At 60.0% G+C, this 57671-nt stretch carries 39 protein-coding genes and 1 other RNA gene (1 of these 40 running past the window's edge); 16 read left to right on the top strand and 24 right to left on the bottom strand.

Annotated features, from left to right (window positions below; all coding sequences use genetic code 11):
- A protein-coding gene (gene egtD / locus H1B37_RS25410) for an L-histidine N(alpha)-methyltransferase (protein ID WP_182870083.1) crosses the window boundary here: on the top strand, positions 1 to 216 show its 3' end. 768 nt of this gene lie to the left of the window's left edge; only the last 216 of its 984 coding nucleotides appear in the window; its start codon lies beyond the left edge, outside the window; its stop codon occupies positions 214 to 216.
- A gap of 9 nt (positions 217 to 225) precedes the next feature.
- Here the strand turns inward: egtD and H1B37_RS25405 are convergent, their stop codons facing one another.
- Together H1B37_RS25405 and map are read right to left on the bottom strand one after the other, a co-directional pair.
- On the bottom strand, positions 226 to 1080 hold the full coding sequence (locus H1B37_RS25405; RefSeq protein WP_182870082.1) for a ThuA domain-containing protein: 855 nt from the start codon (positions 1078 to 1080) through the stop codon (positions 226 to 228).
- 32 nt (positions 1081 to 1112) lie between these two features.
- Positions 1113 to 1910 (bottom strand): type I methionyl aminopeptidase, encoded by a 798-nt coding sequence (gene map / locus H1B37_RS25400; protein WP_147871998.1) that lies wholly within the window; start codon positions 1908 to 1910, stop codon positions 1113 to 1115.
- Positions 1911 to 2520: 610 nt separating this feature from the next.
- Between map and H1B37_RS25395 the strand changes: the two genes are divergently transcribed.
- From H1B37_RS25395 to H1B37_RS25380, 4 genes are all read left to right on the top strand, one after another.
- On the top strand, positions 2521 to 5592 hold the full coding sequence (locus tag H1B37_RS25395; RefSeq protein WP_182870081.1) for a secretin N-terminal domain-containing protein: 3072 nt from the start codon (positions 2521 to 2523) through the stop codon (positions 5590 to 5592).
- 136 nt (positions 5593 to 5728) lie between these two features.
- Complete coding sequence (locus tag H1B37_RS25390) at positions 5729 to 7423, top strand: GspE/PulE family protein (protein ID WP_182870093.1); 1695 nt, start codon at positions 5729 to 5731, stop codon at positions 7421 to 7423.
- 4 nt (positions 7424 to 7427) lie between these two features.
- Positions 7428 to 8639, top strand: coding sequence for a type II secretion system F family protein (locus tag H1B37_RS25385; protein WP_182870080.1), 1212 nt, complete (start codon positions 7428 to 7430; stop codon positions 8637 to 8639).
- A gap of 178 nt (positions 8640 to 8817) precedes the next feature.
- A complete protein-coding gene (locus tag H1B37_RS25380; protein WP_182870079.1) occupies positions 8818 to 9108 on the top strand; it encodes a hypothetical protein in 291 nt (96 codons plus the stop codon).
- A 289-nt stretch (positions 9109 to 9397) separates the two neighbouring features.
- Here H1B37_RS25380 and H1B37_RS25375 read toward each other — a convergent pair whose 3' ends face one another.
- A complete protein-coding gene (locus H1B37_RS25375; protein WP_182870078.1) occupies positions 9398 to 11623 on the bottom strand; it encodes a peroxidase family protein in 2226 nt (741 codons plus the stop codon).
- 182 nt (positions 11624 to 11805) lie between these two features.
- Complete coding sequence (locus H1B37_RS25370) at positions 11806 to 12387, bottom strand: sigma-70 family RNA polymerase sigma factor (protein ID WP_182870077.1); 582 nt, start codon at positions 12385 to 12387, stop codon at positions 11806 to 11808.
- A 182-nt stretch (positions 12388 to 12569) separates the two neighbouring features.
- Between H1B37_RS25370 and ruvB the strand changes: the two genes are divergently transcribed.
- The gene (gene ruvB, locus H1B37_RS25365) at positions 12570 to 13628 is read left to right on the top strand and encodes a Holliday junction branch migration DNA helicase RuvB (RefSeq protein ID WP_182870076.1); all 1059 of its coding nucleotides are present in this window, start codon (positions 12570 to 12572) and stop codon (positions 13626 to 13628) included.
- Between the two features lie 126 nt (positions 13629 to 13754).
- Here the strand turns inward: ruvB and H1B37_RS25360 are convergent, their stop codons facing one another.
- From H1B37_RS25360 to H1B37_RS25335, 6 genes are all read right to left on the bottom strand, one after another.
- Positions 13755 to 14564 (bottom strand): glycosyltransferase family 2 protein, encoded by an 810-nt coding sequence (locus H1B37_RS25360; protein WP_182870075.1) that lies wholly within the window; start codon positions 14562 to 14564, stop codon positions 13755 to 13757.
- Positions 14561 to 16171: an ArnT family glycosyltransferase gene (locus H1B37_RS25355; protein ID WP_182870074.1), complete on the bottom strand. Its 1611-nt coding sequence runs from the start codon at positions 16169 to 16171 to the stop codon at positions 14561 to 14563. Before H1B37_RS25355 ends, H1B37_RS25360 begins: the two co-directional genes overlap by 4 nt.
- Complete coding sequence (locus tag H1B37_RS25350; RefSeq protein WP_182870073.1) at positions 16168 to 17235, bottom strand: NAD-dependent epimerase/dehydratase family protein; 1068 nt, start codon at positions 17233 to 17235, stop codon at positions 16168 to 16170. The genes H1B37_RS25355 and H1B37_RS25350 overlap by 4 nt, the downstream gene beginning before the upstream one ends.
- A 3-nt stretch (positions 17236 to 17238) precedes the next feature.
- On the bottom strand, positions 17239 to 17997 hold the full coding sequence (locus H1B37_RS25345) for a zinc ribbon domain-containing protein (protein ID WP_353620916.1): 759 nt from the start codon (positions 17995 to 17997) through the stop codon (positions 17239 to 17241).
- Between the two features lie 228 nt (positions 17998 to 18225).
- A complete protein-coding gene (locus H1B37_RS25340; RefSeq protein ID WP_286178158.1) occupies positions 18226 to 18765 on the bottom strand; it encodes a thioredoxin family protein in 540 nt (179 codons plus the stop codon).
- A gap of 266 nt (positions 18766 to 19031) precedes the next feature.
- Complete coding sequence (locus H1B37_RS25335) at positions 19032 to 21278, bottom strand: hypothetical protein (RefSeq protein WP_182870071.1); 2247 nt, start codon at positions 21276 to 21278, stop codon at positions 19032 to 19034.
- A 370-nt stretch (positions 21279 to 21648) separates the two neighbouring features.
- Between H1B37_RS25335 and dgt the strand changes: the two genes are divergently transcribed.
- Together dgt and H1B37_RS25325 are read left to right on the top strand one after the other, a co-directional pair.
- The gene (dgt, locus tag H1B37_RS25330; protein ID WP_182870070.1) at positions 21649 to 22791 is read left to right on the top strand and encodes a dGTP triphosphohydrolase; all 1143 of its coding nucleotides are present in this window, start codon (positions 21649 to 21651) and stop codon (positions 22789 to 22791) included.
- Between the two features lie 354 nt (positions 22792 to 23145).
- Positions 23146 to 25881, top strand: coding sequence for an SHD1 domain-containing protein (locus tag H1B37_RS25325; RefSeq protein WP_220498366.1), 2736 nt, complete (start codon positions 23146 to 23148; stop codon positions 25879 to 25881).
- Positions 25882 to 26057: 176 nt separating this feature from the next.
- Here the strand turns inward: H1B37_RS25325 and H1B37_RS25320 are convergent, their stop codons facing one another.
- On the bottom strand, positions 26058 to 27110 hold the full coding sequence (locus H1B37_RS25320) for a sensor histidine kinase (protein ID WP_182870068.1): 1053 nt from the start codon (positions 27108 to 27110) through the stop codon (positions 26058 to 26060).
- A 280-nt stretch (positions 27111 to 27390) separates the two neighbouring features.
- Between H1B37_RS25320 and H1B37_RS25315 the strand changes: the two genes are divergently transcribed.
- The 5 genes from H1B37_RS25315 to H1B37_RS25295 all read left to right on the top strand — a co-directional run bounded on the left by H1B37_RS25315 (position 27391) and on the right by H1B37_RS25295 (position 32932).
- Entirely contained in the window at positions 27391 to 27768 is a 378-nt protein-coding gene (locus H1B37_RS25315) for a BON domain-containing protein (protein WP_182870067.1), read from the top strand.
- A gap of 238 nt (positions 27769 to 28006) precedes the next feature.
- Entirely contained in the window at positions 28007 to 29464 is a 1458-nt protein-coding gene (locus H1B37_RS25310; protein ID WP_182870066.1) for an ATP-binding protein, read from the top strand.
- A 26-nt stretch (positions 29465 to 29490) separates the two neighbouring features.
- Positions 29491 to 30633: a two-component system sensor histidine kinase NtrB gene (locus H1B37_RS25305; protein WP_182870065.1), complete on the top strand. Its 1143-nt coding sequence runs from the start codon at positions 29491 to 29493 to the stop codon at positions 30631 to 30633.
- Positions 30630 to 31364, top strand: a complete 735-nt coding sequence (locus H1B37_RS25300) for a response regulator (RefSeq protein WP_182870064.1) — start codon at positions 30630 to 30632, stop codon at positions 31362 to 31364. Before H1B37_RS25305 ends, H1B37_RS25300 begins: the two co-directional genes overlap by 4 nt.
- Before the next feature lie 935 nt (positions 31365 to 32299).
- Positions 32300 to 32932, top strand: a complete 633-nt coding sequence (locus tag H1B37_RS25295; protein WP_182870063.1) for a PEP-CTERM sorting domain-containing protein — start codon at positions 32300 to 32302, stop codon at positions 32930 to 32932.
- An 85-nt stretch (positions 32933 to 33017) separates the two neighbouring features.
- On the opposite strand, the gene H1B37_RS33440 is transcribed toward H1B37_RS25295, so the two are convergent.
- The 3 genes from H1B37_RS33440 to H1B37_RS25280 all read right to left on the bottom strand — a co-directional run bounded on the left by H1B37_RS33440 (position 33018) and on the right by H1B37_RS25280 (position 39519).
- A complete protein-coding gene (locus H1B37_RS33440) occupies positions 33018 to 35327 on the bottom strand; it encodes a Calx-beta domain-containing protein (RefSeq protein ID WP_220498365.1) in 2310 nt (769 codons plus the stop codon).
- 506 nt (positions 35328 to 35833) lie between these two features.
- Positions 35834 to 36904, bottom strand: a complete 1071-nt coding sequence (locus H1B37_RS25285) for an NHL repeat-containing protein (RefSeq protein WP_182870062.1) — start codon at positions 36902 to 36904, stop codon at positions 35834 to 35836.
- 158 nt (positions 36905 to 37062) lie between these two features.
- Positions 37063 to 39519: a hypothetical protein gene (locus tag H1B37_RS25280; RefSeq protein WP_182870061.1), complete on the bottom strand. Its 2457-nt coding sequence runs from the start codon at positions 39517 to 39519 to the stop codon at positions 37063 to 37065.
- Between the two features lie 379 nt (positions 39520 to 39898).
- Here H1B37_RS25280 and H1B37_RS25275 point away from each other — a divergent pair, with 379 nt between their 5' ends.
- Positions 39899 to 41662 carry a SulP family inorganic anion transporter gene (locus tag H1B37_RS25275; RefSeq protein WP_182870060.1) on the top strand — a complete coding sequence of 588 codons (1764 nt, stop codon included), beginning with the start codon at positions 39899 to 39901 and terminating at the stop codon, positions 41660 to 41662.
- 62 nt (positions 41663 to 41724) lie between these two features.
- Here H1B37_RS25275 and H1B37_RS25270 read toward each other — a convergent pair whose 3' ends face one another.
- The 5 genes from H1B37_RS25270 to H1B37_RS25245 all read right to left on the bottom strand — a co-directional run bounded on the left by H1B37_RS25270 (position 41725) and on the right by H1B37_RS25245 (position 48560).
- A complete protein-coding gene (locus H1B37_RS25270; protein ID WP_182870059.1) occupies positions 41725 to 43728 on the bottom strand; it encodes a vWA domain-containing protein in 2004 nt (667 codons plus the stop codon).
- On the bottom strand, positions 43725 to 44618 hold the full coding sequence (locus H1B37_RS25265) for a DUF58 domain-containing protein (RefSeq protein ID WP_182870058.1): 894 nt from the start codon (positions 44616 to 44618) through the stop codon (positions 43725 to 43727). The genes H1B37_RS25270 and H1B37_RS25265 overlap by 4 nt, the downstream gene beginning before the upstream one ends.
- Positions 44619 to 44723: 105 nt before the next feature.
- Positions 44724 to 45587, bottom strand: a complete 864-nt coding sequence (gene ygfZ, locus H1B37_RS34075; RefSeq protein ID WP_286178157.1) for a CAF17-like 4Fe-4S cluster assembly/insertion protein YgfZ — start codon at positions 45585 to 45587, stop codon at positions 44724 to 44726.
- Positions 45588 to 45744: 157 nt separating this feature from the next.
- Positions 45745 to 47568, bottom strand: a complete 1824-nt coding sequence (locus H1B37_RS25250; RefSeq protein ID WP_182870057.1) for a Gfo/Idh/MocA family protein — start codon at positions 47566 to 47568, stop codon at positions 45745 to 45747.
- 125 nt (positions 47569 to 47693) lie between these two features.
- A complete protein-coding gene (locus H1B37_RS25245; RefSeq protein ID WP_286178155.1) occupies positions 47694 to 48560 on the bottom strand; it encodes a PHP domain-containing protein in 867 nt (288 codons plus the stop codon).
- A gap of 382 nt (positions 48561 to 48942) precedes the next feature.
- Here H1B37_RS25245 and ffs point away from each other — a divergent pair.
- Positions 48943 to 49037, top strand: an RNA gene (gene ffs / locus H1B37_RS25240) — signal recognition particle sRNA small type.
- Positions 49038 to 49184: 147 nt separating this feature from the next.
- Here ffs and H1B37_RS25235 read toward each other — a convergent pair.
- The 3 genes from H1B37_RS25235 to H1B37_RS25225 all read right to left on the bottom strand — a co-directional run bounded on the left by H1B37_RS25235 (position 49185) and on the right by H1B37_RS25225 (position 51425).
- Positions 49185 to 49619 (bottom strand): hypothetical protein, encoded by a 435-nt coding sequence (locus H1B37_RS25235; protein ID WP_182870055.1) that lies wholly within the window; start codon positions 49617 to 49619, stop codon positions 49185 to 49187.
- 517 nt (positions 49620 to 50136) lie between these two features.
- Positions 50137 to 50562, bottom strand: coding sequence for an RrF2 family transcriptional regulator (locus tag H1B37_RS25230; RefSeq protein ID WP_353620915.1), 426 nt, complete (start codon positions 50560 to 50562; stop codon positions 50137 to 50139).
- Positions 50563 to 50582: 20 nt separating this feature from the next.
- On the bottom strand, positions 50583 to 51425 hold the full coding sequence (locus tag H1B37_RS25225) for a phosphoadenylyl-sulfate reductase (protein WP_182870054.1): 843 nt from the start codon (positions 51423 to 51425) through the stop codon (positions 50583 to 50585).
- A gap of 424 nt (positions 51426 to 51849) precedes the next feature.
- Here H1B37_RS25225 and H1B37_RS25220 point away from each other — a divergent pair, with 424 nt between their 5' ends.
- The gene (locus H1B37_RS25220; protein WP_182870053.1) at positions 51850 to 53052 is read left to right on the top strand and encodes a HEAT repeat domain-containing protein; all 1203 of its coding nucleotides are present in this window, start codon (positions 51850 to 51852) and stop codon (positions 53050 to 53052) included.
- Between the two features lie 114 nt (positions 53053 to 53166).
- Here the strand turns inward: H1B37_RS25220 and H1B37_RS25215 are convergent, their stop codons facing one another.
- Together H1B37_RS25215 and H1B37_RS25210 are read right to left on the bottom strand one after the other, a co-directional pair.
- Positions 53167 to 54459: an MFS transporter gene (locus H1B37_RS25215; RefSeq protein WP_182870052.1), complete on the bottom strand. Its 1293-nt coding sequence runs from the start codon at positions 54457 to 54459 to the stop codon at positions 53167 to 53169.
- A 238-nt stretch (positions 54460 to 54697) separates the two neighbouring features.
- Positions 54698 to 57034, bottom strand: a complete 2337-nt coding sequence (locus H1B37_RS25210; RefSeq protein WP_182870051.1) for a GMC family oxidoreductase N-terminal domain-containing protein — start codon at positions 57032 to 57034, stop codon at positions 54698 to 54700.
- Positions 57035 to 57671 lie beyond the last annotated feature (637 nt).

The raw sequence follows: 57671 nt of genomic DNA, 5'->3' as shown, positions 1-57671 counted from the left end.
ACCGACCAACTCATTCGGATCGATGACGAATCATTCCCGCTTCGGCGTGGCGAAATGATCCACACGGAATACTCGCACAAGTACACCGTCGACGGTTTCGCACAACTGGCCGCCCGCGCGGGGTTGGAACTGCACCGCAGCTGGATCGACGACGATCGATTGTTCGCCGTGTTGCACCTGGTGGTCGCCTCGTCCACTACCCGGAAACCAAGCTGAGATGGCCGACTATTCTTCGGCTTTCAGGTTGTCGGTTGCCCACAACACCCCGCGGCACAGCAGGTCCAGGTAGCGGTCGTCGCCGACGGTTTCATTGTTGTGGCCGAGCGTGGTGCTGAAGATCTTGGTCTTATTCGGCCCGTACAGGTTGGTCCAAACCACGACCGCCGTGGCGGATTTGGGTTTGGCATTGGGGTTCGTCTTCAAGTCGCGTTTTCGCGGGGCTTGCAGTTGGTCGCCGGTGGCCAACACCTCGGTGCTGCCGAACACGCGGACGTTGTTGTACAGTTCTTCGTTGATCGTGGTCCAATCGGCCAACCCCTTGGTGATCGGGTGATCCGCTGCCGTGTAGTTCACATCGATCGGTGATTGCGGGCCATGGCCGGTGGATTGGACACCGATCATTTCGTACCAGCCCGCGTTTTCGGCACCGATTTCGACGGGGCTGCGGAAATCGCCCCAGCGATAGCTGTGCATGGCACAGTGCAGGTTGACCGCGGGAACTCCGGCGCGGTGGGCTGCCAGGATCCGATTGACATACGGCCGCTCGGTGACCGAGGCCGAACATTCGTCGTGCACGATGACGTCGTAACCTTCGGCCCAGTCATCGGATTCATAGATCTCGAATCGAGTTCCGGTCGTCTTGCTGGGATTGAATTCGACCGTCACTTCGGCGTTGATCCGTTTCTCGATGCCTTGCTTCAGCAGCTTGGTTTGCGTGGCGTAGTCGTGGCAACAGCCTCCGGCGACCAGCAGCACCTTCAGCGGATTGTCTTGACCGTGGACGCGGCCGGACGGAACGGGGTTGAACAGGACCGCGTAGGTCAGCAGGGCGCAGGCGGCGAGACGTTGGAGCGATTTCATGATGTGGGTCTTCGGAGAGAGATGAACGAGCCTTAGAACTGGTGACCTTTGCGGGGGCCGTCGTTGCATTGGGTCAGAATTTCCGGGCCGTCCTCGGTCATCAGCACGGTGTGTTCGAATTGCGCCGAGGGACGTCCGTCTTTGGTTCGCACCGTCCAGCCGTCGGATTTGTCACAGCGTGCGTAGCGTGTTCCGGCATTGATCATGGGCTCGACGGTGAAGCACATTCCCGGGAACAGGCGATCGATCCGGCTCTGTCGATTCGGGAAGTGTGGGATCGACGGGTCCAGGTGAAACTGTTTTCCAAGGCCGTGTCCGACGTACTCGCGGACGACAGAAAACCCTCGTCGATGGGCTTCGGGGACGATGGTTTCACCGATTTTGGAAACGGTGCACCCGGGGGTCAACGCGTCGATCGCCATGTGCATGCAATCGAACGCACACTGGGTGACCGCCCGGCGTTCCTCGGATACCTCGCCGATCAAGAACGTTTCGCTTTGGTCCCCGTGCCAGCCGTCGACGATGGTGGTGACGTCGATATTGACGATGTCGCCTTCTTGCAGCTCTTGCTCGTCAGGGATGCCGTGGCAAATCACCTCATTGATGCTGGTACAACAGCTTTTGGGATAGTTTTGATACCCCAGCGTCGCCGCGGTATGGCCATTGTCCAGCGTCCACTGGGCAATCATTTCGTCGATTCGGCCCGTCGTGATTCCGGCCTTGATGTGCGGTCGGATGTAGTCCATCAAGCTGGCGTTGACGCGTCCGGCGTGACGCATCGCATCGCGTTGACGTTCGTTGAGGATCAGTTTTCGTTGCTTTTGCAGCATTCCTGTCATGTTCCCTTCGATTCGAGCAGTTGATGATTTGCTCGTGGTGGTTTCCTGCGTTGGTTCCGGCGGCAAGCCGAGTTGGTTTCCCTGTCGAGATGGATCCGATTCTGTATCCTGTCGAATCCGCGTTCGTCTCTCGCGGCGGCCTGCTGCGTATCGTACCAATAGAAATCTGCCGGTCGTAGAACCGAACGCAACGCTGGGCGAGTTTTTTTGAATCCCAGCTGGCTCAAGTGAAGCGGTGAGGGCGTCCAATTCCTACAGCCCCCCTCCCCGCCGAGGTCGTGCGGTTTTGGAAAGCAACCCTCCCGGCAGAAACGCCGAGCACAGCGAGGGGAAGATCTCAAACGGGCCCCAAACGACGTTCTGTGGCATGAAAACCGGAGGAATCGGATGAAATCGGCGATCGGGCGAGAAACCCTGGCCGGGGCACAAGGTTACAAGAGTAGACCGGCCGCATGATTTCCGGCGCCGAATTCTGGCACGATTGGTGCCGGGAGATTCGGTACTCGCCGATTAGAATGGGCCGGTCTGTGGGTAAAATGGCCGGTCCGCAGGCCAATTCCGCCGGAATCTCTTCCACTTCTTCGAAAAACTGCCGCAATCAATGCATTTTCACCTTTCATCGTGCACGGACAGCCAAGCCCCCCGCGATGCGACGTTCTGCCGCCGGGCTCGGCAATTTGCCCGCTTGGGCGGATCGGTCCTCCGTCTGCTGCTCCTTCTGATCCTGGCAACGGCGGTGGCGAATCCCGGCGTTTCGGCACAGGAACAGGTGGCATCGGGCGACGCCGAGCCGGCCGAGCGTGAACAGCCGGCCGCCACGGACACCGAGGCGGTTGATTCGGCAAACGAACAGGCGGCCGCCTCGCCTTCGGATCAAGCCTCCGACGCGGAACAGGCTTCGAGCTCGGACCAACCTTCCGGCTCCGGTTACAGCTCCGACGCACGCGGTTCGGACGTCACGCCCGAAGAGGCCGCACGGATCCTGTTGGAGGAGCTGGACCGCCCCCGCGAGAACCTGCTGCGATTTAACTTCACCGGCGCCAGCTGGAAAGACGTGCTGAACTGGATGGCGACCGAGGGCGATTTGTCGCTGCAGATCGATCGCTATCCCGAAGGCTCCATTTCCTTCATCGATCGCAGCCGGATGTACACGGTGGCCGAATCGCTGGACCTGCTGAATCGTTTGCTGTTGGATCGCGGATACGCGCTGGTACGGCGCGGGCGGATGTTGTTCCTGGTCGACTTGGAAGTGGAAAACGCCGAAAAACTGATCAGCGAGTTGGCGGATCTGGTCCCGTTGGATGAACTGGAGTCGCGTGGCAAGAGCGACATCGTCACGGCGATCTTCCCGCTGGGAAGCATGACGCCCGACGAAGCCAAAACGCAGCTGCCCCAGATGGTCGGCCCGTGGGGGCGGGTGATCGTGTTGGATAGCGCCCGACAAGCCAAAGTGACCGAACGGGCCGAGAAACTGGTCGCGATCCGTGAGGTCATCAAGCAGTCCGACCAAGAGGTTCACGAGATCAAGCTGCAGCACCGCAGCGCCGAGGAACTGTTGCAAACCGCTCGACCACTACTGGGCCTGGAACCCACCGAGAACTCCAGCGACGACATCCGCATCTCCGTCGGCCTTTATGGCGACCGCATCTACGCGACCGGATTGCGATCCAAGGTCAGTATTCTGGAAAACTTGATCGCCAAAGCCGACCAGCCGCTCGAGGGTGCCGCCGATGCGACCGAAGCCGAAGTCGCTCGCCCCGTGTTCCAAACCCACTTCGTGCGCGTGGCGGATCCCGCGACCGTGTTCGAAGTCCTGCAAACCTTGCTGCAAGATGAACCGGGTACGCGGGTGGCGATCGACCCGGCGACCAACGCCATCATCGCCTTTGCCACCCCCAACACGCACCAACAGATCACCGAAGTGATCGCCAAGATGGAAGGCAGCGGCGAAAACTTCGAAGTGTTTCAACTCAAACGCATCGATCCCGCTCAGGCGCTGCTGACGATCAACAAGTACTTCGGCGTGACCGAAGAAGACACCAGCGGACCGATCGTCGATGGCGATCCGGCCACCGGCAAACTGTGGGTCCGTGGCTCGCAAGATGAAATCGAACAGGTTCGTCGGTTGCTCGAACAGCTCGATGGGACCGGCAGCGAAGGCTTGCTAAGTGGCAAGGTCCGGCTGTTGCCTCTGAGCGGTCGACAAGCCGAAGACGCCTTGCGACAGCTGCAACTCTATTGGCGGATGACCGGGCGTGACAACGCGATCCGTGTCCTTTCCCCTTCGTCGGGAAGCGATTCCAACGGAATTCGCGAACGCAGGATCCATCGCCCGCCCGCCGGCTCGGACACACCGCCGGCTCCATCTGCCAGCAGTGGCAACAACAATCTGGACGCCTCGCGATTCGATTCACGACGGTTCTATTACCTGACACAAGCCCCCGTGAAGACGCAGGCGGCCGAGTCGGGTGGCGAAGCGCCGGCCGCCGAAACCCAACCGGTGGCCGTCTCGCAAAGCCCCGACATCATGATCGAGCTGACGCCCAACGGAATCCGCATCGCGTCGGACGACACCGAAGCGTTGGATGAGTTAGAAGAACTGCTGTCACAATTGATCGGTCCGATGGGCACGACCAGCAATCTGCCGACGATCTATTGGCTCAAGTACCTTCAAGCCGATGTGGCCGCGGAAATGGTCGCCAGCATTCTCGGCGGCGGCGACTCATCGAGCAGTTTGACCGACACCATCACCGGCGGACTCGGTGGCGGCATGCTGGGCGGGCTGATGGGCCTGGCCGGCGGCGGTGGCGGAGAGACGTCGACGTCCAAGTCGATTTTGACGTCCACCGGATCGGTCAGCATTGTTCCCGATCTGCGACTGAACGCGCTGTTCGTCCAGGCCAACGAGGTCGACATGCAAGTCATCGAAATGGTGCTTGAGAAAATCGACATCGAAGAAAGTCCCGAAGACATCGAACTGACCGCCTCGCCACGAATGATCCCGGTGCTGTATCAAGACGCGGCGGAAATCGCCAAGGTGGTCAAGGAGATCTACGCCGATCGAATCGCCGGTGCCGACCAGGGACGCAGTGGCGGTGGCGGCGGCGGACGAGGCGGTCAGCCCTCACCGGAAGACTTCATCGCAGCCCTGCGTGGCGGTCGCGGTGGTCGCGGCGGCGGCGGAGGCGAAGCGGCCAAGAGTGAACGGTCAAAGATCGCGGTGGCCGTCGACGCGCAGAGTAATTCCTTGGTGGTGACCGCGACGACGAAGGATTTCGAAGAGATTCAAATTCTGGTCGAGGCGCTCGATCAAGGCGGTCGTGTCAATGAAGACGAAACCGTCGTCTACACCTTGCCCGGCACCCTGAACGGAAACACCATCGTCCAAGCACTCGAAGCGATCCTGAGCGCAAAAGTGGAAACCAAGGACAGCAGTTCCAGTTCATCAAGCAGCTCGTCAGCGCGTTCCGGCGGTGACAGCAACAACAGCTCCGATGCGGCCGACGCGATGCGGCAGCGGATTGAAGCGTTCCGGGCGCGAATGGGTGGCGGCGGTGGTCGGCCCGGTGGATTCGGCGGATTCGGCGGCGGCCGGCCCGGCGGCGGTGGTGGATCGCCGTTTGGCGGCGGCGGCGGTCGCGGCGGCGGCGGACGCCCCGGCGGCGGACGCTGATCCGAACCGCGAGAACGTTTCACACGCGCCGCGGGGAGCGGTTCATGATGCACACTCCCCGGCTGGCGACGTTTCCTCGCGTCACACGCTACAATCGAAGCATCATTCTTTGGAAGAACACCGGAAAACCGATTCGATGATCATGCGAGCAGGTGAGATACTTCGACGACGTGGTCTGCTGAGCGACTCACAGCTGGCAGACACGCAATCCAGCAATGCGCCCGATATCGTCCAGGCCGCCGTCGAAAAAGGCTTCGTCGGCGAACGTGAAGCGCTCGAGGCACTGGCCGAAGAAGTCGGACTGGATTTCGTCGACTTGCGAGACGCCGAAATCGACCTGTCCGCCTTGGAAGGGTTTCCCCAACGATTGATCTATCGACAATCGCTGTTTCCGATCCGTTTCCAAAACGGGTCGGTTGTCGTCGCGACGCCCAACCCGCTGGATTTGTATCCGCTGGACGAAGCCAGTGCGGCGACGGGCAAGAACATCATCCCGATCGTCGCCCAACGCGGCGAGATCGCGCGATTGATGAAGCGGCACCTGGGGGTCGGCAGCGAGACCGTCGAAGACTTGATGGCGGCCGTCTCGGAAGACGAAGACGTCGAACTGCTGGAGGAATTAGAAACCGACGGCAGCGAACTGAGCGAGATGGCCCAAGAGGCGTCCGTCGTTCGCCTGGTCAACGAGATCTTGTTGGAAGCGATTGAAACGCGTGCCAGCGACATCCACATCGAATCCCAATCCGATGGCTTGTTGGTCCGCTATCGCATCGACGGGATCCTGCACCGCCAACCCACGCCGCCGGAGATCAATCGGTTCCAGGCCGCGATCATCAGCCGTTTGAAAATCATGGCGCGGCTGAACATCGCCGAGAAACGATTGCCCCAAGACGGACGCATCAAGTTGCGTGTCCACGGCCGCGAAGTCGACATTCGATTGAGTGTGATCCCGATGATCCACGGCGAAGGCTTGGTCATGCGGGTGTTGGACAAATCCGCCATGGTTTTCGATCTGGGCAAATTGGGGATGTCCGATGAGATCTACCAAACCTACAGCAAACTGATCGAGCTGCCGCACGGGATCATCCTGGTCACCGGTCCGACCGGGAGCGGTAAAACGACCACACTCTACAGCAGTTTGCTGCAGATCCGCAGTGACGAAACCAAGATCATCACGACCGAAGACCCGGTCGAATACCAACTGGACGGGATCAATCAAATCCAAGTCCACTCCAAAATCGGATTCACCTTTGCCGCGTCGTTGCGAAGCATCTTGCGGCATGACCCCGACATTGTGCTGGTGGGGGAAATTCGTGACTTGGAAACGGCCGAAAACGCCATCCAAGCATCGTTGACCGGTCACTTGGTCTTTAGCACCTTGCACACCAACGACGCCTCGGGCGCGTTCACCCGATTGGGCGACATGGGCGTGGAACCGTTCTTGGTCGCGGGTACCGTCGAAGGCGTGATGGCCCAGCGGTTGTTGCGTCGACTGTGCCCTCACTGCAAAGAAGCATTCAAGCCGTCGCCGGACGAAGTGCCGCAAGATTTTCCTTGGGACCGCGCGGGGGATTTCACCTGGTTCCGACCGGTCGGATGCCGCGAATGCCGCAACCTGGGCTATAGCGGACGGATGGGGATTTACGAATTGTTGGTCACCAATGACGAAATCCGCCAGCTGGCCCAAGACCGCGCCAGCAGCTGGGTGATCCGCAAGGCGGCGGTGGACGCCGGCATGCGGACGCTGCGGATGGACGCCTGGGACAAAGTGATCGCGGGGATGACCAGCATCGACGAAGTGCTCCGTGTTTCCAAGGGCGAGGCTCTCTAGAACCATGCCGACGTTTGCCTACACCGCTCGCGACATGGCGGGCAAGACTGTTAGCGGATCGATCGAAGCCGCCAATGAACGCGAAGTCGCGGCGTTGTTGAGCGAAAAGTCGCTGTTTCCGTCCAAGGTTGCCGCCGCAGACAACGCCTCCGGTCGCTCGCTGTTCGGCCAGCGGAAGCACGTCAAAGGGCAAACGATGGCCACGTTCTATGGCCAGCTGGCTTCGTTGCTCCGCAGCGGCGTCCCGATGATGCGCTCGCTGACCGTCCTGGGCGAACAAGCCACCGACCCGGTGTTGGGCGACATCGTCAAAGAGATCAAGTCGCGTGTCGAAGACGGCGAACCGATCGGCAACGCCATGGCCCGGTTCCCCAACGTGTTTTCCGACATGGCGATCAACATGGTGCGTGCCGGCACCGAGGGCGGCTTCTTGGAAGACGCCCTGGAACGCGTCAGCGTGTTCACCGAATTGCAGGAAGACCTCAAAGGGCGAACGATCAGCGCGCTGGCCTATCCGGTGTTCCTGTTCTCGGTCGGGTCCCTCGTGATCAGCGGCCTGCTGGTGTTCTTCGTGCCCAAATTTGACGCGATGTTTGATCGCTTGCGGCAAAAAGACGAGATGCCGTGGTACACCGAATCGCTGCTCAGCTTCAGCACCGTGCTGCAACAATATGGCTGGGTGATCCTCCTGCTGGGAATCGCCCTGGTGGTGGTGATCAAAATCCAACTGGCCAGCGAGGCCGGCAAACAGATGATGGACAAGATCAAACTGCGGATCCCCGTGCTCGGCAACATCCTGATGAATTTGGCCGTCGCCCGCTTCTGCCGCGTTCTGGGAACCCTGCTGGGCAACGGCGTGCCGATCCTGAAATCGCTGGAGATCAGTCGTTCGGCCGCCGCCAACCGGCTGCTCAGCCAATCCATCGCCGACGCGACCGAAAATATCCGTGGCGGTGAATCCCTGGCCACCCCGCTAAGGGCCTCTGGCTATTTTCCGCCATCGGTCGTGGAAATGATCAGCGTGGGGGAAGAGAGCAACTCGCTGGAGAAAGTTCTTCCGGAAATCGCCGACTCACTCGAGAAGCGAACTTTTCGCCGACTGGACCTCTTTGTACGATTACTCGAACCGATGATGTTGCTGGTCATGGCGTTTTTGGTTCTGGCTGTTGTGCTTGCACTGCTCGTGCCGGTTCTGAAAAGTAGCACGAGTCTATAGTCGTCAATTTGGCTCCACTACTTGGCCGTTGGAGCCGATGGAACCGAAAGACCACGTTCCAGTCAGGACTTCTTTGACCGTTTGGGTCACTCTGTCACTGGGAACATTTGGTTCTCTCGTGGCGTAATCAAGTCAAGAGGCGGGCAAGTTCGGCGTACCAACCAGGGGCGGTGCGGAAATGAATTTCTTAATCATCTGGCTGATCGTTTCAGTCATCTGCACGGGCATCGTGCTGATCAGCATCCGGTACGCGCCGAGAATCGAAGATGAACCTTTGGACAGCTATTGTGATGCCGAAGCGCAAGAGGAGCGTCTCGGTGATTCGTCCCCCCGGCGGACAAGGGCACCGGCCTGTGAGACGCGTGGCGAAATCCGCTCGATCCACCGCCCCAAGCCGGGCAAGCGAGCCCCGCTAGCACCCAAGCTGTCCCACTTCGTGATCAACCGCCCCGAAGAAACGCAGTCTTAGTGGGACGGGCGTCTCTCTCGACGTAGCTACACTCGCCAGAGCGTGGAAGCCGTTCGACGTCCACCGACGCGCAAGCTATCACTCTGCCCCGAATCGTTCTGCCCTCCTTTCCCGGTTTCCCGGCGACGCGATCGATCACTGCCGCCGTGATGGAAAGGGTAAGAAGATTTTGGGTTAAGAAATTGTTGAAATGCACAACCCTTCAGATCAGCTAATTTTCCTACCTGCAAAATCTTCCTACCTCATTCCCGCAGCGGCGAGCCGGTGACTGTCGGTCACGTTCGTCCGTTCAAACGAGCAACTCGAAATCGATCCCTTTCAGACGCGTGCTTCCGTTGGTGATCAGCACGTCGACGACTTCTCCACTGTCGGCCAGTCGAATTTGGTAGTCGCCGGTTTCTTCGAATGATCGGAACCGATAGTTGCCGCGGCTGTCGGTGACGGTCGTATCGATCACTTCGCCGCTGTCGTCGAGCAGTTCCACGGTTGCCCCCTCGACGGCAGCCGAGCGTCCACGATCGACCGCGCCGTCTCGCTTGGACGAGCGGGCCAGTCGGTCACTGACGCTGGTGTCGACGGTGACTTGGCCGCGGACTTCGGCCTGCATGAAGAAGACGTTCTCCTGCAGACCCTCGACGGTGGTGTTCCGCTCGATCACATCAGCGAGCGAGGTTTGTTCGATCCAGCGCAGTTCTTGCCCCTGGAAGACGTTTTCATAGTAGAAACGATCACCGTCGCGCAGCCGCTGGAACTGGTCTGCAATGATCGTGGCTGTCAGTTCACCGACCGACGCCCCGCGCAAGTGATCTTCGGCCATCAATCCGACCCACAGGTCGATGTTGTCGACATCACCGTAGAGGGTTTCCAGTTTTTCCTGCAATTCGACGTCGCTGGTGATGTCGGCGAATGATTCGATCGCATCCAATCCATAGGCCTGGCGCGTGGTGTTGTAGTCATTGAGTCCATGGTCGCGGCCGCGTTGAATATTCAAGGCGACCAAGTCGAAACCGCCGGCACCGGGTGCGCCGAACAAGAAGTTTCGCAAGCTGTCGACGACTTCCAAGTCAATTTCTTGTGCTTGCGAGGAAGCGTCGTATTTGAGGATCGCGTCGATTCCGGTTTCTTCCAGCAACGTCGGGTTGAAAAACGCGTCCCTCAGCTCGACCTCTTCGTGAACCTCGCGGCCATCATTGTCGAAGAATTCGATGTCGTCGTTCAACGTGCTGTGGCCGAACCGAAATGCGGCGCTGGAAAATTCGGTCGCAATACTCGGGTCGACCGAAGAATCATAGTCCTGGTAGGCCGTGATCACGTTGTTGCCGAGTAGCGCCGGCAGAAACTCGTTGTAGGTGATCGATTGAATCTCAGCGATCACGATGGCGCGGGCACGTTGGTAGATCTCTTCATCGCTGAGGGTCGAGTCGGCCTCCGCGATCTGTTCGGCCAGCCGATTGTGCTCACGGACAAACAGCGTCTGGATGGCGGTCAACGAGATGTTTTCACTGGCGCGAATATCACCGGCGATCACGCCACCGTCTTCACCCATCGGCAGCAGTCCGTCCTCGGTGATCACCAGCAATCCCCCTTCAAAGGTCCTGAGGCTGTCGGCGGTTTCCTGATCGCTTCCATAAACCTGGGATCCGTCCACAAACGCGGTGATCGAATTGACTTGCTGCCGTGGGTTGTCGACCGAAGTTCCGGTCGTCAGATCAAACTCCGATCTCGTCAAAGGAATCGTGACCTCGCCGGTGCCGGTCGGATCAAACAGCGGATCCCCGGTGGGCACCTCGATGGAAAACAGCTCGCCATCGGTTTGCGTTTCGGTCAAGTCGATGTCGTGGTCGATAAACTGCCCCCACACATACAGGAACGCGGACAGCCCACGTTCATTCTTGATCCCGTCGCCTTCGACATCCGACAGCGCGTTACTGATCTCGCGGGCACTCGGTCGGTCGGCGCCGGCGGGGGTGGAGATACCGTCTTCGTAGTCCGCTTCGGCGACCCGCAGCAATGCTTCTCCCGTGCTTCCGAGTTCGGGGTTCTGCAGGTTGTTCCCGGTGCCGTCGACCGATCGAACTTCGTCGGGCAATTCGGGAATCACCGACGACGCCTCGTCGCCGCGATCGCGGCGCGAGGAATCGTCGACACTGCCGTTGCCTTCTCGACCGAGTCGATTGATGACCCTGAGCGCGTCTAGCACGCTACGGCGGCCATCGTTGTTGACGTCCGTGAATCGCGCCGCATCGTCGCCGCCATCTCGATCCATGGAATTGATCACGATCAACGCATCGACGGCGGAGACGACGCCATCGTCATTGACGTCTTCGGCATCGTAAACGTTGTGGCGAAAACCACCGACATCGCCCGCCAACAAACGACGCCCTTCCAACGTCTCCGCGCGAAGCGGCCGCCGCTTGCGCCCCCTCGTCGGTGCAGCGGAACGTCGATTCAGACGTTCTTGGACTTGCTTTTTTAGCCGGCCGATCGAATCGGAAGTCAGGTCGAAAAGACTCATGGGAATAGCGCTCACATTGGGGAAGAGAAGGGACGGGCGCGTCCGGGAAAAGGCGCCTCGTTCTCTTTGGGGAACCTCAGACGCAATAATGTCACGCCCCCAGATCCACGCTGTATGCCCAAACGCCCCAACTGGTGACGAAGCCGTCCGCCAGAGGCGTGTGAAATCGCCTTCCCAACGGTCTATTCGCCCAGTTGTTTCCGTAAGGCCTTCATGCCGCGATGCAACAACCCGGCTACGGCGCCGGTGGATTTTCCCAGCTCCGCAGCCACCTCGCTCAGTTTCATGCCTTCCAGGTAGTGCAGACGAACGGCGTCGGCCTGGGCATCGGGAAGTTGGGCGATCGCCTGGCTGATCTGAATCAAACTTTCGCCGAACGCGACATTTTGACTGGGCGTCGGAGCGTCTCCGGCGAGCAGGCCTTCCAGCCGCATCGAGCTGGCGGCGAGTTTCTGTTCCATCGACTGCTCGCGTCGGATGTCGCGTTTGTCGCGGTGCAGATCGCGGTCCAAGTGGCACAGATGGTGAGCCAAAATTTTCCGCAGCCAGGCCAACAATTCTCCTTCGGTCGAGCCCCGAAATCCCTCGAATCCCTGAACCGCCTGCATCATCGCCTGTTGCACCATGTCCGAGGCGCCGATTTTTGCTTGGTAGGCCCGACGCATTCGGGTGCGGGCGAGCATCCGCAGGTAGGGTTCATATTGGGCGACGATGGACGGATCGGAAACGTCGATCGGATGCGACGAAGCGGCGGGATCTGACATAAGGATTCCTTCAATAGGCGGGTGCCGGCGGGGAAGCTGCTGGCGGGGACACGGCCGCCCCCCCCCCCTGCAGATTCGCCGGACACCGGTGTAATCTCGCGCCGACTTGAAAACCGATTTCGGTTAAAACAACCACTGCAAACGAATCTTCGCAAGTGCGTTTTTCCACGGATGAGTCCCTCATGGCGCGAGAAGCAGTCTACCAACAATCCGACCCCGACGTCCCCGGTGATTTACCGCCGAGTGATCCTCCGACGGTCGCGTCGGCCGGTGGCGGCGCGGACGACCAGGAGCGGAAGCTGCGGCCCCGCCGGTTGGACGAGATGGTCGGCCAACGCGATGTGATCGAGCGTTTGAAAATCGCGATCGACGCCGCCACGGGACGCGGCGAGCCGCTCGGACACATCCTGTTCGATGGTCCGCCCGGGCTGGGCAAAACGACCTTCGCAACCGTCATCCCCGCCGAAATGGGAACGACGGTGCAAATGGCCAACGGCGCCGGGTTGAGTGCCCCCAAGGACCTGCTGCCTTATCTGACCAACGTCTCCGAGCGGTCGGTGCTTTTTATCGACGAAATCCACCGCGTCCCCAAGGCCGTCGAAGAGTACTTGTACACGGCGATGGAGGACTTTCGGATCGACATCGTGCTGGGCGAAGGCGTCAACGCCCGCACGCTGAATTTTGAACTGCAGCCGTTCACCTTGATCGGCGCCACCACACGCGCCGGCATGCTCAGCGCACCGCTCCGCGATCGATTCCAAATCCGCGAACACCTCGGCTGGTACAGCGACGACCAACTCTGTGAATTGGTGATTCGAAATGCCCGAAAGCTGGCGATCGAAATCGACCAACCGGCCGCCGGCGAGATCGCTCGACGCAGCCGCCGCACACCGCGACTGGCCAACAATCGTTTGCACTGGGTCCGCGACTACGCCCAGATCAAAGCCAAAGGGACGGTCACGATCGGTGTCGCACGCGATTCATTGGATATGATCGGGATCGACAAACTGGGGTTGGATAAACAGGATCGAAATTACCTGGAGACCCTGATCCGCGTCTTCGGCGGCGGCCCCAGCGGGCTCGAGGCGATCGCCCACACGATGAACGTCAGCAGCGATACGCTGGAGGACGAAGTCGAACCGTTTCTGCTACGCAGCGAGTTGATCGTCCGGACGCGTCGCGGACGGATGGCGACCAGCAAGGCGTTCGAACACATGAAGATGCCTCCGCCGACCGTCTAGACGTTCCCCGCCCGATTGCTTTGTCTCGCCTTAAAATTCGGATCGATGGTCGTGGACGACGCGAGAAATCCCCGCTGCGGGCAATCCGAATGAACTTGTCGCCTCGCCCACTACCCGAAAAGTACGCTAGGGTGTGATCTCGATTGCCATGTCGGTTTGTCGCTGTCGTTCGGCGACGACATCATCGGACATCAGCACCCGTTGAAAGAACAGCATCAGCAACGTGCACAGGTAACGCCGCCCCATCTCTCGCATCCGCAGATTCGTCGACCCCCACGTTCGACCCTCCCAGCGAATCGGGATCTCTTTGATCTTGTGACCGCTGATCAGGGCGCTGAGCGACATTTCCAAGGTGATGTTGAAATGGCAGGCCCGGTAGGGACCGCAATGATCAACAACGTCGGCCCGGTAGGCTTTGAACGCATTGGTCAAGTCGTTCATCGGCGTCCAGAACATCCACTGGATTGCTTTGTTGACACAGCGATTGACCCACAATTTGACCGTCGGATACCGTTTGACCTCGGCACCTTTGATGAACCGCGACCCGAACACACAATCGTAGCCTTCTTGGATCGTGTCGTAGTAGCGTTTGGCATCCTCGGGATGATCCGAGCGGTCCGCCATGTAGATGATCACGACGTTTCCGCGAACGAATTGCAACCCCGAACGTATCGCTCGGCCGAAACCGCCGGGAGGCTGACGTCTGACCAAGCGGATCGTCGGCCAGCGCTCGCGACGTTGTAACACCTCCGCCTCGGTCGCATCACTGCTGTTGTCATTGACCACGATGACTTCGGTGTCGATCCCCGACTGGTCCACCAACAGCGTCATCAGTTCCTCCAAACAGGGACCGATGTTTTCCTGTTCGTTGTAGGCGGGGATGACGATCGACAACTGGTGCCTGTTCGTCCCATCATCTTGATGCTGGCTGGTCATTCGTCGTCGTCACCGCGCTGGGTTGCAATCTCGGAGGGTGCAGTTTGGTCTGGACCGGGCCGGTACAGATCTACAAAGCAGTTCTGTGGAAGCTCTCGGTTTCCAAAACGTCGTACGTGCGATCCACCGTACTGGTTTGCCCAGCCCGCGTCTTCGCCCTCCCACGACAGCAACAGGTATGTGTACGAAAGCGGCTGGTCGCCCCAGTATTTCAGACGTTCCTGGCACAACCGCGTCTCGCGACCGCTCAAGTAGACGTCAAAGACATAGGACAGATCCGCGTAAAAAACCCCCTCCTGCGGAAGATCGGCGAGCACACCATGGATGAACGCCGGAGCATACACCGACGGGTCTTTCCAACGCGTCAGGTAAACCCAGGTCGTGCGAAGCCCCGCCCCGGGAAGCAGCATCAAGACCACCGATGCCAACAGCGCGACGCGCATCAGCAACGCCCCTCGTGGCGTCAACCGCGTGCGGAGGTCTTGTCCCGTTCGCACCAGAAAACCGTCCACTGCGACGACGCCCAACGCCACGACCCAGACGAACGGATAGACCCAATACCCCTTGGTCGGGTGCAGCCCGGCGACCGTGGCGGTCAAGAACACACTCGACCAGACCAGCGCAATCACTCCCGTCCGCTGGGCGACCGACAACGCACCGTGACGCCAGAAAAACGCGGTCCCCAGGATCAAGCCGAGTGCCATCAGCAGACATTGAAACGGGCCTGCGAATTCAGACAGCAATCCGGCATGATGAACCAACGACGGGAACGGCCAGACGATTCGAGCCGGCAACCCCGGACCGGCCCGGTCGAGCACGTTGGCAAAGAACTGGCTGCGAAACTCATACGGATACGCCACGATCAGTGGAATCCACAACGAGATGACCAACGCGCTGCCCATGACAAAGCACACCGCACGCTTGCCTTTTTCCACCACGCTTGCCGTGCCGAGCAACATCGCCACGCCGCCCTGGATCGCGAACACGAGCGCGAAGGGATGAAACAGACCCGCCAGCCCCGAGAACGCGCCGCTGATCAAGGCCCAACGTTTTGCCCCCCATGAGAACTTGCGTCCATCGGGTGTGCCGCCGCTGCACAGCATCTGCCAGGCGGCCAGAATCGACAACCAGCCCGCCAGCGCGCTCAGCAGGTCGGGACGCGTGGTCAGGGCGGTGAACATCAGCGGTCGCGAGAGCGCGACGATCAGGGCCGCCGACCCGGCCGCCGGCGTGCTGCCGCCGAGCCGTTTGACGACCCAAAACACGATCCCGATCGTTGCCAGTCCCGCCAAAAAAAGTGGCAACCGCGCGGTGGCATATCCGGGTCGAAAAAGCCCAAAGAACGGTGCCTGGACGTAGAACAATCCGGGCGGAAGTGCCATCAGACAAACGTCGGCGTTTTCAAACAACGTCTCCCGATTTCGCGTCGGAACATAGGGGATTCGCGGGATGCCCTCGCGCCAAACGGTCCATCCCGGGACGGCAAACCACTGCTCGTCTTGCATTCCGGGCTGATGGATCAGCGTGGGCAGCCGCAGCCCCGCGAACAGCAGCATCGGGGCGACCAAACACCCCCACGTCAACAGCCAGCGGCGCCGCGAGTTCACGATGAAATCTCCAACCAGTCCGGCGACCGCGACGCAAACTCGGCAATCTCTTCCAAGATCATCTCGGTCGTTCGTCGCGGCGACCAATGCCACGCCGATCGCGCCAACGAGCTGTCCAAGACGATCCATGGCAGGTCGAACCGACGAACTTCGTCACTGCCGGCGACCGCGTGCGGACCGAATCGTCGATCACACCAACGCGTCAACTGGCACAGCGACCGCGATGATTCCAAACCACCGCTGACGTTGGTGACCAGCGGCTTGTCGGAATCCGATCCGGCGTCGATCTGTTTCAGCACAAGATCCGCGACATCGATCGGGTGCAAACAGTCACGGACTTGAAAACCGGTCCCCCGACATCCGATGTATCGCAGCGGACGTTTGGCCCGATGGGAGTGAACCCAGAAACTGAAGATCCCCTGGTCGGCGCGAGCAAACTGGCCGGCGCCCGCCAGCACGCCACAGCGGTTGACGCGAACCGGAAATCCGAACGCTTGTCCGTATTCCAACGCCATCGTTTCCGATGCGACCTTGGTGGCGCCGTACAGCGAAACCGGCGGCGATGTCGAAAAGGATTCGGCGATGCCCTCGGTGCTGATTCCCACCGGCAGCGCCTGTGATGCGTCCAGTTCATAACGATCGGTTGATTCATGCAACGGCAACGCTGCCAGCGGCCGAATCGAATACACGCGCGAAGTGCTGATCAGGATCACGCCCGCGCTGGATCGTCGGCAGTACTCCAGCAGGTTCAGTGTGCCGATCAGGTTGTGGCCGATCAATTGTCGCGACGAACCGTGCCCCTCGGTCCCGGCCAAGACACTCGGCAACGCCGCACAGTCGATCACCCAGTCCGCTTCGGGGACCGAGTCCCAATCGTCGCCACAACGCATGTCGGCGTGCAGAAACGTGTCGCAAAGCTGTTCGGCATCGCGGCGATTGAGTTCACTGCCGGCGCGAAGAAAGTTATCCAGTCCGATCAGTTGGACATCGTCGCGGACGGCTTTGATCCGACGGGCGATTTGGCTGCCGACGAAACCGCAGATGCCGGTGATCAGGATCTTCAACCGCTACACCTGTTGGCTTTTGGCAAACAGGGCTCCGGCGACACCGCCAAGAATGATCATGACCAGAAAGGCACCGATCCGCGACTTCGGTTTTTGGAACACAAAGTAGAACAGGTAAAGGATGGTGCAACACAGGAAACCGACTTTCTTGTCTTCTTTGAATCCTTCGACGATCAATTTCATCAGCGCGCCGAAGGCCACCAGGGCACACGCCGATCCGGCCAATTGCAGAAAGACTTGCATGGCATTGAAGTTGTCCGTTCCGGTCGTGCGATTGGCCGACATGACGGCCATGACCGCCAACGCAGTCGCACTGCCCAGGATGAACAGGATCAACCCCAGCATCCACCACGGCATGCCCGATCGCTCGGTCATGTCCTTTTGCATCTTGTCGGCCCGACGCATGTCTTCGGCCGCCTTTTGCAACGCCAAGGTGCCGGAGGAGATGTCCACGCCGGGTGTCAAATGCCCCTTGACCGATTCGCCGGTGGTCTTGTTGAAACCACACTTGGTGCACAAAACCGCATCGGCCGCCATCGGCGTGCCACAAGACGGACAGACCGCGGCGATGTCCGTGCCGAAACCTTCTTCGTCGAACAGGTCGTTCATCGGATTTCCGGCCGCCGCCGCACCGATCGCCTGAGCGGAAGGCGCCGCCTGGCTGCTGGCTGCCGCGACTTTACCGCCGGACGCCGCCGGGACCTTGATCCCTCGTCCGCAAGCAGGGCACTTGACCGCTTTACCGGCGAATTGGTCTTTCACCGCGAGAGCTTTCCCGCACTGACATTTGATTTGAATCGGCATGGAGGCAATGAACGCAAAAACGTGACGATCGGAATTCGGGCACTCTATGATACCCATTTTCCACGTCAGATCCGAGTCTGTCTACTCGATTCGATCCTCACCGCTGTGAAACGGCCGGCATTTGACTCGCGCCGGATCGCCGATCCACACAATCCGAAAAAGTGGCACGCCGGGATCGCGTGAAGATCATTTGAAGAACGGGTTTGCCTGGACGGCCGCCGGTTCTGACGATCGCTTTTTCCCCGCCAGTGCTTCGGCCGAGGCGTTCTCCTGGATCCACTCCGCCAAATCGTCGGCCGACTGGTACCCCACCGCGTCACCGATCTTGCGCCCGTCCTGCAGCAAGATCAATCGCGGAATACTGCTCACCCCATAACGCTCGGCCATCTGGGGACGTTCATCGACGTCGATCTTGCGGATTTCGACCGGCAGACTGGTCCGCCCCAGCTTGCGAAGTTCTTTGTCGATCATTCGGCACGGTGGGCACCACGGGGCGCCGAATTTCATCAGCACCAACTTGGGGCTGGAACCCGAGCTGGGATCGGAATCAAAAAATTCGTCGCCAGACGCCGCGGACGCTTCATTGATCGCCCCGTCCACCTCGTCCTCGCCGAGGCGTGCCGATGTGGACGGACCGGTCCAATCGGTCAGCCGCAGATCCGACGAGGACACCAGGTAGATCATGCATCCGAGGGACAGGATCGCCAGGGGAACAAGCTGTTTCATCTCAAGCCAACAATCGTTCGGGGCCACAATCTCGCGGGAACGCATCGACGCTTGTTACGGTGACGAGCATCCCGCCGCATGGTGTTACGGGAACCTACGCCACGTTTCGGCGTCCCGCACAAGAGAAATGCCCGGTTGTCGGTCAGCCCCGCCAGTATGAAGCGTGAAAAGGCCACGCGTATTCCGCCGCAGCTTGGTCTTCGCGTCGTGGACGAGGCGACGAGTCCATTCGGATTGCGAGCCGCAGGGAGTCCTCGCGTCGTCCACTACGGTGTGTCGCTGAGCATTCGAGGCAGTTGCCGCAACAGGAATCGAGGCAGGATCGCGACGCATTTCTTGCTGGCGGGATCGACCGTCGCGGCGCCGACGACTTGCTCGTTGACGGCGGCACCCTGCAGGATCATGTCCACGCGTCGCTTCGTCGCTTCGCCGTCCGCATCGTCAAACCAGACGACGACCGGAAACCGATCGTGGGACGCATCCGAACCGATCCACCAATGCCGGGAATCGACCACACGCACCAGCATGCCGGCCGGTTGGAGGAACTGGTTCAGCGCGTCGGCCGCCGAGACGGATTCACCGGTGCGCGGCAGCTGTTGGTCGGTCGGTTGTACATCTCGTCGCGCCGCGTCTTGCCAATTGACATAGCACGTGACAGCGTTGAGTTTTGCGATCTGCCGAATCAGCGACGCGATCGTGGCCGCCTGGACGCGCGGCGGTCCCGAGACGCCGCCTTTCAGTTCCGGCCATGCCGCCAGCTGATCCTTGTACGTCCCTCCCCAGCGGGCGAACAAAGGATCGGGCAATTTGCCCGGAGCGCCGCGGGAACGCCGGATCGCCTCACACACAAACACGGCCAACTGAGCCGGCCCGCCCTCGGTCGGTATCGAAACCTTTGACGGGTCGCCTTCGGTTTGCCCCAGCAACGTGCGCGCAACCGCGACCGCGGAGTCACTGTCGGCCGCCAGGTCGCTGAAGTCCAACATCTCGGCGACCGCTTGATTGAATCGCTGGTCGGTCGGCCGCAGCGTGATCGTGCGGGCATGCTTGTCGAACGTCGAATCGGTCGCCTCACAAACCGCCGTCAATAGATCCTCCAGCGTGGGCCAGCCGTTGGGCAGTTTGACGCGTGTATGGATCGGCAGACCGACGATGTCGTACGACACCCATTCGACTTCGATCGGCACGCCACTGAGCTGGCTGAGAAACAGCATCAGGTCGTTGAGCGGATAACCGTTCGGGTCGGACGTCTGCATGGCGATGTTCAGCCCCAACGCTTGACGCATGTTGGCCGCGTCGGGCGCTTCGATCGCGACCTCCAAATCCACGTCCACCTCGGTCGCGCGATCCAGCTGGATTTCGTCGATGGTCTGCGGCGCCGGCTGGGTTTCGGTGAACTGCGGTCGGTCGATCGCGGTCAACCCATGGAGCAGCCCCTGAAGTTCCTTCGGCAACTCGGTCAACGTCCCGGTCTCGCCCGCCGGATCGGACTCGCTCGCCGGATCGGGATCGTCTCCCAGCGGCGATGTTTCCAGCGGCGTCATGCCCTCCAGCGGGCTTCCCGACAGCAGCGGGCTGTCGCCGAGCAGATCCGCCGGGGGCTGGATCGTTTCAGCGGCGGGTGAATCGTTGCCGCCGGGGTCGTCGGTTTGCCGATCGTCGTTCGCGCTGACGTCTTGCGGCGATGTCGGTTCCTTCGCCACGCTGGCCTCGCCGCTGTCCTCCGAATCGGCGTCGCCAGCCGGCACGTCATCGCTGGCTTCATCGTCGGTCACGCCGTCGGGCCGAGTCTCCGTTTCGTCGGCTGGGGATTCGATTCTTTCGGCGGGGACGGTTTCGGTGTCGGCGGATGATTCTGCCGCTGCCTGTTGCGGTCCCCGCGAGAGGGATCGGCGGAACACGGCGAACAAGATGGATGCGGACACGATGCTGGCCAAGACGACGGCAATCCACATGGCGATCCGTCGCGACGCGGCATTCTTTTGACTGTGCCAATTCGGCGGCGGCGCGGCCGATGGCCCTGTCCCGGCGGCTGGTGCCGTCCCGGGGGTTGGACCTGCGCCGGGGATTGGTCCTGCGCCGGGGATTGGTCCTGCGCCGGGGGCAGCGGAGTCCGGTGCCTCGATCGATTGGGGCGCGCCGGCCGGTGGGGCGAGGTCTGCGGTCTGGTCGGAAAATACCGGCGGCGGCTGGGCGCTGGCGGCCCGCGGGGGCGAGCCCTGGGAACGCGGTCCCGGGGGGACTGTGTCCTCTGGATGCGCGGCCTGGAATTGCGGACCCTGCGGAGCGGCATCGGCCGCTTCGGCGTCCCCGATCGAATCTTCGGTCAACGCTTGGCTGTCGACTTGCTTGTTCCCCATCGCGATCGCCGCAGCGCCGGCCGCACCGCTCGGCCCCGCACCGCTCGGCCCCGCACCGCTCGGCCCCGCACTGGGCGGTGTCAACTGGACCATCGACTGGCACTTGGGACAGGCCACGATATTGCCGACCAACTCCGGGCGGCTGACGCGCAAGCGGCTCGAACAGGTGACGCAAGTGACGGAGAAGGGTTGGAAATCCAAGCGGCAGGCCCCTGGGGGACGGTGGGATTCGATTTTAGACCCTCTATGTTACCATGCGGATTGGATTCATTGCGGAATTGCCGCCCGGGCCCGTTGGTGTGGGCCCGATTGGTGTGGGCCCGATTGGTGTGGGCCCGTTGGTGTGGGCCCGTTGGTGTGGGCCCGATTGGTGTGGGCCCGTTGGTGTGGACCGATTGGTGTGGGCTTGATCGGTCCGGAACACTAGGATTGTTAGCGCTAACGATGACCTACACTCCGTTAACCTCCTGGAAAACCAGACGCAAGACGACTTCCACAGGACCGGAATTTCTTGATCACTTCGATGCTGGACACACGGCGATATGATGACCGCGAGCACCTGTTGCTCGCCAGCTTCGCGATGCGCAGCCGTGACAGTCGGGGGCGACGGTACGCTGAATCCGATCACGCCTACCGCGGTCCCTTCGCCCGCGACCGGGATCGGATCCTGCACAGCAGCGCGTTTCGCCGCCTGTCGGGAAAGATGCAGGTCTTCACCGGCGACATGGGCGTCTACCACCGGACGCGGCTGACACACACCTTCGAAGTCGCCTCGGTCGCCCGCACGATCTCGCGTGTGTTGCGGCTGAATGAAGATTTGACCGAGGCCCTGGCCCTGGTTCACGACATCGGCCACCCGCCGTTTGGGCACTGTGGCGAAGACGCGCTCAGTGAATGCATGCAGCCGGTCGGCGGGTTCTCCCACAACGGGTTCGCCCTGGTCATCGTCGAACAACTCGAGCAGCGTTACGCCAAGTTCCCAGGGCTGAACCTGTCGCTGGAAATTCTGGATGGGCAAGACGTCCGCGCCCACAAGGCGGAAGCTGCGGTCGGCCGCAGCCCGTTGTTGGAAGTCCAGATCGTCGACGCGGCCGATTCGATGGCCTATGACGCACATGATGTCGACGACGCCTTGCAGATGGGGTTGTTGTCGATGCAGGAGTTGTTGGAATTGTCGATCGTGCGACGCGCGATGGACATGGTCCACGAAAAGCACGGCACCGAACGGTTTCGCGAGGAACGTCAACTGCTGGTCCACGAACTGATCGATCTTCAAGTCACCGACTTTCTAAGCGAAGCGACCGAGCGGATGATCGAGTTTCAAGGCCAATCGGTTTCGGACATCCGAGACGCCGGACTAAGACTCGGACACAGCGACCAACTGTCTCGCGAACGGGCCGAGTTGGAATCGTTTTTGTTTGAAGCCGTGTATCGCCACCCCCGGCTGATCCCCGTCCGCCGCGCGGCCTACCATCGAGTGCAGGACATGTTCGAGGTGTTGCGACACGATCCCTCACGGCTGCCGTTGCGATTCCGCCGCCGGCTTGATTCCCACCCGATCGAAACCGTCGTCGGCGAGTACTTGGCCGGCATGACCGACGCGTTTTGTAACACTCAGTACAAGTACGCCACCGACGGCAGCACCGGACCACTGGCAGACTGGTGAGGTGCGGCCGACGTCGATTCAATTCTAAATTTGGATCACAAACTGGGCCGCAGCCGCTAGCCTCGAGCCCTACAAACGCTCGAAGGGCAATCCAGGGCCCCCGGCTAGCGCCGTCGGCTCATCGAGTCGGTGGCATTGGGCGAGCACTTACGGCTCATTCAATCAACAGGCCGCTGGTGACTCCCGCTATGATCCTCCCGCCGTCCATGAAGGCTTGCCCGATCGTTGTCAATGGTACACGTGTCCAGGGTGGAGTATCTTTAAGCAGTTCTCCCCTGATCTCGTCTCTCCGGCCGCCCGCTGAATTCGATGAAACCGATGTGTTCCACGGTTGCTCCGCGAGCAACGTTCTGTGTGCTTCTTCTGGCATTGTCGCCCGCCGCCCTCTTCGCCCAACGCCCGGCCGAGACGATCGCGCCGGTCCGCCAGGGGGATCAGGTCGAGGTGCGTTGGCTACGGACTTGGTATCCGGCCACCGTGCTGTCCTACGCTACCGGCACGGTGACGGCCGAGTACGAGCGCAGCGGACGGAAGACGACCGGGGAGTTTTCGTTGGACGACACGCGTTTTCCCAACGGCGAAGGAGCCTGGCTGGTTTGGAGAGACAGCTCGGGAAAGTTCAGTGTCCAAGCCCGCTATCTTTCTCGCACCGAATCCCAGGTCAAAATCCGCAAGGCCGATGGGTCGGAATTGGAGATCCCGATCGACAAACTTGCGTCGGATCTGCGGAAACAAGTGTTGAAGGTCCCCGTGACCGGCAACGAGAACATGATCGACGGCGCCAATCCGGTGCGCGTCGGAGACCAAATCGAGGTCCAATATTTTTCGAAATGGTACCCCGGCGTGATCAACCGTGTCCTGCCGGGCCAAGTCGAAGTCGCCTACGACTATGGTTCGTTCAAACGCGAAGGCACCTTTCCGCTCAAGGAGATCCGATTCCCCGACGGTGAGGGACACTGGCGGCTGTGGACCGACGCGTCGGAGAAGTTCAAGGTCGTCGCACGTTACATCTCGCGGACGCAAGACAAAGTCACGATCCGCAAGGAGGACGGTTCGGACGTCACCATTCCCATTGAACTGCTGGCACCAAACCTGCGCAGCCTGTTGGCCAAGACGCCCGTCACGGGCGAAGAAAACAAAATGGACGGGGCCAACCCCGTTCGCGTCGGAGACCAAATCCAAGTCAAGTATTGGTTCCAGTGGTACGACGCGGTGGTCACCAAAGTCTTGATCGGGGAAGTTGAAGCGCAGTTTAAACGGTATGGCCGCGAGTTGACCGAACGCATCAAGCTGACCGACATTCGCTTTCCCAACGGAGAAGGACGCTGGCGCGAGTGGTCCGATGCCTCGGGCAGCTTCACCGTGATCGCTCGTTTCATCAGCCGCGATGAAACCCATGTGACGATCCGCAAGGAGGACGGGACGGACACCCGCGTCGAGATTTCGAAACTGAATCCGAACCTGCGGCGGTTGCTGTCCGAAACGCCGATCATCACGCCGCGACCGCGAAACTTCGATTTCAAACCGCCCCGCCGGCAGCTGCAACTGGCCGCATCGGCAGCGGATCTGGATCAAGTGACGATTTCCGCATCGCCGATCGAGCGTCCCGTTTTCGGGACCGGCGGAACGGGGTTTGCAATCTCCAAAAGTGATTCGATTTCCGCGGCAATCCCGATCGGAGGTGAATCACAATGGGTTGCCGTCGGCGCGTTCTCCAAGAACAGCAGTCGATACGGCGGCCAGACCCGGCTCTATTGGGCCAGCCCCAAAACAAAATCGGCGATCGACGGACCGGTTTTTTTGGATGACGAGCGGATCGTCGACTATTCGCCCCAGCAGTCTCGACTATTGAGTGTCCAGGTGGGCGGGTATTGGGGCCAGCCGATTCGGTTTTGCACCTATCGCGTCGGTGTGGGCGAAACGAGTGCGCGGGCAGAAGCGAGCTGGGAGATCCCGGAATCCAAAGGGTCCTTTGGCGGGCGTTCGAAATACATGGCCAAACTGATCGGCGGCAGCCGGTTGCTGTTGGGCAACGACGCCTCGGTGTCGCTGTACGATTTTGCGACGCGAGAAATCGTCTATTCGATTTCGGGCGTTCACGAGAACCGTTTCTATCTGCACCCCAGCGAGCAGTACTTTGCCGTGATGGACAACAGCGGCGGCGTCGGATTGTTCGAACTCGAAAGCGGACAACAATTGGCCTACAAAGGCGGCGGGCGGACCTACGGCAGCGGTGTCGGGTTCAGCCAAGACGGCCGCCACCTGTTGACGGTCAGCGGCGGCGGGATTTCCATCTGGGACCTATTGGAAGGCGGCGCTGCCACGACGCTTCGCCAAGGCGGGCTGGCTGTCGGACCGGCAACGCCGATCACGTTGTTGTCCGGCGGATGGATTTCCGCCGGCAGCCAAATCTACAGCACGGGGCTGAAACTGGTCGTCTGGAATTACGTCGGCAAAGGCGTCTCGATTGCCGAGAGACAAATGCTGGGCCGCCAAATGCTGGTCGCCGCAACCACCAACGTCTCCGGACAATCTCATGCCCTGGTCGGCGTCGCAACCGTGCCCCACGACGACGCGATCGAATTGATGAAGAAGGTCGACCCCGATTCGTTGGTGATGCTCAAACCCGGTGTCGGCGTCCGAATCGAAGCGAGCGGGGATGCGCGGATCGCCCAGGGTCTTCGACGCGCCGCAACGATGCGAGGTTTCCGCGAAGACCCCGGTTCGGAAGTCATCCTGTCTGGTTCGGCCGGTCCAGGCGATCCGGTCAAACGCACGTACCAGTTGACGTCGTTCGGACGTGCCGGCGGCAGCGCGACCGAAGAGCACACGGTGACGCCCTGGATCCAAAAAGTGGAAATCCGATACCAAGATCAATACGCCTGGGGCACACAGTACGGCGGCGTGCCATCGTTTGTGTCATTCAAAGAAGGCGGATCACTCGGCGCGGAATTGCAGAAATCATCTCGGGCCTCCTATGACCTGTTCGACGAATTAGAGCTGCCGGAGGAACTGCTGTACCCGCGTTACCAACACGGCCTCGGGACGACCGAAATCACCATCAACGGATTCGTCGACAAGGCGAACTAGGAATCCGCCGCAGCGCGGTATTCGGGTAGTGGACGAGGCGACGAGCCCATTCAGATTGCAAACCACCAGGACTCCTCGTGTGGTCCACGACCGTTTGCCCCGGCGGTTGCGGCGAGGCGGAAGGAGACGGTTTCGTTCCACATCGCTCACCTCCAACGGGCAGATGCCGACGCGCGTTACCGTCTGGGGTCGGCCGGTCCGCGCCGCACGGGCAACAGGATTTCAATCGCCGCGCCTCCGCTTTCCGGATTGCGGACCTGAATGCGTCCTCGGTGCGCCTCGACCAGCCGGCGGCTGATCGAAAGGCCCAACCCCGTGCCGTGCTGTTTGGTGGTGTAGAACGGTTCGAACGCGCGCTGCAGCGCTTCGGGATAAAACGGTCGCCCATCGTTGTGAACGCAGATCCGCACCGCCGGTTGGCCCTCCAGCGTGGTCCGTCTAAACTCGATGCGGACCTTGATCCGTTCCTGCGGTTGGTCGAACGCATTGTCCAAGATGTAGTAAAAAACCTCGTCCAGCTTTCCACGGTCGACCAGCGCGACGTCGTCCTCTGGTTGGTCAACGATGAATTCGATTTGGTTGGTCCACGCTTGGTAGTGTTTTCGCAGATCGATAAACACGTCTCGGCACAGCGGGACCAAGTGGGTTGGGGTGCGGCTGAGCACGATCGGTTCGGCGAACCGTCGGACTTCGTCATAATTGGACAGCAGGTCGGAGAGCGATCGGCGGATTTTTCTTGAAAGTTCCAGCTGGCGGTCTTCGCCGGCAAAATCCAATTCCAGCAGGTCCAGACAGGCCACGGCCCGCTGCAACGCGTTGCGGCTTTCATGCGCCAGCCCGCTGATCATCTTGGCGATCGCGTCCAGCCGTTCGGACTCCAATCGCTCTCCATCGATCGCTTCGGATTCCGACTTGGACAGACTGGCCAATAGCAGCGGCTCGGATTGTTCCTCCACGGGGACCAAAGTGACATCCACAACAACTTCGGATCCATCTTTGCAAACCGCCCGCTGGCGCCCCCCCCGTCGCTGGCAAGACGTGGCATGTGACACAGGGTGCGCCGAGTGTGCGTGTTCGTCACGGCCGGCGATCTCCGGCAGCAGCCCTTCCAGCGTCGATCCGGTGAGTTCAGAACACGCATAACCGAACCAGTTTTGCACGTTCTCGTTGGCAAACAAAATGGTGCCCGAATCGTTCGCCACCACGACCGCCGTTGGGGAAAATTCCATCACTTGACGCGTGAGCGACGAGTCAGAAAAGAGTTTTGCGATTGCATTCATGATTGAAAATGCCGCGTTGGAGGTCTCGTGAACAGACCCCCACCGAGCACGCAGAGTGCCGAACGACGGCAAAGTTGAAATTTTCTGCGCGTGAAGTTCGGATGAAAAGTTGGGAATTTGTCAAGTAGGCACGCGTTTCGCAGAGTGTGGATTTTGACTTTTATGGCGAATCGTGGTTTCTCAACGGCATGCGGTCATCGGCCAACTCATGCCGAAGGAGTGAAGAGTGATGTCGACCCTTCCCAACAGCAATCTGGATTCAATCACGGCGGCAACGGAGGTCTTGGCCAGGGGTGATGAAGACGACCAGGCTGCTGCGCCGGGCGGCATCGCCGATTCAACGCCAACCCCTGCCGTGGAATCCGGTGATGCCCAGCACAGTGATGCCCCGCACAGTGATGCCCCGCACAAAGACGCCTACTTTCGCGAAATCCTGGCGCAATCCGGGTCGGCCGAACTGCGACAGGTTGACGTCGAGGTCCAAGACGGGCGGATCGTTCTGTGTGGTCGCGTTTCCAGTTTCTACCAAAAGCAACTGGCGCAAGAATCACTGTTGCCGGTCGCGATCGGGATGCAGATTTGCAACCAGATTGAGGTGGATCACTAGTATTCCGGTTCGTTTGAACCTTCCAGTCTTCGGTAGTCGATGACGCGAGGAGTCCTCGCAGCGGTCAATCCGAATGGACTCGTCGCCTCGTCCACTACAACAGATTTATCACTTGCTCAATCGACGTTCCGAGCAGCGGTCGCTGCGGGCACACCCTGGAAATGGGGCCTCGCTTCGGTGTACGATGCAGCGTCAAAAGAATCCAGATGATGTCGCTTCTTTTCCGTCGCCGGCGCCCATGAACGAAACGCTCAGCATTCTAATTATCGAAGATGATGCTGATACGCTCACCAACCTCTGCGATATCCTGGAACTGGACGGACACCACGTGGTCGGAGCCTGTTCGTTGGCCGAAGCCAAAGTCGAAGCCGACCGGGCGGGATTTCAAATTGTCATTTCCGACCGCAAGTTGCCCGACGGGCTGATTGAGGATTTATTGCCGGAATTGATCCAGTCGGTCCGGGACTCCGACATCATCGTGATCACCGGGTTTGCCGACATGCAGAGCACGATCACGGCGTTCCGGATGGGAGTGACCGACTATGTGATCAAGCCCATCATCCCGGATGACTTGCGCAGCACGGTGCGGCGGATCGCGGACAAAAAGCGGCTGGAGGCCGAGTTGGCCAAAGAGCATGCGTTTGCCGAATTGGTGCTCGAAACGGCCGAGGCGATTGTGCTGGTCTTGGACCTGGACGGCAACGTGATTCAACTGAATCCCTACTTGGAACAGCTGACCGGTTGGACTCCGGAGGACCTGCGTGGCAAGGACTGGTTCGAAGCCTGCATCGCCGCGGAGGAACGGGAACGGGTCAAAGAAATCTTCTTTCGGACCGCCCACGATGTCCGCACCCGCGGCGTGGTCAACGCGGTCGTCGGAAAAGACGGCCGACGCTTTCCCGTGCGATGGTCCAACACGACGCTCAAGGACCACCGGGGCGACGTGACGTCGGTCTTGGCCGTCGGTGTCGACATCAGCGACCTGACCGCCGCCCAAACGCGGGCCCTGCAGGCTGAACGACTCGCCGCGATCGGGCAAACGATGACCGCATTGGCGCACGAAAGTCGCAACGCGCTGCAACGGATTCAGGCGGCCGGAGAAATGTTGGGCTTGGAACTCGCCGGCAACCAACATGCCCTCCATGACCTCAACGCCATCCAGCGCGCCACCGAGGACCTGAAGTGCCTGCTGGAGGAGGTGCGGTCGTTCGCCGCCCCCATTCAGATGCGTCCCACACGCATTCGATTGTGTGAAATCTGGCGGCGGGCCTGGGACAACCTCGCCGCGTCCCATACCAGCCGTGACGTCCAACTGGTCGAAGAAATCGAAGCCTGCGACGTCGAAGTCGAAGTCGACACGCTGCGGATGGAACAGGTGTTTCGAAACCTGTTCGAAAACGCGTTGGCCGCCTGCCACGATCCGGTCCGAATCGAATTGGAATGTGTCTGCCAGGACGGACACATCTCGTTGACGGTCCAGGACAATGGGCCGGGAATGTCCGCCGAGCAATTGGAGAAGCTTTTTGAACCGTTCTTCACCACCAAGCAAAGCGGCACCGGATTGGGCCTGTCGATCTGTCAACGGATTATTGAAGCACACCGCGGCGCCATCTCGGCCCGCACCTCATCCACCGGTGCGGTCTTTGAGATCCAGCTGCCGCGTGAAAAACCCTGCGACGTCGAGATTTATCCGTAACCGCAGGAATCAACCAGGAAGGTCGGATGCATAGTCAAGACAAAGCCGTGCTGTTGGCGATTTTGGAAGCCGCGGTCGATGCCATCATCGTCATCGATAGCCGGGGGACCATCCAAACCGTCAATCCGGCGACCAGCACGCTGTTTGGATTTTCTAAAGAGGAGATGTTAGGAAAAAATGTCAACATGTTGATGCCCAGCCCCTTCCGGGAGCAACATGACGGCTACCTGAGCAATTACCTCAAGACCGGCGAAGCAAAGATCATCGGCGTCGGCCGCGAAGTGGTCGGCAAACGCAAAGACGGTTCGACCTTTCCGATGCACTTGGCCGTTAGCGAGATGACCCTCGGCGATCAAACCTTGTTCGCCGGGATCGTCCGTGACATCACCGATCTGAAGCACGTTCAAAACCAATTGGCCCAGGCGAATGAACAACTGGAACAACGCGTCCAAGAGCGAACGTCCGAACTGCGAACGGCACAGGCGGACCTGCTGAAATCCGAACGACTGGCCACCCTGGGCCAGGTTTCCGGAGGCATCGCGCACGAGATCCGCAATCCGCTCAATGCCGTCCGCACCTCGGTCTACTATCTGCGCAATGTCCAAAACCCGTCGCCCGAAAAAGTCGCTGAACATCTGGAGAGGATTGATCGACAGGTCTCGTTGATCGACAATGTGATCACGGCGCTCTCGGATATCGCGCGAATGCCCGAACCGGCGATGGTCTCCTGCGATGTCAACGAATTGCTCCGAAAGATCGTCTCCTCGATTTCGATGCCTCGAAACATCCAAGTCGAATTGGATCTGCCCGAGACCGGTTTGCAAGCCGGCATCGATCCCAATCAAGTTTCCATTGTCTTTCGCAACCTGCTCCGCAATGCACGCGACGCGATGCCCGATGGTGGAATGATTCGGTTGACCGGACAGGCCGATTCGGACGACGTCGTGGTGCACGTGTCCGACACCGGCGTCGGGATCCAACCGGACGATCTGGCGCGGGTGGTTGAACCACTGTTTTCGACCAAAGCGCGCGGGATGGGGCTGGGGTTGGCGATTTCGGTTGCGATCCTCAAAAAAAACCACGGTCGACTGGAAGTCGAAAGCGAAGTCGGCAAGGGGACCACATTTTCGGTCCACCTGAAACCATATTCAACGGAACAGACACCATGAACGAGCGGGGTTCGCGGGTATTGATCGTCGATGATGACGCCGATATTCGATCCAATTTTGCCGATATCCTCAGCGACCTGGGCTACCAAACCACCACGGCCGAAGACGGTGCGGCGGCACTTCGCTGCATCCGCGAAAGCCGTTTCGATGTGGTGCTGTTGGATTATCAGATGCCCGGCATGGACGGCGCCTCGCTTTATCGCGAGATTAAAAAACTGCAACCGTCGGTCGCCGCGATCATGATCACCGCCTGGGCCGGCAGCGACGGTGCCCAGCAGGCAAAAAACGCCGGGACCTGGGACGTGCTTCGAAAACCCGTCGACATCCCTGATCTGTTGGAAAAACTCTCCCGCGCCGCCACCGCGCCGATCGTCTTGGTGGTCGATGACGACGAAGACTTCTGTCAGTCGCTGTGGCAGATCTTGAATCTCAAGCACTTTCGCGTCGCACTGGCCCACAGTGAAGCCGAAGGGATTTCCCAAGCCGCCGATTCGAAGTATCAGGTCGCGATCGTCGACTTGAAACTCGGCAGCGGCGACGGCCGCAAGGTGATCCGCCGCATCCACCGCGCGATCCCCCAGGCCCGCACGATCATCGTCAGCGGCGACCAGAAAACCGCCGCCGACGCCTACGAAGAACTCGGCGACCAAATCGTCAACGCCGTCTGCGCCAAACCCGTCGACGTCGAACAACTGCTGACCATGATCGAATCCGAAACCGGCCGGAATTAGCGGAGCGACATCGAAGTAGCCATCCGTGAGATTCTCCGCCGAGATAGATCACTGGGCTTGAGCACTGCAGCGCAACAGGCAGCCAAGCCTGGGGGGGGATAGAGAGACCAGGCAACACAGGAAACCCAAGTGCTCAGGGTCAAAAGGAGCAATGATGCGATTGGCGAGAAAATGTACAAAAATATCCACCTAGACAGTTGTCTTGGCGTGGCCCCACCCCTACATTAAGTATTGGCCAGTAGCCTTCTCCTCCTGGAGAACAGTGGTTGGACGCCCCTGAAGAACTTTGGTCCCCCTGTCTCTAACCATGATGTAGAGGCATAATCGAGCAAACCGTCGATTTTAACGGTGAGTTGTGCGATCACTTCTTTTTCTCCCAACGCTAATCGTTTTCTTGCTTTGCTCTAACCAAGCAATTGCAGGTGTGGTTGGCTCAAACTGCAAGATCGAAATCGGCTTGGACTCTGAAAGGCCGAAGACATCGGGATGGATGCCGGATCACGGGCACGCCCCTTCAGTCGTTCTGGAGACTGATTCTCTTAGCGTAACGTGGTCGATGACGGTGCGGAAATATGCCGCTCAGCAGATTGCCCTCACCACGGGGCAACGATCCGAGTTGAGACTCCATGTATCGCGGTTTCCATCTCGCCCAAAATGGCTGCGACTTCCCGAACCGATACCAAACACGTTGAGAAAGATTCCCATTGACCTATTACCGACATTGGCTCCGGTAACAAATCGAACTTCACGGGTATATCAGGGAAACTAAAATGGGAAAGGTAGCATCAATCGGAACGGTGTGTTCCAGCATACAAAGTATTTGTGTTGCTCATCCATTGGTTGTTGGATGCAAGTCGTGTGCGGTCGGATTGCTTCTCGTCTTTGGAGTTATCTCGTCTGCGTCGGCGGGAGTCATCACTCTCGACAACACTAATATGATCGATCCGCCAGGCGCAACGGGAGTGCAGCCTGATATCGTCCCCGGCACTCCTGTTGGCTCAGGGGCAGAGCAGATTATTTTAGACGCGATAAACTACGACACGACGCCAGCGAGCGGGAAGGATTCCGCTTACTTGAACGCGGTGTTAAGCGATATCGGATCACTGTTGTACAAGAACGACGGTACCGAATCTGGTTCTTTGAGTAGCAATTACGACGTAGTAAACAAGGTTGTCAGCGGGGGTGACTGGATCAGTGGTACGCTTCGATGGAATGGTGGCTCACCGGTTGCTGATCCAACGCAGCCATTGTGGGCAGTCCTGAAAGACGGGGCGGCTGGTTTCGTGGTTTGGGACCTGTCGAATGCCTTTGGCAATTTAGCACTTGGCTGGGACGGGCAGATGGACATCAATTTTTCAAATGTCGTTTTCCCGCATATCGACCAAAACGGAAATCCTGATTTAACCAAGGACCCGAAAGGAATCTCTGGTTTCCAAATTTGGGGTCAGTCAACTACTCTCGTTCCACCACCAATCCCGGGACCAGTCCCCGAACCAACCTCAATGATGGTTTATGGTTTATTGGGTATCTGTGGATTGGTGACGCGCCGCCGAATGAGAGTTCGATGATTGACACCATGTTCGCTTGCGCGCACTCACCCTGGAAATCGTGACGCAACAGGAAGGACGTCGCGACGCGCTAAGGCAATTCACCTCATCGGCTGCTCAAATCGCGTCCGATGACTGACCACAACCCATCGAGCGCGTTTTTTGACAAGCTCGCCTCCGTAGGGTTCGATTTCGCATTTGCTTTGAATTCGGTTGAATCATCGCTACTCCGCGTCAGACTCTGTTCATCGAAATGCGCAACGTGGATCACCGATGGCTTCAAGTGTCCACCAAGACAGGGAGTCAATTGTTCAGGGGAAACGGTTTGGTAGTCCGATTCATCAGTTGACTTGAGAAACTCGAACTGGACAACGACTTCGATCGTCGCTGCGGAAGCGGGCGTTTTCTTCTTGCCTTTCCCGCCGCCTTTGCCCCCGCCGCCGTCATCCCCGCTGCCGCTGCCGCCTTTGCCCTTTTCGTTGTCCTGGTTGGTCACCTGGACGTCATCGGCATCCATTCCGTCATACGCGACGTCACTGCTTTGCGCGGCCCCGGTTTGAATCACGTACGAAACGTTGCGGTCGCGAACGGTATCATCGACTCCCGTGACCGTGACGATTTGTGCGCTGTCCCAGTTGTCCGGCGTGAACGTCAACGCGGTTTGATCGACGATGCCTTCACCGGAATCGCTCGACGAGAGAGAAATCGTGACGTCGGCCGTGGGTGCGGAATCGAGCACGATGCTGAACGCAGCAGTGCCTCCGGTTTCGCTGGTCGTCAAACCCGAGGTCGGTGTGACCGTGATGCCGGGCGTCGCGGGTGCGGCGTCGTCATTGCGAATCATTCCCTCGGCGGTCGCGGTGGCAATCAGCGTTCCCGCCGTCGCGTCGGACAGCGTGACCCTAAACGTCTCATCGGTCTCAAAGTCCGTGTCTCCGGAGACCTCGACGGAAATCGTTTTCGCGGTTTCGCCCGCAGCGAACGCGAGCACACCGCCGGGCAGCACACCGCCGACGAAGTCCGCTGCGTTGGTAGCGGACGATCCGCTGCCGCTGACCGACCAGGTCACATCGGCTGCGGACGACGTATCGCCGCTCCGCGTCACCTGAAACGTAAATGACTTCGTCCCCGAGTCGCCTTCGGCATGATCCGCGCCGACCGCGTCGATGCTGACATATCCCGCATTGGTTTGCTGGATCGAACCATTGATGGTGTACGCACCCAGGCTGCCGTAATCGGTGTAGCCGGTCGCCAGCGGGTCGCCCTGACCGGCACCTGTGACTTGAACATAGTATTGCCCGGCAGCCAACGTCGCGGACAAGGTGGCCGAGAGCGAGCCGACCGGATTCGATGCAACGATCAATGCCCCGGTTGCATCGAGCAGCGCCGCGTAGATGTCTAAATTCGGCCCACGTTCAAAGGGCGTGACATCAAAGCTGACCGTCCCCGCATCGGTCAAAAACGTGAACAGATCGTCGTCGTCATTGCGTTCGACGATCCCCGCCTGAACCACCGCGCCCTGATCAGCGGACAATACCGATGCAGTCGCCAACGTATCCCCATGATCATCGGCGCGATAACCGAATCCATTGTTTCCGGTGATGATCGCAAGGTCATCTTCCGCGTTGCTTGCGTAGGCGTATTCGCCGCGACTCCACTGGGTCAATTCCTTGTAATACCCCACGCCCATGATCGGCGCCCATCCGCTCGCGCCGCTACCGTGTCCTTGGTAATAACCCTCCGAGGGTGACGTGCGACCGTCATGGTTCAACCCCAGTGCATGACCGGCTTCGTGGGTGATCGCTTCGGCGGTGTATTTTTCATTGCCGTTGCCCAAAGCGTCTTCAAAGGCAAACACGGGTGTGTCGCTGTTCCAATTGAATGACCCCAGATACGCGACGCCGCCAGCATTGCCGTACCATGATCCATTGCCCCCGACGACGACCCGGACACCCCACGCCGAATCGCCCGATCCGCTGCGAATCAGACGGTCGATCGAAGGCTCTTCGGTCGTCACATCGACATCAAAGGGAAGAAAGTCCTCCGCGACGCGCTGCCAGATCGCATGAATCCGCGACAGTTCCGTATCCTCAAACGACGCGTCGCCGGAAAAGCTAAACGCGGGCGTCACGATGTCCGCGCCACCATTGAAACTGTTCCACGATGTCCCCGAGGTCGTGTGTCCATCAAAATCCAGAAAGATGGTGTGTGCTGCACCGGGGTTGCTGTGCAACCGAAACGTGTCTTCCAGGGTCGCCGCGGCGCCGACCGGTTCGCCGGAACCACTTGTCGCGGCTTCCACTTCGCCGGCCGGTAACGGAAGCGCATGATACGCATTTCCCAACGCGTCCTCGTGATAGCCCGAGTCGTGATCGTGATCGTGGCTTTCGACGACCGACATGGCACTGAGAACCATGCGTTTCTCCAACACTTGAATCTGGTGGCGACGTCGGAGAAATGCTCGTACTCGTCGATTCCGTGCAGAGCTTCGGTCAGGTGTTCGCATAGTAGGTGCCGGTCAGTGGAGGGGGAAGAGCGGAGAAGAGAAGGAAACGCGTCGTTCGCAGTGGATACGACGGCTCGTGGCTAACCGATGGAAACACTACGTCACGTTCCTGCCGGATGCGTCCACCAAATTGACTAGCCCCCCGTCTTCGCCTCACATGCTTCCCCAGAAGACATGGATATGACTCTCGAAACCTCTGTCCGCAGGCACGCGACGCGGGCTTCGATTGCAGCACCTTTAGAGAGTCGTCGCGAGCCCCGCAACGTCAATACACAGACATCAAATGGCATCATTTCGATGGACGCTGGCGAGCAGTTTGAAGATGCCGGCCGCGCTGGGGGAGGACATCCGCTCCGCCAGAGAGGCGAAGAATTCAGCGCGTCCGTGAGATTCAAGTAAGCCCCGTCGGCTACGTTCTACACCCGGGTCAGCTTCGTCACCCGTCCGGTGGCGACCCATTCGGCCACGATGATGTCGCCGTTGTGGTCGAAACAGGCGTCGTGCGGATGAACGAATTTGCCCTCTTGCCAACGCGACTCGTCGGCTCGAATCGATCGCTTCTTGTCCGCCGAAACCCGCTCGCGATCGTCACCCAGCGTCGCCACCGTCTGGTCCTTCAGATCCAACAGGGAAACCCTGGCGACCAATTCCGGGACCAGCATCAATTCGCCGTGGGTGTCCACGTTAGCGGGCAAACCGAACCCTTCGATGGTCCGCGTGTATTGCCGGTCCATGTCGAACACTTGCAGCGTGTGATGGGCGCGGTCGGCCACGACGATGCGTGAATCAATGCCCTCGCGATCGTCCACCCAGATTCCGTGCGGCAGATTGAACGTGCCCTGTCCATTGCCCGCACCGCCGAAGTGCCCCTTCCAATTGCCATCGGCGTCGTATCGATGGATACAGTATGCCCCATAACCATCGGCCAACAAGAAGTCGCCGTCGGGCAGAAAGGCAAAGTTGGTCGGCATGAACCGATCACGCCCCCAGATCTTCTTGGGATTGCTGGCTTCCCCGTCGGCATAGCGATTTGATTTCATCGGCGCATACTTCTGCCAAACCACCTCTCCGTTGAGCGTCAGTTTTGCAATCGTCTTGAGGTGTTGGTAGCCGCTGACGTACAGGTACGGTGTGCCGTCTTCGACTCGAATGTCCAACCCGTGACCGCCGCCTTGGAACTGTTGGCCGAACGCTTTGACGAATCGCCCTTCATCATCGAACACAAAGATCGACGGGTGATCGGGTTTGTCCACCTCGCCTTCATGGATCACGTATAAACGATTCTCATCGTCCATCGTGACGTTGTGTGTGATTTGCCAGTGGTACTTGTCCGGCAACTGCGGCCAGTGGTGTTGGCATCGAAACTGATAGTCGCCGCTGCCGATGACGCCTTGGGCGGCAGATCGTTTGGATGTCAGGATGGCCGGAGCGGCGATCGCCGCCGCACCGGCAGCGACGAAGGTTCTTCGGGGGTGTTTTGCGGGCATGACCGATTCAGAGGCTGGGGAATAAAGCGGGCACGTGGGAACCAACAGTCTACCCCACCCGCGCACGTTGGTGTTTAGCCTTTAGGCGACTCCCCTCGCTGCGTAGCAGCGCCCCCGCGCGGCTAAAGCCTGAACACCAGCGTGCGTCACCCTTCCACTTAGTTCTCCGCCAACGATTCGAATCGTTGACGAAGCTCGTCATCACCGGGTCGGTGCATCAGCAACACGTACCGGGCTCGCTTGGTCGCTTGCTCTTGATCACCGATTTCGACCAACCACTGGATCGCTTGTGACTTTGCGCCGTACCAGTCTCGGCTTCCGATCTTCATCGTTGCGGCCAATCGATCGGCCAGTTCGATCGCCGATCGCTTGGCCGCCTCGGAATCACTTGCGGCCAACAGTTGCATTGCTCGGCGCAGTGCCGGAGGTTTCGGATCGGCAGCAAACGCCAGTCGCTTGATCGCTTCGATCGATGCTTCGTCTCGGTCGCTCCAAAACTGTGCGGTGGCCGATTGCCACTCGTTCGCATCCGGCCAGCTCAACAGCTCGGTTCCGATCGCACGTTGGGTCGTCGCATCGAGCATTGCGTCGCGTTCCAGTCTCCAACGCGCCCGCGTCAACAGCGTGTTCTCGACACCCTTGGTCGCGATCGCGGCCCCGCCACCTCCGCCGCTGGCGCGGAACCGTTTCAGCTGTCTCAAGAACTCGGTCGAAGGATCCGCGCCGACCAACGCGGACGAATCAAACGCCATTTGCGGTCGATCGAATAGCAAAATGGCCACTCGGTGGATCGGCTCGGCGAGCGTGTCGTTTTCGGCGGCCAGTTCACCGAGCGTGGCGGCGAGTGAACGGATTTCGTCGGTGGCTCGGTCCGGTTCAAGACTCGATAAGTAATCAAACCACAACGACATCGTGGGCTCGACTTGATCGACTTGCTTGCCGAGCGTCAGCAACTCCAACGCGTCGCGCGCCGCCTGTTCCTGACGTCCCGATTGCACCAGGATTCGACACAACCATGCGTTCGCTTTGACCGCCGCGTCTCGGGTCGGCCAGGTTTGCGAGACGTCCTTGAGCAGGTCTTCGAGCAAGGCGAGTCGAACCTTGGGATCGTCAATGCCGGCGAACGGTTTGGAAGCCAGCAACGCGGCTTGCATCATCAACGTGTGGGCGTTTTCGTGTGCGGCATGTTTTTGAGCGACCCGCCGGAGCACCTCGATCGCTTCGGGGGAGTCCTTCGCCGCGATCGATGCGGCGGCGCTCTTGGCCGCGTATTCAAACGCATCGTCGGGACTCGGTTCGGCCAGCGCGGCGGCTCGCAACAGCACCGTCGCTTGCCGAGGGTCACCGCGACGCAGCCAGTCCTCGCCTTGGGCGGCAATCAGCGCGGGGCTCATCCGGCGTGGGGCGTCGGTCCCGGAGGGTGACGTGTCGTTTCGCAAACGTTCGATCGCAATCGATTCCGCGCGACGGCGGGCAAAGGCGCCGCCACGACGCTCGATCTGGTCGATCCAATCGGCGATGGCACCGTCGTTTTTCGAATCCGCCAGCAGCAGCTCGAGTTTTGCGAAGTCCATCTCCAGCCCTTCGGCCGCGGAGGCCGCCGGATCGGTCGACCGGTAGAACGCATCGCAAATCGCGCGAGCGGCCGACACGTTCCGCTGGGCAAGTTGCAGCCGAACCCGCAATGCGATCCATCGCGGTGACAGCGGAGCCCCGGGTTGGTCCTGAACATCGTCGATGATTTCGCCGGCGGCCGCGATCGCTCCGCTCCGCAGCAGTGCTTCGGCGCGCAGTCCCCTGGCGATCCGCTTGGCGTCGGAACCGTCGGCGAGCGCTAGAATTGCTTCTTCCGCAACCAGTGCGGCATCGGCACCGGCGGCTCGGTAGTCCGTGGAATCCTTGGGAAATAATTCGCACTGCATCAAGGCGACCGAAACACGCTGGAGCGACAGTTCCTGCATCAGGCGAAGGTATTGATCGGCCGAAAGACCGTCTGACTCGTTGGCCGCTCCGCTGAAATCGCTGGCGCTTGCACTCCATTGGCGACTTGCCGCTTGATGCAACTCGCCCGTCTGCAACTGCAACCGCGAGAGTTTGGAAAGCAGTGCGTTGGTCGTTTCTGGATCGGGGGGCGAGACCGAAGTAACGATGATGGCTGCCCGCAAGACCCGCTGACGCACCGCTAGTTGGGCGGATTGCAAGAACACATCCCAAAGGGCCTCCGGGTAGCGGGACCGCAGTTGCTCGACGGGCTGGCCGGCCGAGGCGATCGCGGGGTCAAGTCGCTCGATGAGGTCCGATGGTTTGCCGTTGAAGATCGCCGTTGCGTTTTTCTCGGCCAGTACCATCGCAAGCCGTGCCGACCACCTTGCGTGCGGCAGTTGGCCTTCGGGATGGTGACGCAGCTCGTGACGACAACTCCACTCGGCCTCCTCCAATCGGCCGGCGGCCAGCAATGATTCAACCACATCGCTGGCGGCGTCATCGGTCATGCGTCCACCGATCACCGTCCCCGCCACCCCAAGCGTCAGTAGAAAGAGGATGGCCCCCCGAATGAGACTACGTTCCAAATTCCAACGCGTGTTCGTCGCCGGGGCGACAGCGGCGCGGCCCATTTGACCTCCCTTGCGCCCCGATCTGGTGCGCAACAAGGATGTCCCCCTGTTGTCGCAGGGCGGAGGGACACGGGCAGGAACGGTCGAGGTGGTTCGTCGCCGGAAAGCGATCATTTTTGCGGTGCAAGTCGAGGGGGCGAAATATTTTTTGACTTTTTTATCATCGCCTGCGTCTGATCGCGCACGAATTGCGACGCCCGGCACCGACCTAGCGTAGCGGGTAGGTGGCAGATTTTCACCTCACCAGCGAATGTGATGATTCGGCCTTGATTTGGTCTCCCCCACGATGTTGAAACCTTTCTTGACCGCGTGGCGATGCACACTAGGATTCGCCGTTGTTTCTTTTTTGATCGCTCTATCTCTGCCCTAGATTGCTTGAATGCTGAATTTCTTCCGTGCTAGAACTGCGAACGCAAAAGACGACTTACTGTCCGGATTGACGGTTGCGCTCGCGCTTGTCCCCGAGGCGGTCGCGTTTGCGTTCGTCGCCGGCGTCTCCCCCCTGATCGGATTGTATTCGGCATTCTTCATCGGATTGATCACCGCCGCCTTCGGCGGCCGCCCTGGGATGATCTCCGGTGCCACCGGCGCGATGGCCGTCGTGGTCGTGGCGTTGGTCGCGATGCATGGCGTGGAGTATCTGTTTCCGGCCGTGATCCTTTGCGGTCTGTTTCAAATCACCGTGGGGATCGCCCGTCTGGGGAAATTGATTCGCATGGTGCCCCACTCCGTCATGCTGGGTTTCGTCAACGGTTTGGCGATTGTGATCGGCATGGCACAACTGGGCAGTTTTAAAACCTTGGACCTGTCGACCGGCGACTTGGTTTATCTGACCGGCCCGCGGCTGTACGTCATGCTGGCGCTGGTTGCGGTCACGATGCTGATCATTTACCTGCTGCCGAAACTGACCCGAGCCTTGCCGGCGTCGCTGGTGGCGATTCTGTCGGTGACGCTGATCTCGGTGGCGATCAATCGCAGCGGCGTCATCTCGGGCGACGAGCTGACCCCCAACGCCGTCGCAACCGTCGGCGACATGCTGAAGACAAACCTGAAGGCCAGCCAAATCGCCGAAGCACGACAAGACGATCCGACCAACGTCGCTTCCGAGGAACTGTTGGCCGAGCTTCGCAACGTCAGCTTCCGAAACGATACCGTGGTCGGCCCGGTGCTGCGCGATCCGGCGACCGAGCCCGCAGAGGTGGCCCCGACGGAAGAAGCATCGTCGATCAGCGGTGGTTTGCCGATGCCGTTTTTCCTGCAATACACCGTTCCACCGATGACGATGGAAACGCTGTGGATCATCCTGCCGTTCTCATTGACCCTGGCAGGCGTCGGCTTGATTGAATCGCTGATGACACTGACTTTAATCGATGAGATCACCGAAACGCGTGGGCGTGGAAACCGCGAGTGTGTCGGGCAAGGGGCCGCAAATATCATCTGCGGACTGTTCGGCGGCATGGGCGGATGTGCGATGATCGGCCAGTCGCTGATCAACGTCAATTCCGGTGGACGCGGGCGATTGAGCGGGATCACCGCGGCAGTCTGCTTGTTGGCGTTCATCCTGTTCCTGGCCCCCTGGATCGAACAGATCCCGATGGCCGCGCTGGTGGGCGTGATGTTCATGGTCGTGATCGGAACATTCGAATGGGCGTCGTTGAAGATGGTGCGACGTGTCCCCAAGGCCGACTTTGCGGTCATGGTCTTGGTCGCCGGATACACGGTCATCATGCACGACTTGGCCACCGCCGTGATCCTGGGTGTGATCGTTTCGGCCTGTGTGTTCGCTTGGACGCACGCCACGCACCTCGGGGCGGAAACCAAAATCAATGAACACGGCAGCAAGATCTACCAGTTGCACGGCCCGCTGTTCTTCGCGTCGGCGACCTCCTTCAAAGAGTTGTTCGACGTCCAGCAAGACCCCGAAGACGTGGTGATCGACTTTTACTACACCCGTGTCTACGACCAGTCGGGCCTGGAAGCGATCAACGTGCTGGCAGAGAAGTACGAATCGGCGGGCAAACGATTGCACCTGACCCATCTGAGCGACGAGTGCCGCGGGTTGCTGGACAAAGCCGGCGATCTGGTGGAAGTCAATCTCTCCGAAGACCCACAGTACCACGTCGCCACCGATCGACTGGGATAGATATGGGATAGGCTTCCAGCCTGTCATTTCACGCGCAACCGACAAGCCGGAAGCCTATCCCACTAGGCGATGCGTCGGTTATACAGCCACCACTCGATCGCCAAGACCACCAGGACCGCGGCCAGGATCCAGCGCCAGTACTCCTGTCGCGTTTCAATCATCCCGGCGGTTTCAATGGTCTCGTACCCCAGTTCAAACGTCTCGCGGGGTTGAATCTGACTCTCCTGTCGGCTGAACAAGTTGATGCTGAACAGGTCCACCAATTTCTCGTCGGCGGTGACGCGGTAAGATCCGGGCTGGTCGGAATCGACGAATTCCACGCTGCCCGAATTTCCGGTTCGGACGGTTTCCGGCGTGCCACTACCGCGGGCAATGCCGACCGATTCGATTTGGCTTTCGACACGCAGCCGAATGGTATCACCGGGCAAGAAGGAAGGTGCGGCGGTTGCATCGGCCGCACCGGCCAGATGTCTCAGGACGTTCAACAGAAACACCGGCCAAGACCGCTCGGCGTACCAATTGGTATTTGTTTGCGGCGTTCCATCGGCGGCCGACGTGATGATCTCGAACCCCAGCACCAGATCCTGGTAGCCGTCGCGAGGTGCCAGGGCAAGCACCGTCCCATTGTCGCCACCGACCAATTCGCGTGTTCCGGTGGGGCCGCTGACCGATCTGCCCTCGAAGATCAGTAACGAGAACAACTCCAGGTACTGCATCATCGGGTGCGTGCGATCGATGTCAACCAAGATCGTTTGGCCGGGGTCACTGGCCCACTGCCACTGGTCGCTTGGTAAGGCGCCGATGAAAAACGTGTTGGTTTGCGGCAGCTCTTTCGGCTGGCATCGATCAAAGATGATCAGATCATCCAACCCGGCTTCGGCCCGCGCCAAATACTCCGGCGAATCCAGATACCCCGGTGACTGGAAATCCGCGATGCAAACCTTGGCGGCGCTGTCAGTCGTCAGCCCGATCTCCAAGGGCTTGTTCCCTTCGGTCACCACCAGCACCGAAACGGTTCTCAGCGGTCGTAGGCCCGCATAAGCAAAGTTGTCGATCGTCAAATCGTCATCCAGTGGTTGATCTCGCGAAGCGCCGGAACCGGGCGACTCCAACCGCAGTTCCAACGAAGCGGCGGTCTCCTGTCCGGCCAAAGAGAACGTCACACCGGTTTCTTCGGCCGGGGCGAGCGTCAAGGATTCGGATTCGCGCCAAGCACCGTCGACGTACAGCGACAGGTTGAACGTTTCTGCGGCCGTCCCAAAGTTGACGATCGTGGCAAACGCTTGGGCGTCGCCAGGTTTTTCGACGTTGCGGTCGGCGCTGAACGCGGTGATCGCCACATTGCGTGCTTCGTCGGAACCGACCTGCAGATAGGTGGGGACAAGGTTGCCGACATTGAATTCGCTGACGTCCCGGAACCCGCCGTCGCTAAAAATCAACAAGTCTGCCGGCATCGGATCGGCGACCTGCACGTCGTTTGCGTCACCGGTCGTGCTGCTGCGGCGGGGATTGGCCAACCCGTCGGCCGCTTCGAGTGCGCCGACGATATCGGTGGGCCGATTGGTCACTTGGGCGCGTTGGAGTGCGGCACGCAAACGCCCGCGGTCGCTGGTGAAAGATTGCAACACTTCGGCGCGGTCGCTGAACGTGACCAACATCGCGGTTTCGCGCTCTTCCATGTCGTCGATCTGGTCGCGAATCATCTTGCGCGCCAGCTCGAATCGATTGCGTTCTTCCCCGGCATCGGTTGCCATCATGCTCGCCGACGCGTCCAGCAAAAACACCTTCCTGCCTTGGCTGGTCGATTCGCCTTGCACGCCGGGACGCAACAACGCGACCGCGGCCAGCGCGACGGCCAGCAATTGCAACAACAGCAGCAAGTTCTGTCGGATCCGCTGAAACAGACTGTTCACATGCAGATCTTCGACCGTGCGCGACCACAGGTACGTGCTCGGAATCTCGACCGGCTCACGTCGCAGTTTCAAGAAATACAGTAGGACGATCCCGATCGGCACCGCGGCAAACAGTGCCCATTGCCATGGCAACAGCGTTGAAATCCAATTCATCGCACCACGCCTCGTTTGCGCAGGTAGCGGGTCATGACATCATCGACCGGCTGATCGGTTCGCACGGGCAAGTACGCGATACTGCGCCGCGAACAAAACGTTTTGACGCCGCTGAGAAACGATTGCAGGGTCGACTTGTACCGCTCCAAAACATAGTTGTTGATCGTGATCTCGGTTTCATCACCGTCTTCACTGTCGATCAATCTTCGATCGCCACGAACCGGCGGATCGATCTCCTCGGGCGACAGGATGTGCATCACGTAGACATCCATCCGGCGACCGACCAACATGCGGAGCGCGGCTTCGTACCCTGATTTGTCCATCAGATCGGTGATCAAGACGATCACTCCGGTCCCCGTGTTACGCAACGAAAAATCTTTGACGCCGTCGTGCAGCGAAACATTGTCGCCGCTGTCCAGGCTTTCCAGGTACTGCAACATTTTCCACAATCCGCTGCGGCCGCGAAGCACCGGTGCCCGCCGGCCCTGGTTTCCGAGTGCTTGAACACTGACCCGGTCGGCGCGACAAAGACCGATGTAGCCCAGTGCGGCGGCCATCTGTTTGGCCACGTGGAATTTGGTCGGCGTCCCAAAATTCATCGACTCGCTGCAGTCGATCAACGCATAGACGTGCAGGTCCTCTTCCTCCTGAAACAGTTTCAGGAACAAGTGGTCCAGACGGGCATACAAATTCCAGTCGATCAACCGCAGGTCATCGCCGGGAACGTAGTTGCGAAAGTCGGCGAATTCGACGCTTTGTCCTTTCCGCTTGCTGCGTCGTTCGCCCTTCATCCGCCCACGAAACACCTTGCGTGAGACGAGTTCCAAACGTTCCAGTTTGGCGAGCAGATCGGGCGAGAGCAGCGGGATCGATTCGGTGGTGACACTCATGGCCGCTAGTGTAGCGGAAGTCCGTCAGAGCCGTAGCGGAAGTCGCCAAGACTTTCGGCGTCGTGAACCGGACTGCAATCGCTTTGGCAAACCGGCGTGTCCCACCTACTGTTCGACCACCGTTGCGGTAAATCCGTCGCCTTTTGCGGTCGCGCCGGGGTCAAAATGGGAGCGTCGTGCGATGCCGATCGCGACGGCAGTGTCCTCGCCCGTCTCGGCGACGCTGGTCAGCCGTCCAACGACTTTTTCATCCGCACTGACTTCGCTGCCCGCGACGGGAATCGCTCCGGATGTCTGCCATCGAACCAGTTGTTTCTGAACTTGGCCCAACGCGTCCAGCCGGGCCACCGTTTCTTGCCCCAAGTAGCAACCTTTGGTGAAACAGATCGATTGTTTGATACGGCTGGCTTCCTGGGGCAGATTCTTTTCTGACAGATCGACGCCGAACCAGGGGAATCCGGCCAGGGTGCGGGCCTGATGGAATTCCACGTCATCGCCGGACACTTCACCCGTCGAACTGAGGACTTGTTCGATTCCACCGGGCGTTTCGGTGACCAGCACGATCGTCTGGTCGCCCAGCCAATCCACGTCATAGCACATCGCGTTGCATTCGCCCCAATCGGTTTCTTCACGCAGCGTCACCGCCGCGTCGGGTGCGAGCACAAAGACGGTGTTGTCGGCGGAACGATCGATCGGAGTGGCGTCCTCGCGGATTGTGTAGCGGTCGGCGTGGGCGGCGATCGCGTCGGATTGACCGGGGGCTCCGATCAAGCGGAATCCGTCGGCAGTGCGAAACGCCACGACATGCGCCACCGTTTTACCACGCACGTCAGTCAAAAACGTTTCGCAGCCGCAACCGACTTGCAACGACTTGACATCGTTGGTGGTCAGGTTGTTCAAGATCGCCGTGGCGTCCACTCCAACAAGGTCCAAGACGGTTGCGGCGGAGAGACGAAAGACGGTGGACATGGATGGAACGTGACGTTGGAAAGAGGGTTACGAAGCGCTGGTGTGCAGGCTTTAGCCGCCCACCTCGCTGCGGAGCAGCGAGGGAAAATCGCCTAAAGGCGAGACAAAAAGGTGCGCTGGTGCCCAGCCGCCCGCCGCTGCGGGGGGATCGCCGCTGTTACGTCACATCCTTGAGCATGTACTCTTGCTCGCGCTTGATGTCGCTACCGTCGGGGGTGGCATCGTTGTCGATGTCGAACCATTCTTCCTTGTATTGCAAATAGCCGCCCTTGCCGGTTTGCGAGTTCTTCAGCGCGACGTTGGCACCGAGCGCGATCACGGCGTCTCCCATCGCGACTTCGGGATAGCAGCGCGGCTTGTTCTCCTTGTCGGGGTTGCGAATGCAATAGGCCCAGTGCTCGATCTCTTCGCGATACCCTCGGCTGACCGGTCCGGTCGCGGCGGTCTGGGCGACGGGGGCTGCGAAGTCGCCGCTGGCGCTGGTGTCCAACGCATAGCCGCCCTCTTCTTTCTTGACGCCGACCTTGCTGCTGGTGTCGCTATTACGATACAGCAGCACGTCGGTTTCTTTGTCCAACACCAACGTGCCCTTGGTGCCCATGACGACTTCGCCCCAGCCGCCGAAACCGTTGCCGTTGATGGTGCTGTAGGTGACGACGACCTTCTTGTTGGGGTCTTGCTCGTACCCGGGCACCGCGCCGTTGGGATAGTTCTCGACCGGATCGTAGTAGCCGACGTCAAAGGTTTCGGCGTACTCCGGACCGGGGAATTCGAACGTGCAATAGATATGGTCGCCGGCATCACGGTCCAGCGGCATGATGTGACGGCCACCGACGGCATGCACCGACAACGGATGGACCTTCTTTCCGTCGCTGCGAAGCGAGGACAGGAAAATGCTGACGGCGTCCAACTGGTGGCTCCCAAGCTCGGCCATCAAACCGGCACCGGTGCGTTGGAACAATCGCCAACGGTGCAACTCCTCTTCGGCGGTAAACATCTGGTCGCCGCGGGCAAAGTCTTCGTAGCCGTGCTCTCGAGGGTCGATCGTCTTGTCGGCATCCCAGGCTTCCCACTGTGCGATCTCGGCTTGCAGACGTTTGACGTCCGCGCCGGTTGCCGTCTTCAACTTTGCGCGACGGTGCGCGAGGTCTTTGGCAATGCGGTCGAATGTCTTGCCGTTGGGCATTTTTTCTCCGCCGGGAATCGGCATCGACCAACTGTCACGGCCGGGCAAGTTTCCACGGTGCCACTGGGCACGGATGTGGTGCAGTTGGCCCAGCAATCCCCAGCGGATCAGGTTGACTGCGTTTTCGTACTTGACGTTGTAGTGTCGTTGGTGACCGGTGGCCAAGTGCAGCGGGTTGCCATTCTTGTCTTGCCCCGCCGCGGCCATTCGCCCCATGACTTTGCACTGGGCGACGTTGTGGGCCATCAATTTTTCGGTCAACACGTGCAGGTTGCGTTCCATCGCCAGCGCGGCGACCGGTGCGTGCAACCACAGCGGCAGCGCGATGATGACCGCTTCGATGTCCGGGTCGTCCAGGCAAGCCATGATGCCGCCGTTGGAACTGTCGTAAACCTTGACGTTCTTCCGCGCTTCGGCTTCGTTGCTGTAGCCGGCGACCGAGATCAATCCGGGTCGGCGGATCAATGCCGAGGGGCTGCTGCAGTCGCCATGGAACGCACGGTGCTGGCTGAACGGCCGGATGTCGCAGATCGCTTTGACGTCGACGTAATTCGGGTTGCAACCGCCGATCAACACGTTGCCTTCGTCGCCGGTCCCGATCACCGCGATGCGGACGGGATCCTTGACCTGGCCGTAACCGAAGTACGCGGCACCCAGGCCGGCGCCACTAACGGCCCCGGTGGCGACAATGCCTCGCAAAAAGTCGCGGCGGTTGACGTCATAGTAACTGGTCACGGCGTTGTAATAGTTTTGCTTCCCTACTTCACGCTCGTCATTGGAGAGCTTGTCGACCATGGGATTTACCTCGGATTGGGGTTCGTGCTTTGTTTTGAGATGTGATGGGATTCGTCAGTCAATCGGAAGCGTGTGGGCGGCTGGGCTGTGGGTGGACCACTCGGCCGCGACGCTTCCTGCGCTTGCTAGGTGTCGGCGGGCCGCTTTGCGACGCTCCGCCGAATCAACAGGTGGATGAAAAAGTCCAACCCTGCGAAGCGTCCTGCTCCCGTCCCCGCCAGAACCAAACAGGCCATGCATTCGATCAGTTGGTAATTGCTGCTCGTCGGTCCGGTCCCTGGCGGGTACTGGCTCAAAAAGACTGAACCGAGAAAACCGGCCGCTGCTAACGCGGCAACCGGGGTGAACAGCCCCAACAACAAACACCAACCCACGGCCAGGTCAAAGTAGGGCACAAATCGATTGATCACACTGGTATCGACCATCGCGGTCCGCGGCTTGACCAGTTCCAACGGCGGAGAGAGCTGGCGTTGGTTGGGGGCGGCCAGCGAATTGATCGTGCCTTCATACCCCGCCCACAGCTCGTCGATCGCCCCGAGGACGGGTTTCAGTTTCGCGTCGTTCTCCTTCTGGACGGTATCGATTTGACCGGCCAGACTCTCCACGCCGACGCGATCCTCCTGCGTCTTGAGCGTCTCGATTCGCGCTCGCCCCAGGTCGTATTCCTCCAACTCATCGGCGTATTCTTGCAACACCGCCTCGTGGTTTCTCAGCAGCGTCTCGAGCGCTTCGTTGGCGATCGCAAGCTCTTTGTCACCGAAGGTGTAGTAGTCCGCGGCGCGATCGCGGTACATCTCCAACCACCAACGCGTAAATTCCGGATCACGTCGGACTGTTCCGTCGTAATCCCAAACCGTTTTTCGGAATTCATCCGCCAGCGGCCCCTTGGCGTTGGCAAAAAACGGTGCCGCGTCCCAGTCGCCCTGACGATACTTTTCACTCCCTTCGCTGTGAAAATGCCAACCGATGGAAAGTCGCAATAGGACAAGCATCGTGATCGCGATGATGCCCAAAATTCGGGGCGAAATCCCCCAGCCGACAGCTAATCGAAGAGGAGTGAGCAAGATGTTTCGCACGATGACAAGAGACTCCGTAGCATTCGAGGCGGGTGGGAAGTGGTGCGGCGGGGGAGCCGGCGAAAGAGGGCGTTTCGAAAACCGAAACCACAAGCCATTCATTATGGACGAGAAACCGCCTCTCGCCAAGGAGAAACGGAGGGTGAAACGACGACGATTCGACAGCTTCTTTTCGCTCGGTGGACCCCGCGGCGGCGATGTTCACGCGTGTTTGGGGTTTTCGACGCCAATCGATGCCACAACTGACTTTTCACAACACCGATTGTCGTCTACACTCCCCGACCCGGCATTGCCCGACGGTGGTGGCCCTTACGACTGTGAATCGTGAACCTGGTCAGGACTTAACTGGAGCAGCCATAAGCGGTGTAGCTTTGTGTGAGGGCCACCTCCGCCGGGCAATGAATTCCCGAGCAATGAATTCCCGGGCAATGAATTCCCGGGCAATGAAAAATGGCGAGGCCTTGCCAGCGGCAGGACCTCGCCATTTTTTTGTTCGCATCGGGCCGAATTCAACTCAGCCGGATTTTTCCGGCGGCAACGTTAGTTTTTCACCAGCTGGGAATCGGTGACGAACGGATTGGTTCGAACGAGGCCGACTTTGACCGGTTTCGCTGCGCCTCGGCTGACACAGGGATTCGCGGTGCAGGCGGGCGGTTCGGCCGGCTGGTATTCACCCGGCGGAAGATAGAAATCGGTCCGCAGACGATTGCGATAGTTCTCTCCGGCGGTGACCAACGGCGGCGACGCGAACGGGCTCATTCCGTAAGGCCGCGCGTGGCGGGCACCATAGTAAACCGGCGGGTTGAGGGCAAAGTGGGGCGGCGTCCGCAGCGACGATCCATAGGTCGCGCCGTAAGGCTGGTAAAAGCCGAAGGGGAAGAAAGGGTATCCGGCGGGATGAGCAGCAGAAGCCGCGTCGGATCCGCCGAACGCAATCGCAGCCATCGCGGCGATCGCCAGGGCAATTCGTTTCATGGTGTACAAACTCGTTTCGTGTCGACTGATTCGGGTGAGAGATTCCCGAGCGGGAAACTCCACGCTAGTCGCAGCAACGATCCTTGCAACCGCTACCAGCGTCGAAACACACGAAAGCCCTAAAGGGGGTGCGGATTGTGCAGGCGTCACGCCGGCCCGGAAAAGACACGAAGAATTCGGCAGTAGTCCCGCCGGCGGGCAAAACGTGAGATATCTTGCCGCGACAGATCAAGGTCGGCCGCCGACGTGTCTGCCTCCGTAGCTACGCTCGCCAGAGCGTGGGCTGCGGCGAATCCCGTCTCCATACAGGACACGTAGCCGGGGAAAGAGGCAGGAAGCTCTAGGCTTTGTCCCTTAACCCGGCAAGGGGCGTATTTGGTAGCGGAATTCGCCAAGAATTTCGGCTTTTCCCAAGTGAACTGCTGCGAGTCGAAAGCCTTGGCGGCTTCCGCTACGGGTTTAGGGACAAAGCTCTACCAAAACGCGGGAGCGGATCGAGCAGAAAACGAGACCCGCTTCAGATGTAAAACATCACTTCGTCGCCCTGAGCCGAGCGGGCGGCGATCTCGGCCAAGGTGGTCCGGGCCAGCACCGCACGCGAGGCCTCGCTGGCAGCGTCCCAGACCTCGTGCACCATTCGATTGGCCGGCGTGTCGGTCGCATCGGTTTGGCAATTGGAATCCGAACACCCGACCGCCTCGGCGATCTCCAACAAGTTCAACTCCGTCGGTGCGATCGCCAACCGATAGCCTCCCTGGGCGCCCCGGATGCTTTGCACCCAACCGGCACTCCGCAACGTTCGCAGGATCTGGACCAAAAACGGAGCCGGGATGCCGTGCCGCTGACAGATCTCACGCACCGCCACCGGGGATTTTTCGCTCTGGCGCTGCGCCAATTCGATCAACGCCAACGTCGCATAATGAACTCGTGCCGAGATTGTCACCGAACCACCCCTCTCCGGTCTCAGTCGTGAAGCCCACACTCGGTCTTTTGAAATCCGCTCCAACGCCCCGCACGCTCGTCTTCACCGAGCAGATTGGCGCGGGTGCACGGCCAGCAACCGACGCTGGGGTAACCCTGGTCGTGAAGCGGGTTGTAGGGAATGTCGTGCTTGCTGATCAGACTCCAAACCTCTTTCTTGGTCCAATTGGCCAGCGGGCTGATCTTCACGAGCTGGAATTTTTTGTCCCAACCCACGATCGGCGCCTTGGCACGATCGGGGCTCTGGTCGCGCCGGATCGCGCTGGCCCAGGCATGAAGCCCCCGTGCGGCTTCCTTCAACACCCGCAATTTGCGGTCAAAGCAGCACCGATTCGGGTCCGTTTTGTAGACCGGGCCGCCGTTGGCCGCCTCGTATTCCTGGACCGTCTGGCGCGGGTACTTGAATTCGACTTCGATCCCGTAACGCTCTTTGACCGATTCGCGTAGCGCCAACGTCTCTTTGAATTGGTACCCGGTTTCCAAATTAAAAATCGGTGTCTCCGGCGCGATCTCGCTCAACATGTGGATGATCGTCATCCCCTCGGGGCCGAACGCGGTGGCCATCGAGAACTTGGGGGCAAATCGCTCCACCGCCCAGGCCAGAATCTCTTGCGGACTGGCCGATTCCAACCGCTGGCTGTGCTCGGCCAGTTCCGCCAAAAACTCCTCCGTCGGTGCCAGCGGGGGATCCGCGGCCAGCGCCCCCTGCAATTCGTCCTCCTCGGGCGTCGGATCCGGCGTGGTGTCGCTGATCACCGGAAGCGGTTTCGCCTCGGTCGCGGGCTCGGATTCGACAGACGGTTCGGCGGTCGAAACGGGTTTCATCGTCAGACTTTCGCGAAGACAAAGAGAACGTAATGGTTTTTCGAACCAGCGCCCGCCCTTGCGACCGCCAGAGAACACAACAATAGAAAGTTGATCCCAATAGTCAAGTATGGTATCGGCAGGTTCAGCGAGCAGGTTGAGCGGATTTGGGTTCGCGCCGTGCGTCATGAGGCGTCGAGTGAGCGAAATCCAACAAAAAACGGTTCGGAACCAATCCCGCCGGGTGCTACAATCCGTTGGTGGTTAGCCTTTAGGCGACTTCCGCGACCGCGTGGGTGCAGGCTTTAGCCGCCGTGTCTCACTGCTTCGCAGCGACCGAATAGCCGCCCAACGCTGGTCACCAACGAAAGCCGCGCGATCCTTCTCCTCCTGCTCTTTCGCCATGATTCACCTCGTTCACAATTCGCGCCGGCCGACGATCTCCATGACGCTACTCGCATGGGTCGCCATCACCGCGGTGGCCGTCGCCGACACCGTCGAAATGCGTGGCGGGGTCCAAATCGACGGCAAGATCGTGCGGAAGACGGACACAGGGTCGAAACCGCATTTGATCGTCGAGGTGGACCCGGAGCTGCGGGTGGCGATCCCGCAGAGTCGCGTCGTCAAAACGGTCAGCGATCACGACGAAAAACTGGTTTGGTATCGCCAACAACTCCAACAAGTCGGCGAGGATGCCGAGGCGCATTACCAACTGGCACGGCAGTGCAAGGCGAACGGTTTGTTGGACCAGCGCGACTACCATTTTCAGCGGGCGATCGAAATCGATCCCGATCACCGCCAAGCCCGATCGGCGCTGAAGTACGTTCGCGATGGTAATGAATGGGTGCTTTTTGCCGACCAACAACGACGCCGCGGATTGATCCCGACCTCCAGCGGGTGGGAGGTCCCGGAGGTTTACTTGCGCGAACAACGGCGTGACGAAATCAACGACGCCTCCAAGGTTTGGATCAAGGAACTCGGCAAGCTTCGAGGATTCGTGTTGCGGCCGGGAAAGCGTTCGGCCGAAGCACTCGAAGCGATCAAAGCGATCGATGATCCGCTGGCGTCGACCGCGCTTGCCGAAGCGCTCGAAAAGTCGCGTGGAAACAAGCCCGACCCGAAATCGCTGCGGATGATCTACGTCAAACGCTTGGGTGCACTGCGGACTTCGGTCGCCGTCCAGGCCCTGGTCAGGACAGGGATCTTTGAACCCGATCCGGGGATTCGCACCGAAGCGTTGATGCAGCTTCAAGAATATGGTGCGTCGTCCGCAGTGGCGTCCTACCTGCCGATGCTGAAAGGTGACAACCGTAAACCGGCCGAAGTGACCGCGGCGCTGCGGGCACTGAACTATTTCCCTGAACCGGAATTGTGGGAAGCGTACGTGGATGCGTTGATCACGACGCACAAGTCCTTGACCCCCAAAGGCCCCGGAATGTCGGTCGGTAGCAACAGCCTGGGCGGCTCGGGCCTTTCCACCGGCAGCAAACAAGAAGTGCTGACGAAAACGCAGCAGAACCCCGGCGCACTAGAACTACTCCGCCAGATCGCCCCCGGGGTCGACTATCGCTACGATCAGGCAGCGTGGCGCAACCACTTTGCCGAACAACTGATGCAAGCCCCCGACGACCTGCGTCGCGATCCGTAGTCGGCAGGCAGGACTTGTGCGCCAGGCTTCCACTCCGGTGCACCGCCCGATCAAACGTAACTACCTTCGCCAGAAGGTGGACCTCCGGGCTTCCCCACGCTCTGGCGAGCGTAGCTACGTGGACAATGCCGGCGGCCGGATAAACCAGGACGCGATCGCCAGCGGCATCATCGCGGCGGCGAAACACAAAATCGCCCCATCGTAGCTGCCCGTCGCGTCGTTGACCCAGCCCATGATCAACGGCCCGCAGCCGCTGCCGGCGACGGTCCCGCACCAAACCGCCCCGCGAATGCTGCCCAGATGTTGTCGCCCATAGTAGCGGACCCAAGCAACACCGCTGACGGAGATCAACATTCCTTGACCGCCGCCGAACAAGCCGGCAAAGGCCTGTGCCCCGCGAACCGATGGGTCCAAGTACAGCCACGCGAGCGAGCCGGCGACCAAAGCGGTGCCAAGGCCCAACAACCGATTCAGCTTCATAAAATCTGCCAACACGCCTCCGCCCAACTGCATCGCCAACATCGTCATCCCCAGGATCTTGAATAATCCCGCGGCCGTGTCCGGCGGTAACGTACGTTGCTCACACAGCGTGAATAGATAAAACAACACCCCGGTCCCGGCCATCGCCCAGATGATGTTGGCGAGCCCCAGGATGTAATACGAACCCGTCCGTGCCGCTTGGCCCAGCGTCAACGCATCCGGGTCAAGGTTTAGATCCGGTTCGGGCGGATCGGAATCGGAATCGTCGCTTGCATGGCCGGGTGACAGACGCCCGGTATGACCGTCCACGTACTGCCCCAAGTCTTCCGGCCGATTTCGATACAGCAGGATCACCAGCGGCAACAGGGTCAAAACCAGGATCGCCGCCAGCGACTGGTAGGTCGAACGCCAGCCGATGGCATCGATCGATCCGGCCAGCCACTCGGGGACCCAGGCAAACGCGATGGCCGAACCGATGCTCAGTACTGCCGAGACGCGTCCGATGCGATTGCGAAACCACATCGCCGTCGTGTTGCCGGACAACAGCGTCAGTGAGCCTTGGCCCAGAAACCGCAGCAAGAAGAACGCCGCGAGCAGGCCGTAGAACCCATCAACGCGGGAAGCGAACAAACAGGCCAACGCGAGCGCCACGATGACGATCGATGCGACACGCTTCAGCCCATGACGATCCGCAGCCGGCCCAACGAAGCTCAGCGGAACGGCGGCAAACAACGTTCCCAGCATGTACGCCAAACCGAGCCGGCTTTGCGTCAGCTGCAAACTGTCCAATAGCGCCGGCGTGAATGCGCTGACGGCAAACGTCTGCCCCGGACTGGTCCCGACCTGCATCAACATCGCGATCGGCAGCATCAAGTAGCCATAAAAAAATGGCAGCCGTCGCGCCAGTCGATCGGAAAGAAAATTCATAATGAAGATGAAACCCTCCCTGGAAGGGAGGGTCGAGCGTAGCGAGGGGAGGGTCGATTGGTGGCGCGTGAGTGCTTCCGAGCCACAGCAAAATCCTCCCGGCTCTAGGCGTAAACTCCTCCGCGACCTTTCCTTCCAGGACTGTTTTGCTTATCCACTCCGACCGCATCGACCAATGCGTCGAACTTCTCAAACCCGGATCATACCCTCGACGTAAATCGACGCCAGACACCAGAGATCACGCCGTCCGCTGGACCACCTGCTCGGCTGCGATCGTGGCCAGCGCCTTGAGCGTCAGCTGTGGATTGATTTCGCAACCGGCAGGAAATAACGACGCGTCGGCCACGGTCAGGTTGGAAACGTGCTGGCCGCAGTCGGTTTTCACTTGAAATGTCGTCGGGTCGACCACGTCGCCGATCGACGCGCCACCCTGCCCGTGCGTGGTCAACAGATTCACGAAAGCCGGACCGCGGCGGCGGATTTGACCAATCGCCCACTCCAGATCGTCCATGTCACGAATCCGCAGCGGCCGGCCGCCGCGCAGCAACATCGCCTTCGTCGGCAGATGCAGCGTCACACCGTCATCGGGCTTTGCGGCGGCAAAGTAGATTCGTGCGATCCGCCGGATACCCAACAGCAAGATTTCGAATTCATCACAATCCAACGAAATGTTCACGTTGCCGCAATCATCGATCGCATTGCACGGTCGCACTTGCGTGGGCACGACGATGCCGGCCATCGACAGGTGATTGAACCGTCGCATCGTGCAGGCAAATTCTTTGAACCATCCCGTCAACGCCAAGGCGACGGTGCCGGGAAAGTGAAACCAATTCTCCAACGCAGGTTCTTCGACCATCCGGCCGTCTTTTTCGACCATTCGGCGGTCCACCAGGAAACACTGCGTCACGCCGGGTTCGGGGCGATCGGAGCCCGACGGCCAAATCGGTTTGTCGAACATCGCATACACCGCCGTTCCCACGTTGGCGGTGAATCGTTTGCCCAGATGCCGGTTGCGATAGCCTCCGGACTTCAGCCCCTGGGCGACCAACTTGGTCGTGGGGCCGATGCCGGCAGCGACGACATACTGGTCGGCGGTGATGGTTGCTTGAGTGTGGCAACCATCGTCTTCGACACGCGTGACATCGACACCGGAGACGATCGGTTTCCCCGCGGCATCGGACTCGACACGAAGACGTTTCGCTTCGGTCCGATACGAAACGCGAGCCGGTTCGGGATTGTGCATCGCCTGGACGAGGAAGCTGTTGGCGCCGGTCGGCGAGTACGGATGCAGGCCACCGATGTGGTCGCCGAAACTGTCCACCGAGTTGTCGCTGCCGCATCCCGAGCAATGGAGCCGCATGGCAACCGGTAGGGGTTGGACGTCTTCACCAAGCGTCTGGCAGCCTTCGGCGAATCGCATGCTGCGGTCACTAATCTGCGTCTCGGTCACCGTGGTATTGACGCCCAGCTCGGCGTTGATGCCATCCATCAGCGCCGCCAGTTGATCGTAGCCCAGCCCCGTGGGCTGACGGCCGGCCCATTTGGTGTCGTAAACCTCGCGCGAGATCGGCAGATGGATCGCATTGTTGACATACGGTCCGCCGCCGAACACCTTCGCCTGGCAGACATTGATAGTTTGTCGCGGCGGAATTTTTTTACGCCGCTGTGGGAGCACCAGATCAAGTTTTGAGTCGACGTTGCCGAGTCCGCCGCTGATTTGCCCGCCGGCGTCTTTGTACAGCCGCATCAGGACTTCATCGCTGCGTGGCGGCGCCAAGCGAACGCTGCCATCGGAATCTTCGATGCGTTGGACCAAGGCATCGGGGCTGACGAAATCGCCGCAATCGAGAATCAAGACCTTGCGGCCTTGGGCGGTCAAGCGAGTCGCCGCGGTCGCGCCCCCGGCGCCGCTGCCGATGATCACCACGTCGTAGTGATGATTGAGATCCGCCAGCGGCGGTGCAGGCAAGGAAACCAGGCTGGAAACCTGTTCGCATTTCTTGCTCCAGCCCAATCCGATCAGTTCGCGGGCGGGTGCACGTGAGTGGATCACCAAACGGCCGAGCATCGCCAGTCCGCTAACGGCCATGTGCAGCAAGTGGTCGTCGTCCCACTGGATCAGCGGAGGTGCACCGGCACGGCGCGGGGTTTCGCCTTGATTGAGCAACCGACGCACGCCCTCGCGGGAGTGATGTTTCAGGCGTTTTGCGGTGTGTTTGACGCTGTAGACGTCCAGCCACAGCAAGGCGACGCTCATGCCCAATTGCATCCGGTAGGGCAGGTGGTCGGCGTAGCGCAGCACATCGTTGGCGACCTGACACGCATTATCGCCGCGGCGTCCACACCACAGCGAATCGATCTGGGCCGCCATGATGGCCACCAGCGTCTCGAAACGCTTCTCGCGAATCGTTTGCATCGGGCACTCGCGTGTCGGTTTGTCCGCCCAGCCGAACAGGCCGAGCGGCAACAGTCCCGCAGCCACAGCCCCTTTGCCGAATTGTCGTCGGTCGATTTCGCGGGCAAAGGGACGTGTGCCAAGTATCGACAGATTGTCCAGCGAAGACAAATCGTCCATCAAGCCCTTCCTTGGTCCGTGGTCTACGTGCTCTTTCTTGATGGCTCTGTGACGTTTCTCGAGCGTCCTGTTTCAGCAGAAACCAACCGTCGTTTCGCTCAACTTCGTCGCCGCAGGAACCAAATTGGAGCCAAACGCGAGTGCCTCCGCGTCATTCTGCAGTGCCCGCCCCGCGGTAGCGATCATAACGATCACACTAGATCGCTTGGGGGGGGGTCCGCACCCTGTAGACAGGCCGCACGCCGGGGTCTGTGCCCAGACGCTGCCCACCTACGACACCGCGACAGAGCCAGGCCGCACGCCGGGGTCTGTCCCCAGACTCTGTCCCCGGACGCTGCCCACCTACGACACCGCGACAGAGAAGAACGGATGGCAATGCGTACCCACGGATATCCGACTGCGCCCCATCGGTGGTTTCGCTCTGCCATCCGCGGGCCTATTCATCAGTTCAGTTCAAACCTCCCCCGGGGTCTGTCCCCAAGCTCCCCGGGGTCTGTCCCCAAGCTCCTCGGGGTCTGTCCCCAAGCTCCCCGGGGTCTGTCCATACCACCTATCCCTCGCACACCTCCCATGCCCCCCCAACTCCCAACTCCCAACTCCCAACTCCCAACTCCCAACTCCCAACTCCCAACTCCCA

Source organism: Stieleria mannarensis (assembly GCF_014154935.1).
In the GTDB taxonomy this organism is placed as follows: Bacteria; Planctomycetota; Planctomycetia; order Pirellulales; family Pirellulaceae; genus Stieleria; species Stieleria mannarensis.
Note: the sequence above shows the minus strand (reverse complement) of the source record. Positions and strands in the feature narration are given on the sequence as shown.

Coding starts and splice junctions, on each gene's coding strand:
- H1B37_RS25275 (WP_182870060.1), top strand. CDS start 39,899: ATGCTGAATTTCTTCCGTGCTAGAACTGCGAACGCAAAAGACGACTTA.
- H1B37_RS25385 (WP_182870080.1), top strand. CDS start 7,428: ATGCCGACGTTTGCCTACACCGCTCGCGACATGGCGGGCAAGACTGTT.
- H1B37_RS25250 (WP_182870057.1), bottom strand. CDS start 47,568: ATGGTCGACAAGCTCTCCAATGACGAGCGTGAAGTAGGGAAGCAAAAC.
- H1B37_RS25320 (WP_182870068.1), bottom strand. CDS start 27,110: ATGGAATTTTCCCCAACGGCGGTCGTGGTGGCGAACGATTCGGGCACC.
- H1B37_RS25370 (WP_182870077.1), bottom strand. CDS start 12,387: ATGTCAGATCCCGCCGCTTCGTCGCATCCGATCGACGTTTCCGATCCG.
- H1B37_RS25295 (WP_182870063.1), top strand. CDS start 32,300: ATGATCGATCCGCCAGGCGCAACGGGAGTGCAGCCTGATATCGTCCCC.
- H1B37_RS25310 (WP_182870066.1), top strand. CDS start 28,007: ATGAACGAAACGCTCAGCATTCTAATTATCGAAGATGATGCTGATACG.
- H1B37_RS25280 (WP_182870061.1), bottom strand. CDS start 39,519: ATGGGCCGCGCCGCTGTCGCCCCGGCGACGAACACGCGTTGGAATTTG.
- H1B37_RS25225 (WP_182870054.1), bottom strand. CDS start 51,425: ATGAAACCCGTTTCGACCGCCGAACCGTCTGTCGAATCCGAGCCCGCG.
- H1B37_RS25405 (WP_182870082.1), bottom strand. CDS start 1,080: ATGAAATCGCTCCAACGTCTCGCCGCCTGCGCCCTGCTGACCTACGCG.
- H1B37_RS25380 (WP_182870079.1), top strand. CDS start 8,818: ATGAATTTCTTAATCATCTGGCTGATCGTTTCAGTCATCTGCACGGGC.
- H1B37_RS25300 (WP_182870064.1), top strand. CDS start 30,630: ATGAACGAGCGGGGTTCGCGGGTATTGATCGTCGATGATGACGCCGAT.
- H1B37_RS25375 (WP_182870078.1), bottom strand. CDS start 11,623: ATGAGTCTTTTCGACCTGACTTCCGATTCGATCGGCCGGCTAAAAAAG.
- ruvB (WP_182870076.1), top strand. CDS start 12,570: ATGGCGCGAGAAGCAGTCTACCAACAATCCGACCCCGACGTCCCCGGT.
- H1B37_RS25220 (WP_182870053.1), top strand. CDS start 51,850: ATGACGCTACTCGCATGGGTCGCCATCACCGCGGTGGCCGTCGCCGAC.
- H1B37_RS25235 (WP_182870055.1), bottom strand. CDS start 49,619: ATGAAACGAATTGCCCTGGCGATCGCCGCGATGGCTGCGATTGCGTTC.
- H1B37_RS25270 (WP_182870059.1), bottom strand. CDS start 43,728: ATGAATTGGATTTCAACGCTGTTGCCATGGCAATGGGCACTGTTTGCC.
- ygfZ (WP_286178157.1), bottom strand. CDS start 45,587: ATGTCCACCGTCTTTCGTCTCTCCGCCGCAACCGTCTTGGACCTTGTT.
- H1B37_RS33440 (WP_220498365.1), bottom strand. CDS start 35,327: ATGGTTCTCAGTGCCATGTCGGTCGTCGAAAGCCACGATCACGATCAC.
- H1B37_RS25285 (WP_182870062.1), bottom strand. CDS start 36,904: ATGCCCGCAAAACACCCCCGAAGAACCTTCGTCGCTGCCGGTGCGGCG.
- H1B37_RS25395 (WP_182870081.1), top strand. CDS start 2,521: ATGCATTTTCACCTTTCATCGTGCACGGACAGCCAAGCCCCCCGCGAT.
- H1B37_RS25265 (WP_182870058.1), bottom strand. CDS start 44,618: ATGAGTGTCACCACCGAATCGATCCCGCTGCTCTCGCCCGATCTGCTC.
- H1B37_RS25305 (WP_182870065.1), top strand. CDS start 29,491: ATGCATAGTCAAGACAAAGCCGTGCTGTTGGCGATTTTGGAAGCCGCG.
- H1B37_RS25390 (WP_182870093.1), top strand. CDS start 5,729: ATGATCATGCGAGCAGGTGAGATACTTCGACGACGTGGTCTGCTGAGC.
- map (WP_147871998.1), bottom strand. CDS start 1,910: ATGCTGCAAAAGCAACGAAAACTGATCCTCAACGAACGTCAACGCGAT.
- dgt (WP_182870070.1), top strand. CDS start 21,649: ATGCTGGACACACGGCGATATGATGACCGCGAGCACCTGTTGCTCGCC.
- H1B37_RS25245 (WP_286178155.1), bottom strand. CDS start 48,560: ATGCTTGTCCTATTGCGACTTTCCATCGGTTGGCATTTTCACAGCGAA.
- H1B37_RS25315 (WP_182870067.1), top strand. CDS start 27,391: ATGTCGACCCTTCCCAACAGCAATCTGGATTCAATCACGGCGGCAACG.
- H1B37_RS25210 (WP_182870051.1), bottom strand. CDS start 57,034: ATGGACGATTTGTCTTCGCTGGACAATCTGTCGATACTTGGCACACGT.
- H1B37_RS25215 (WP_182870052.1), bottom strand. CDS start 54,459: ATGAATTTTCTTTCCGATCGACTGGCGCGACGGCTGCCATTTTTTTAT.
- H1B37_RS25360 (WP_182870075.1), bottom strand. CDS start 14,564: ATGACCAGCCAGCATCAAGATGATGGGACGAACAGGCACCAGTTGTCG.
- H1B37_RS25340 (WP_286178158.1), bottom strand. CDS start 18,765: ATGAAACAGCTTGTTCCCCTGGCGATCCTGTCCCTCGGATGCATGATC.